The organism is Paenirhizobium selenitireducens ATCC BAA-1503, assembly GCF_900492185.1.
Lineage (GTDB): Bacteria > Pseudomonadota > Alphaproteobacteria > Rhizobiales > Rhizobiaceae > Allorhizobium > Allorhizobium selenitireducens_A.
This window is the reverse complement of sequence record NZ_UEYP01000008.1, coordinates 112,896-163,920: the sequence shown is the minus strand read 5'-3', so window position 1 is coordinate 163,920 and position 51,025 is coordinate 112,896. Positions and strand designations below refer to the sequence as shown.

Genomic DNA, 51,025 nt, shown 5'->3' with positions numbered 1-51,025 from the left:
CCCTCTGCCGTAATCTCCCTTCGTCCTCCATCATGGGGTGACGGCCCCCCCCCCTCGAGCCCGGACGCGGCTGAAGAAAGGCCGACCTCCGGCCAAGCCGCCCTCGCCGGCCCGCCCGCATCAATGGCAAAGAATGCCTGCGCGATCGCGTGCCGGCAGAGACGAAAGGCGCGAACGTCTGTGCCCGCCCTCTCCGCTTAGAAATCACCTGTCTTTCGCCCGAACCCCCCGCATCATGGGGAATAGGATGCCGTCGGCGGGCGCAGGCCTTGTTCGGCACCCTGCATTCGCGGTTGTGGGAGCGCAGGACGCCTGACTTCCGCCGCGCAGATTTGACACATCGCGCGTGCACTTCACGCGCAACAGCCGTAGAGTGGACAGGAAAACCCAGGAGGCGAAGGATAAACATCTGAGATAAAAGGGGTTTCTCCCGGGAAGCCGGCGCTCCCGAGACATGGCATGCGGCTTGCTAACCAAGCTATGAACCAGCGGCCAGTCAATAATGCCGCGGCTCTTCTCGAACAAGGAGATAAAAGAATGGGGAACTTTCAGCGCTTTTTGATCACCACGGCCGTCGCCTTGATACTTCCGGCGACTTCGCTTTCGGCATCGGAGATCCGGGTCGGCTTCACCGCCGATGCACTCACGCTCGACCCGGCCAACCATCGCAACCGCGAGACGGAAACGATCATCCGCAACATGCATGACGGACTGCTGACCCGCGATCCGGATATGAAGGTCGTTCCGGAAATCGCCAAATCCTGGACGCAGACGTCGCCGACCGCCTTTGAATTCAAGATCCGCCAGGGCATCAAGTTCCATGACGGTTCGGACCTCACCGTCGAGGACGTCAAGTTCACCCTCGACCGCCTGACGGTCGAGGGCGCCATGGGCGACGGCCAGACCAGCCCGCGCAAGAGCCTACTCGGTCCGGTCAAGGATATCGAGATCGTCGGCGACGACACCATCCGCATCAATCTCAATGAGCCCTGGCCGCTCCTGCCGGCCATGCTGCCTTTCCAGGAATTCGTCTCCAAGGCCTTCGTGGAAAAGGTCGGCACCGCCGGAATGGCAACAGCAGAGAATGGCGCGGGGCCTTTCAAGCTGGTCGAATGGCGCAAGGGTGATTCCATCATCATGGAACGCTTTGACGATTATTACGGCGGCTCGCCGGACATCGCGCCGGTCGGCAAGGCCTGCGTCGATCGCGTCATCTTCAAGATTATGCCGGAAACGGCCTCGCGCGTTGCGGCCCTGCTTGCCGGCGATGTCGACATCATCAACAGCCTGCCGCCCTTCTCCATCGCCCAGGTCGAGCAGAATCCCAATACCGCGGTCATGACAGTCAACGGAACCCGCAGCGTCTTCCTTGCCCTCAACCTCAAAGGCGACAAGTTCGATGACATCAAGGTTCGCCAGGCGGTCGCGCACGCGCTCGACAAGCAGCTGATCATCGACAAGATCCTCGGCGGCAATGCCGTATCGATCGAAGGCATCCTGAGCCCTGCCGCCTTCGCATCGACCCCTGACCTGCCCAAGCACGAATATGATCCCGAAAAGGCCAAGGCGCTTCTGGCGGAAGCCGGTTTCGCCGATGGCATCGACATCACCATCGACGCCGAAGGCGCAGACAAGGACACGGTCGAAGCGATCGCCTCGGTGCTTGCCAAGTCCGGCATCCGCGCCAAGGTCGCCATCGGTGAGAGCGCGATGATCGACGCCAAGTGGAGCCCGAAGAACGACAAGAACGACGGCGACATCTACTTCACCTCGTGGGGCAACGGCTCGCTCGACCCGTTCGATATCTTCGTGCCGACCCATTATACGATGGGCCGCGGCAACGCCTCCGGCTATTCCAACAAGGAAGTCGACGCCCTTCTGGATCAGGGTGCGATCGAACTCGATCCGGCCAAGCGTGCTGCCCTTTACCAGCAGGCGGAAGCGATCGTGAACGCCGAGCTTCCCTACATCTATCTCTGGGTTCCGAAGGATATCTACGGCGTGTCAAAACGCCTGAAGGGCTGGAAGCCGAGCGCCGACAGCCGCATCAACCTGCACGACGCCTGCGTCGAATAACCGACACAGGCGGGAATAGGTCATGCGATTGGGCAAACTGGTCGAGCGCCTTCTGCAGCTCGTCCCGGTTCTCCTGGGCGTCAGCACCATCGTCTTCCTGATGATGGCGCTGACGCCGGGAGATCCCGTTGAAATCATGATCGGCGACCAGCCGATCACCCCGGCCGAGGAACTGACGCTCCGCCAGGACCTCGGGCTCGACAAGCCGATCGGCGAGCGTTTCGTGGTCTTCCTCGAAAACGCCGTCACCGGCGACTTCGGCATGAGCCTGTTCCACCGACGGCCGGTGTTCGACGTGATCGTCGAGCGCCTGCCGGCGACGATCGAGCTGAGCCTCGTCGCGCTGATCATCGCGCTTGCCACGTCCATTCCCCTCGGCGTGATGGCGGCGATCAAGAAGAATACCATCATCGACCGTGTCGCCACGATCGGTTCGCTGCTCGGCGTGTCGCTGCCCGGTTTCTGGTTCGGCATCCTGCTCCTGATGCTCTTTGCGGTCCAGCTCAGGCTGCTGCCGGTCTCGGGCCGGATCGGATTTGACAGCGAAGTGGCGCCGATCACCCATTTCCTGCTGATCGACACGCTGTTGCGCGGGCGTCTCGACGCTTTCTGGGATGCGCTGTCGCATATCCTGCTGCCGGCGATCACGCTCGGCCTGCCGATGACGGCCATCCTGACACGCGTCACCCGCACCTCCATGCTCGAAGTGCTGCGCCAGGACTATGTCGCCTTCGCCGAAGCCAAGGGCCTCAGCCGTCGCCGCATCCTCTTCCGCCATGCGCTGAAGAACGCGCTGATCCCGACCGTCTCGGTCGCCGCGCTGGAGACCGGGTCGCTGCTCGGCGGCAACATGATCGTCGAGACCGTGTTCGGCTGGCCTGGCCTCGGCCGGCTGGTGGTCGAAAGCATCTTCGTGCGCAACTACCCGCTCGTCCAGGCCGCCGTGCTGTTCTACGCCGTCACCTACGTGCTGGTGAACTTCGTCGCCGACCTCCTCTACACGCTGCTCAATCCACGGGTGAAACTATGACCGTCGCCGACGATGCTGCCGCGCCGGCAAGGGCTGCCGATCAGGGCAAATCGCTGTTCAAGCGCAACCTGGAGAACTTCACCGAAAACCGGCTGGCGCTTGCCAGCGCCGTGCTGGTGCTGATCTTCGTGCTGATGGCGATCTTCGCGCCCTGGATCGCCCCGCACGATCCGAACGAAACCGATCTCTTCCGGCGCCTGCAGCCACCCGCCTGGGTGCCGGGCGGCGAATGGGGCTACCTGCTCGGTTGCGACGGGCTCGGCCGCGATATCCTGTCGCGCATCATCTATGGTTCGCGCATATCGATCTTCATCGGCACCGCGGTCATCCTCGTCGCCACCACGATCGGCATCGTCGCCGGTCTCGCCGCCGGCTATCTGCGCGGCTGGGTCGACATCGCCATTTCGCGGCTCGTCGATATCCTGCTCGGCTTCCCCTACCTGATCTTCGCCATTGGCCTCATGGCGATGATGGGGCCTGGCCTGTTCAACATTATCCTGGCGCTCGCCTACAAGGAATGGGTCATTCCCTGCCGGGTTGTGCGTGGGGAAACCCTTGCCGTGCGCGAACTCGAATATGTCGAGGCCGCCCGCGCCATCGGCGCCTCGCGCTTCCACATCATGCTGCGCGAGATCATGCCGAACATCCTGTCGCCGGTGATCGTCGTGTCGACCATCCGCATGGCCGACGTCATCATCCTGGAGGCCAGCCTCTCGTTCCTCGGCCTCGGCGTCCAGCCGCCGACCGCCTCCTGGGGCTCCATGGTCGCCGACGGCCGCGCCTTCATCCTCGAAGCCTGGTGGGTCTCGACCTTCCCCGGCCTTGCCATCCTGCTGCTCGTGCTGGTGATCAACGTGGCGAGCCAGGGCCTGCGCGACGCCTTCGATCCGAGGTTCAACGAATGACGACCACCGCCTCCCCCCTCCTCCAGGTCCAGGGTCTCAGGACCGTCTTCGACACCCGTGCCGGTCGTGTCTTCGCCGTCGATGGCGTCGATGTCACCGTCAATCCGGGCGAATGTCTTGGCGTCGTCGGCGAAAGCGGCTCGGGCAAGAGCGTCACCTTCTCCTCCGTCATGGGACTGGTGCGTGCGCCGGGCCGTATCGAAAGCGGTTCGATCCGCTTCGAGGGACGCGATCTGCGGGCATTGTCGCCGCCAGACATGCGCAAGATCCGCGGCCGCGACATGGCCATGACCATGCAGGATGCGCTGACCGCGCTCAATCCGGCACTGACGGTCGGCGAACAGATCCTCGAAGTGCTCTTTGCCCATGACGAGACGCTTCCTGAAGGTCGCATGGCAAGGCGAAGAGCCGCCCGCGCCAAGGCGGTCGAGATGCTGGAACTCGTCGGCATAGCCTCGGCCGGCGATCGTCTCCAATACTACCCGCACGAATTTTCAGGCGGCATGCGGCAGCGGATCATGATCGCCATAGCACTCGCCTGTCGGCCGAAGCTGCTGATCGCCGACGAACCGACCACGGCCCTCGACGTGACGATCCAGGCCCAGGTGCTCGAACTGATCGCCGATATCCGCGTGCGTCTCGGCATGAGCGTCGTTCTGATCACCCACGATCTCGGCGTAGTCTCGGAATATTGCGACCGGGTGATGGTCATGTATGCCGGCCAGGTGGTCGAGGAAGGGCCAACCGCCTCGGTGATCCAGAACCCGCAGCACCCCTATACGCGGGGCCTGCTGCAATCCATCCCGCGGCTTTCCCTGCGCGGCCAGAAGATCAAGCCGATCGAGGGCCAGGTCCCCGATCTGATCGATCTGCCGCCGCAATGCCGCTTTTATTCCCGCTGCAGCGAGCGCCTGGACGCCTGCATGAACAGGATCGACATGCGGGAACTCGGCGAACTGCGCCGGGCACGCTGCATCCGCCTGCCGGAGGTCAAGGCATGAGCGAGAATTCGAATACGCCGCTGATCACCGTGGAAAACCTGGTGAAGCACTATGGCGGCCGGCGCGGCCCGATTTCCTGGGCAACCGGCAAGCCGCCGATCAACATCCGGGCGCTCAACGGCGTCTCCTTCGAGGTCAGGCGCGGCGAGACGCTCGGCCTGATCGGCGAGAGCGGATGCGGAAAGTCGACGCTCGGACGAGCGCTGCTGCGCCTGCACGAGCCCACCTCAGGAAAGGTCGTCTTTGACGGGACCGAGGTCACGGCACTGAAGCCCGAAGCGCTGAAGGCGATGCGCCGGCACATGCAGATCATCTTCCAGGACCCCTACGCCTCGCTCAACCCGCGCCGCACGGTCGCCGACATCATCGGCCTGCCGCTGATGCTGCACGGGCTCGCCGCCAATCGGCGCGAGATGCGCGACAAGGTGGCGGCGATCATGGACAAGGTCGGGCTGAAGACCAATCACCTCGACCGCTACCCGCACCAGTTCTCCGGCGGCCAGCGGCAGCGTATCGGCATCGCCCGGGCGCTGATCAGCAATCCGCAGTTCATTGTCTGCGACGAGCCGGTCTCGGCCCTCGACGTATCGATCCAGGCGCAGATCATCGAATTGCTGACCGGCCTCAAACGCGACATGGGTCTGACCTACCTGTTCGTCTCGCACGACATCTCGGTCATCGGCTATCTGAGCGATCGGGTGGCGGTGATGTATCTCGGCGAAATCGTCGAGATGGGACCGGTCGAAACGGTGCTGTCCAATCCGCGTCATCCCTATACGCAGAGCCTGATGTCGGCGGTGCCGGATGTCGACCATCCGGGCAAGCATCAGCGCGTGCGGCTGACCGGCGACCTGCCCTCGCCACAGTCGCCGCCGCCCGGCTGCAAGTTTCATACACGTTGTCCGCTCGCAACCGATCTGTGCCGGGTCGAAGCGCCGCCGCGCCATGATCTCGGCGACGGCCATACGGCGTCCTGTCATCTGATAAACGACAATGTCTCGATCCTGAGGTAGTGCGATGTTGCCCTTCGATGCCAAGCCCGCCAGCCCGGTTCTGCTTTCCGGCAGCGCTTACGAGCGCGGCCACGCTCAGGCGACAAAGGCCGGTGTCAGCGACCAGCAGATCCGCACCGCCGTTCTCGGCCGCGTCGACCAGGCCAGCGCCGCCGGCCTGCTCGATACCGACGGCCTCGGCTACATCGAGGCGCAACGCGCCTTTCTCCTCACCGAGGACCCCGACACGATGGCCGAACTGGCCGGCATTGCCGACGGTTTCGGCCTGATGGAGGACGATCTCTTCGTCCACCAGCACATCACCATCCTGCGCGACCTCAAGACGGCCGCCGAAATCGACACCGACGGCTGCAGCACCTGGGCGGTCGGCGACAGCGAGGACGGGCCGCTGGTGGTCAAGAACCGCGACTTTTCCGGCACCCATCTCGGCGTGCAGCGGGTCTTCCTGCATGAGGGCCCGGACATCGCGACGGGCCGGATGATCTGCGTCGGCAGCGCCGGCAGCCCCGGCGCCTATTCGAGCGGGATCAATGCGGCAGGCCTCGCGCTTGTCGACAACCATGTCGGAACCAGACGCCATGGTGTCGGCTGGCTGCGCTACTTCGCGATGACCCGGATCCTCGCCACTTGCCGCACGGTGGACGAGGCGGTCGCCTTCATCGCCGCGCGGCGCCATGCCGGCGGCGGAAATCTGGTGCTTGCCGACCGCAGCGGGGCGACCGCGGCGATCGAATTCGGCACCGACACATTTGGCATCGAGAGGGGCGCGGCTTCCTGGCGGACCAATCATTTCGTGACAGCGAAAATGATGGACTGCAATCTTCTCGAGAATGGCGACCGGATCGATGAGAACTCATCGGTCCGGTTCGACTTCCTGTCGCGCATGGTGCCGAACCGGCGCTGGAATGTTGCGGCGGCAGCGGCCCTGATGGCGAGCCACGCCGAGGATGGGCCAGACATGGCGCCGCTCTGCCAGCATCCCAGCCGCGACGACTCCCAGACCATCTCGACCGTCATCTACCGCTGCGACAAGGCGAGCCTTCATTTTCTCGAGGGCAATCCCTGTTCGGGAGAGTGGCGGTTGTTCGAAATGCCGGTATAGTCGTCATGTCTCAAGCAGGGCGGCCCATGGCGAATTACGAGCGCGATCTGATCGGCGAGCATGCAAGCATCGATACCCTGCGGAAGCTGATCACGCGCGTCGCCAAAAGCCCCGCCCGCACCGTGCTCATCTATGGTGAGACCGGCACCGGCAAGGGACTGGTGGCCCGCATGCTGCACCAGCAGTCGGCCCGTGCTGCGGGCGAATTCGTCGACATCAACTGCGCGGCCATTCCCTCGAGCCTTCTGGAATCGGAACTCTTCGGCCACGAGCGCGGCGCCTTCACCGGTGCCCAGGTCAAGAAGGCCGGCCTCGTCGAGATGGCAAATCACGGCACGGTCTTTCTCGACGAGATCCGCGAGATGGACCTCGTGCTGCAAGCCAAGCTCTTGAGCTTCCTCGATACCCAGAGTTTTCGCCGGGTCGGCGCCGTCACCTCGACTTCGGTCGACGTCAGGCTCGTCACGGCGACCAACAAGATCCTGCTCGGCGAGGTCAACTCCGGTCGCTTCCGGGAGGATCTCTACTACCGTCTGCAGGTCGTGGCGATCAACCTGCCGGCTCTTCGGGAACGCGCCTCCGACGCCCTGATCCTGTCGCAGCATTTCGTCGACAAGTTCAACGCCCAGTACAAGCGCAACATCAGGGGCCTGAGCGAGGAGGTCCAGCAGATCTTCCTGCAGTATCCCTGGCCCGGTAATGTCCGTGAGCTGGAAAACCTGATCGAGCGCATCTTCATCCTCGAAGACGACGACCTGATCCTGCCGCGCCATCTACCCGACCGCATCCTGCGTACGGTGAAGGCAAAGGCAGCGGGTGTCCTGTCGGTTGCCCGGGGCCAGCCTGCGGCCGACGATCTGTCGCTCGGGTTTCACGGGGCAACGGCGCATTACCAGAAGCATCTGATCGAGGCCGCACTGGCGGCTGCCGGCGGCAATCTGCAGCGCGCCGCCACAACCCTGAAGATCAGCCGACACGCCATGCGCCACCAGATGATCAAGCTTGGCCTGATCACCGATTGAGCCGGCGCGCATTGCACGACACGCGGCGTGCATTTCGCGCAGCTCCCTGAGCGAAAACCGTGTCCATGATTTTTCATCAGACATTACAGCACCTTAACGAACCATTCGCGTTTGGCACGGTGCATGCATTCACCTGGACAAGACGGATTTCGTTCTTCCATGGAGAAAGTGCATGCGATCTATGAAGATCATCTGCCCCAACGGGCATCTGGGTTTTGCGCCGCTGAAACCCAAGAGTTTCCACATCGGCGTCGAGGCCGGTCCCGACTTCATCGCGGCCGACAGCGGCAGCGACGACATCGGCCCGGTGCCGCTTGGCAACGACACCTGCGCGAGCCCGAAGGCCTGGCAGGCGCATGACCTCGAGGAAATGCTGCTGGCCTCGCGCCGCATCGGCGTGCCGATGATCATCGGCTCGGCCGGCGATACCGGCACCAACAGCCGGGTCGACATGTATGTCGAGATGATCCGCGAGATCGCCGCCAAGCACAACCTGCCGCCCTTCCGGATCGGCTGGTTCTATTCCGAGGTCGACAAGGAACTGGTGCGCGCCAAGATCCGTTCCGGCTCGACCATCCAGGGGCTCGACGCCCGTCCGGCCCTGACCGAAGAGGAACTCGACGCCACCGAACGCGTCGTCGCCATGGCCGGCGTCCATCCGTTCCGGGCGCTGCTCGATCAGGGTTGCGACGTCATCATCGGCGGCCGATCCTCCGACAGCGCCGTCTTTGCCTGCGCGGCCCTTGCCCGCGGCTTTCCGGAAGCGCAGTCCTACTATCTCGGCAAGGTGCTGGAATGCGCCTCGTTCTGCGCCGAGCCCTATGGCGCCAAGGAAACGGTTCTCGGCGAGATCACCGAGGATTGGGTCGAGGTCACGGCCATGTCGCCGGAACAGCGTTGCACCGTGGCCTCGGTTGCCGGCCACGCCATGTATGAGCGTTCCAACCCGTTCTTCGAATATGTCGCCGGCGGCATGCTCGACATGACCAATTGCGTCTACGAGCAGGTCTCGGAAAAGACCACCCGCGTCACCGGCATGGAGTTCGTTCCCGCAACCGACTTTCGGGTCAAGCTCGAAGGCTCCGGCAAGCTCGGCGAGCGCTTCGTCGGCATGGCCGGCATTCGCGACCCCTACACCATCGCCCATGTCGATGAGGTGATCGAATGGGCCAAGACCCAGGTGCGCGAACGCTTCGGCCCGGACGGCTGGGAACTGCACTACAATGTCTTCGGCCGCAACGGCATCATGGGCGACATGGAGCCGCTGAAGGACAAGCCGGGTCATGAACTGATGATTGTCGTCCAGGGCGTCGCCCCGACCAGGGAAATGGCCGAGGAAGTGACCATCACCGGCACGCGCCAGCTGTTCTACGCCCGCCTTCCCGACGTCAAGGGTACTGCCGGCGGCGTCTCCTTCGTGCTCGACGAGGTGATGCAGGCGAGCCCCGCCTACCGCTGGACCCTCAACCACACCATGGCTGTCAGCGATCCGCTGGAGCTCTTCCCCACCCACACCGCCATCATCGGCAACGGACAGCTCGAGGCTGCGCAATGACCGTGACCAAACTCTCCGATCTCGCCAAGACGATCCGCAGCAAGAATGCCGGGACCGACAAGATCACCTTCGACATCATCTTCCGCGAGCGGGAGACCTATGAAAGGGTGAAACGCTCCGGAGCTTTGACGCCCGAAACGGTCTGCGCCATCCTCGGCATCGACCAGGCCCGGCTCACCGACTTCGTCGAATACGATCCGGCCTATGCGATCAAGTTCACCATCCTGCGCCTCCGCCCGAGCGGTAGCCCGGGCGACGCCGACATCTTCGGCGCGCAGCAATATGCGCCCTTCCTCGATGTCGAGGTGCGGGACATCTGACCTGTCCCGAAAGTCTTCGATTGCCTTCGCCCGTTGCCGTCAGGAAGCCGGGCGGAAGGCCTTGATGCGGGCTGGATCGGTCTCGATCCGGCCCGCTCCGATCAGGTCAAGACAATAGGGTACGGCGGCAAAGATGGTATCGAGGCTGAAACGGATCGAGCTCGGCTTGCCCGGCAGGTTGATGATCAGCGTTTTACCCCGCGTGCCGGCCGTCTGGCGCGACAGGATGGCGGTCGGCGTCTGTTCGAGGCTGGCGCGCCTGAGCTGCTCGCCGAAGCCGGGCAATTCCTTGACGAGCACCTCGCGCATGGCTTCCGGCGTTTGATCGCGCGGCGCGGGTCCGGTCCCGCCGGTGGTGAGGATCAGGTCGACCTGGCTTTCGTCGCAGAGCGCTATCAGCGTGTCGCGCACCGAGGCGACGCCGTCCGGGATGATCCGCTTGACGATCTCATAAGGAGAGGTGACGACCTCCCTTAGCCATTCCTCGATCGCGGGTCCGCTAAGGTCTTCGTACTGCCCCCGGCTGGCCCGGTCCGATACGGTAACGATGGCGATCTGCATTCTGTCCTCCAGAGCGGAAATAGGGCGCATGGCCGGCTGAGGGCGTGGTTCAAACCCTCGGGCGGCGCGCCTTGACCCATACAGGCCAACAGGCCACCGGCGCAACGGACATGCATACTCTCGCGCCGGCCGCTCCTAGAACAATGCGTCGTCGAAAAGCTCTTCATCGGATGCCGGAGCCGCCGAGGCCGCGACCTGGCTTTCCGCGACGGCTGGTGATGCGCCGAAGATCCCGGCATGCAAGTCCCGTTCGGCGGCCATGGTATAGAGCCGCCCGATCTTCGTTCCGATCTCTGCCATATCGCCCGCCATGTCGGAGGTGTCCGGGATGACGGACAAGGCTTCTTCGGCGATTTGCGCGGCGCAGTCGTCAAGGACGTCACCGAGTTCTGCCTGAAAGTCGAGTTTGCGGATGGTGACTTCCATCTGCTCGACGGCCTGGCGGCCTTGCAGGTCCACGGCCGAAAGGCTCTGCTCCATCCGGTCAGCCGAATGGCGGATGCTGTCGAGGGCCTGCGCCAGCTGCTGAGAGAGGCCGATCTCGCTCTCCTCCGCGGGATCGCCACTGCCCCCGAGGGCATCGGCGCACGTGCCGAGCCGGTGAAGATCCGACAGGATTTCCTCGGCACTCTCATCCATCTGGCCGGCAAAGGCCCGAAGCTCGGCAGTTACGACATTGATCGCCCGGCCTTCCTCGCCAATGCGACTGCAGCGCAGGTTGGTGTTGAGCGCCATATACTGAATATCGGTCCGCACCACCCGCACGATCTCGATCCCGTCCAGCAGTTCGCGAACGATCTGGCCGGTGCATCGGCTCAGTTCGTCGGACTCGCCGGCCGCCGCAGTCACGGTCCTGACCACATCCTGGGCGCTGGCGATGTTGGTTTCTAGCTGCCGGATCAGGCTGTTGCCCGTGCTCTCGTCGTCGTTCATGCCCTGCCGCAGGGACAGGATGGCCGAAACATCGGTTTTGAAGCTGCTGACGGTTGAGACGATCTTTGCTGTGTCCCGCCGGAAGTCGGCACAGGTCTGGTCGATCTGCCGCTTGACGAGAGTGAGGACGCAGGCCCGCAGACGCCGGCGCTGTTCGCCGTCGAGCGCCTGTCCGGCTGCACTGTCGAGATAATCGTCGATGATGGCGAGGCTCGACTGGCAGTGCTCGATGCGCTGGCGTGTGATGTCGCCGATCTGCATGGCCGAAAGCACGGTCGCCAGTTTCGCCTGCACCGCGCCCGCGAGCTTGCGCACCTGCTGTGCAGCCATGGCTAGCTGGTTGTGATGGTCTTTCAGCTGGCCCGCGCCGCGCTCGAGTTCGCCGGCAATCGCCGGGACCAGATCGCGATAGCTCGCAAGGATTTGCTGGCCGCGTGCGGCGGCCGGCTTGAGCTGCCTGGAAAGATCCACCAGTTTGGTGGCGAAGCTCTCGACCTGGTCGCTTCCGTAGCGAATGCGATCGATGATCTCTTCGGCGAAACCGGCAAACTCGCTGACGCCGGCGCCGGTGATTTTCGCAGTCAGCGCGAAGGTACGCAGATAGCGCAGCGTCTCGCGCATCCGTCCGACCTCTTCAGCGAGGTCCCGCTCGATCTCGGCGATCCTGGACAGATTTTCCTGCCGGTCCTCTTCCAGCCGCGGCAGCTCCGCCAGCCTTGCCATGATGCGGGAAAGATCCGCTCGCGTCCGCTCAGCCGTCTCGCCGCTCAGCGAAACCATCATGGCGTCGAGCGTATCGATCATCCTCGACACGGACTCGAGCACCCCAAGCAGAACCGTGCCCCCTTCGAGGAAGCGGCTTTCGATTCTTGAGCGGGCATTTTCGAGGCCTGCGGAGAGACCGTTTGCAAGCTTGACGCGTGTGGCCAAGGCCGATGCTTGATTCCTCGACACTTTCTTCTCCGCTTCGAGAGTCTTTTTCTATTTATTCAGTTTAGAACTTTAGAACGAGTTACTTTAGGTTTGACTTAGAATCTTTTTTTACCCCTAAATTTATAAGGGAAATCTCCTAGTCCCCACCTGGCAATCGCACTTGCGGCAAACCATCCCTTCCGCCCGTTAACAGCATGATAAAAATCGAAAAAATCAAGGAGGCTTAGTTAATGGAACGCCACCAGGACACGCATCCGTTGTGCACGCCTAATTTGGCGTGCCTAAAGTCGCCAAGTATTTTTACATTTCTTTAATTCACGAACGCCAAGATTTCAGGAAGATAGGCTATTCGGTGGATTATTTATAGTAATGTCAAATGACGGCCTTAACTGCACTGTAGTTAGACCAGAGAAAGCTACAGGCATTCGAAACATCTCCAAGTTTTATCCCGAACTATCGGCCGCACTTTCCGGCACGCAACCTGTGATACTCGATATCGCCGGCGATCCCGAGGTGGACCTCGCCTTCGTCCAGGTCGTGGAATCCGCACGGCTGTTTGCCCGCACGCATGGAAGAACGCTGTCGCTGTCGCAACCGGCCAGCGGCTCTTTGCTCGACGTGCTCGGTCGAGCCGGCTTCATCGAAAACGCGTCGCACGAGGACGCACTCTTCTGGCTTCACAAGGGATCCGCCCAATGAGCGCACATATTCTCACCGTCGACGATTCGGCCAGCATTCGAATGACGACGAAGATCGCCCTGTCCAATGCCGGCTATACGGTGACGGAGGCCGTAGACGGGGCTGACGGCATCGCCAAGCTTTCGGCCGGCGCATTCGATCTGATCGTCACGGACCTGAACATGCCGAACATGGACGGACTGACCATGATCCGGGAGTTGCGCAAGATGCCGGCGCATACCGGCGTGCCGGTCATCTTCCTGACCACCGAGTCCGATGGCGAGATCAAGAGCCAGGCCAAGGCCGCAGGCGCCACCGGCTGGCTGACCAAGCCCTTCGATCCGGAAAACCTCGTCAAGATCGCTCGGAAAGTCCTCGGCAAATGAGTGACACCGATCCGATTGCCGTCTTACTCACGGAGGCCGCCGAACTTCTCGAGCAGATCGAGATCGGCCTTCTCGACCTCACCCACAGGCTCGACGACAAGGATCAGATCGACGCGGTCTTCCGCGGCCTTCACACGCTCAAGGGCTCCGGCGCCATGTTCGGCTTCGACGCCCTTGCCGCTTTTACCCATCATTGCGAGACCGCCTTCGACCGCGTCCGCAAGGGCGACGTGCCGGCAAGCCAGGAACTGGTTGCCGCGGTCCTTGCCGCACAGGACCACATGAAGGCCCTGATCGAAGCGCCGCACGGCGACCATGATGACAAGAGCAGCACCCTGCTGGGCGCGCTCCATGCCGCCGTCAATGGCAGCGGAAACTCGGCTGTCGTCTCACCGGCCGAGCCGGAGGCAACGGCGCCGGCCAGACAGGACGGCAGCGATCGCGCCGGCTGGACGGTGCGCTTCCGGCTGCCGGTCAATGCCATGGCCAACGGCACCAATCCGCTCGGCCTTCTCGACGAGCTACGCGATCTCGGCGACTGCCGCATCACCGTCGACAAGAGCAAACTGCCGCCCCTCGACAGCCTCAACCCGTCGGACATTTATCTCGGATGGACCGTCGAGCTCCTGGGCGATGCCGACCGCACGGCGGTGGAGGATGTGTTCATCTTCGTCATGGACGAGATGGAACTCTCGATCGAGCCGATCCTGCGCGAGACGAAGCCGGTGGCCGAAGCGGACGTCGGGACCGCCGCCGCGGACGTGCCCGTCCCGGCCCCGGTGATTGCCGCCCGGTCCGCGACACCCGCCGCAGCGCCCGCGCCTCAATCCGCAGCGACCGAACAGAAACAGGCGAAGGCCGCGGAAAATGTTCGCGTTCCGGCCGAGCGCCTCGATGAACTGATGGACCGGGTCGGCGAACTGGTCATTGCCCAGTCGCGTCTGTCCCAGCTTGCCGATGCCAGCATCGAAATCCAGCTGCGTGCCGTGTCGGAAGACATCGAACGCCTGTCCGGCGAACTGCGCGACACGATGATGGTCCTGCGCATGATGCCGGTCGCCAGCCTGTTTGGCCGCTTCCGCCGCCTGGTGCACGACCTGTCCCGCGAGACCGGCAAGGTCATCGAACTGGAAACCGAGGGCGAGACCACCGAAGTCGACAAGACGGTCATCGACCGCCTCGCCGATCCGCTGGTCCATCTGGTGCGCAACTCGATCGACCATGGCCTCGAAACCCCGGACGAGCGCCGCGCCGCCGGCAAGCCGGAAGCGGGCCACGTCCGCCTGTCGGCGCGCCAGTCAGGTGGCGAAGTGATCATCACCGTCAAGGACGATGGCCGCGGCATCAACCGCGAGCGGGTTCGCGCCAAGGCCGAATCCTCTGGCCTGATCCAGCCCGGCGCTTCCCTGAGCGACCAGGAACTGCTGCAACTTATCTTCCAGCCGGGCTTTTCCACGGCCCAGCAGATCACCAGCCTCTCGGGCCGCGGCGTCGGCATGGATGTTGTCAAGAAGACCGTGGAAGCCCTGCGCGGTGCGATCGAGGTCACCAGCACACCCGGCAACGGGTCGGAAATCGCGCTCAGGATTCCGCTGACGCTCGCCATCATCGACGGGCTCCTCGTGCGCATCGGCACCGGTGCCTATGTCATCCCGCTGTCGGCGGTGGAAGAATGCCTGGAACTCTCGCCCGAAACCGACCTGCGCTCGCGCGGCCGCAGCTTCATCTCGCTGCGCGACAGCCTCGTCCCGTTCATTCGCCTGAGAGAACTCTTCAACACCCGGACCGAACCCGATCCGTTCCAGAAGATCGTCGTCATTTCCACCGGCTCCGAACGGGTCGGTCTCGTCGTCGACCAGATCATCGGGGATCACCAGACCGTGATCAAATCGCTGTCCAAGCTTCACCACGACGTCGCGACCTTCTCGGGCGCCACCATCCTCGGGGATGGCAGCGTGGCACTCATTCTGGACGTCGCCCACCTGGTGGCGGCCGGACAGCAACAGGAGGCGCAATTGCGTGCGGCCGGATGATGAAAACAGCGGTTCAACAGACGACCGATCAGTGGGGCGACAAGGAAGAACGCGAGGTTCTCACCTTCGACCTCGCCGGCGAGACCTTCGCCTTCGACGCCACGATGGTTCAGGAAATCCTCGATCTCCTGCCGGAAACAGCCGTTCCCGGCGCCCGTCCCTTCGTCGGCAGCGTCATCAACTTCCGCGGCAAGGTCATTCCGCTGGCCGACATCCGGCTTGCCTTCGGCATGGCGGCGACCAAGCCGACCATCGACAGCCGGATCATAGTCGCGGAGTTGGACATCGAGGGCGAACCAACCCTGGTCGGCGTGCGCACCGACAAGGTGCATGAGGTAACGACACTCAGTCGGGCGGCGCGGGAAAATCCTCCCAGCATCGGCATGCGCTGGCGCGCCGACTACATCGACTGCCTCGTCAAACGGGGCGCGGACTTCGTGATCATTCCAAACTTGAACGAAATTTTCTCGGCGAAGCGAGACGCCGCAGCGGCGGCTTGAGCCAACGGATCTTCAGAGGGGTAAGATGCGCGTGACTATCAAATTGAAACTGTCGATCGCCTTTGCGGCGATCATCCTGATGCTGGTGGGTATCACGCTCTATGGCATCACCAGCCTGAGCACGATCAATTCATCTGCCGAGCAACTCGTCACTGGCAATGTCAAGCGCCTGGAATATGCTTTGCGCGTGACGACGGAACAGGCCGAAGCCGTTCGCGCCCAGAAGAATGCACTTCTCGCCGAAACCCTTGGTGAGGCAGAAAGTTACTACAAGACGGCGGATGGCCACATAGACTCCCTTCTCAAATATGCGCAGGAGTCGCTCGTGGTGTCCTCCGAGGCGGGACGTGCGAGCTGGCAGCGCACGATCGCGCTCGGCGAAACGCTGAAGTCCCTCAATGCCAAGATGAGAGATTTCCACCTGGCCGGCAACATGCTGGCCGCCAAGGAGATCTCGTCGGGCGAACTGCGCAATATGTTGCCGGAGATTTCCGAGTTGGCCTATACCAGCGTGGAACGCAACCAAACCGCCCTCTCGGCGGCCGTGGCGGAAAACCAGGCACTTTACGCGGACACCCGTACGCTGTTGACGGGCGTTGCCGGTGTGGCCGTTCTGCTCGCCGTCGCCGCAGCGGTCTGGCTGTCGCTTTCGATCAGCCGTGGCCTCGGGCGCGCCGTCAGCGTCGTGCGTGATGTTGCAGAAGGCGACCTCACCAAGACGGCGGCGATCACCAGCCGCGACGAAATCGGCGAACTGCTGGGCTACGTCAACAGCATGGTGGAGCGCCTGCGCGGCGTTGTCGCCGATGCGCTGTCGGCCTCCGACAACGTCTCGTCGGGCAGCCAGGAACTGTCGGCAAGCTCGGAACAGCTGAGCCAGGGCGCGACCGAACAGGCAGCCTCCGCCGAGGAAGCCTCCGCCTCGATGGAGCAGATGGCCGCCAACATCAAGCAGAACGCCGACAACGCCGCCCAGACGGAAAAGATCGCCCGCCAGTCGGCCAAGGATGCCGAGACCTCAGGCGATGCCGTCAACCGCGCCGTGGCCGCCATGCGCACGATCGCCGAGAAGATCTCGATCGTCCAGGAAATCGCCCGCCAGACCGACCTGCTGGCGCTCAACGCGGCGGTCGAGGCCGCCCGTGCCGGCGAACACGGCAAGGGCTTTGCCGTCGTCGCCTCCGAAGTGCGCAAGCTTGCCGAGCGCTCGCAGTCGGCCGCAGCCGAAATCAGCGCCATGTCGGGCGAGACCGTACAGTCGGCGCAGAACGCCGGCGAAATGCTGAACCGGCTGGTGCCGGACATCCGCAAGACCGCCGAACTGGTGGCAGAAATCTCGGCCGCCTGCCGCGAGCAGGACATCGGCGCTGCCCAGATCAACGAGGCGATCCAGCAACTCGACAAGGTGACCCAGCAGAATGCCGGCGCCTCGGAAGAAATGTCGGCGACCTCTGAAGAACTCGCCGCCCAGGCCGAAGAACTGCAAAGCTCGATCGCCTTCTTCAAGGTCGACACCGCCGCCCGCGGCATTCAGCCGAGGCCGGTCGCCGTGGTGAACCGTTCAGCGGCGAAGGGCCCGGCCCGTCCGGCACCGCGCCAGGCAACGTCCTCATCCACGGTCGCCGCCCAGCAGGCTCGGGTCAAGGGTTTTGCCCTCGACCTCAGCATGGGCGGACCGGACGCCGCGGACAACGAATTCAGGGAGAGCGCCTGACCATTCCGATCGTCAGACCTCTCGTCCACGGCAATTTGCCAGGAGGATGGTCCGGAGCATGAGCCCGGACCATCCCGTCGAAGGACAACAATAGGCAGGCGTGAATGGATCGCCCCCCTGCTCCGGAACACACGCAGTCCGTCGGATGCCCAGGCTTCCGCGGATCTTGGGCAGAATAGGGATTAGGATGCGTTTTACTATCAAACTTAAATTGGCATTGTCCTTTAGTTTCTTGATTTTCATGCTGGCGGGCTCCGCAGGCTTCGGCATTTTCAATCTCGCCCTGATGAAGGACGGCATGGACGAGGTCGTGGATGTCTCCGCCGCCCGTCTCGACCAGATCCACGAACTCAACGCGCTCACCAGGGATGTCGTGACTGCGCAGAAGAGCATGATCCTGGCCGCCACGCCGCAGGAGACGCAAAGCTTCATCAAGGCGAGCAACGAGGGCCACGCCGAACTCCAGCAGCATTTCACCCAGCTCTCCTCGACCGCAAGCGCGGCAACGAAAGCCTATTGGGACGAGCTGAAGGTCGTGCTCGACCATTTCATCGAAAGTGACGACCTCGTCCAGGATCTCGTGCGCTCCGGCAACAAGGAAGCCGCAATGGCGCTTTCGGCCGGCAAGAGCCACGAGGAGGCCGTCGCCCTGACGGCGAAACTAGACGAGGGTGTCCAGATCAACCGCGACCGCATGCAGGCAGCAAAGCTGGCATCGGACGAGGAATATGAACTCGCGCGTCTGGAACTGATCATCGCCTCCGTCGTGGCGACCCTGATCGCCGTCGTCACTGCCGTCTGGATCGCGTTGGGCATCAGTGCCGGCCTGCGCAAGATCATGGCTGTCGCCGAGGCCGTCGCAATCGGCGACCTCGACCAGAACGTCGAGATGAAGACGAATGACGAGATCAAGGACCTTGTCGACACGATCAACCGCATGACCGCCAACCTCAAGGAGATGGCCCTCATTGCCGAGAGGATCGCCGACGGCGACCTGACCGTGACGCCGAAGCCGCAATCCGACAAGGACGTACTCGGACATTCGCTTGCCAGCATGGTGGAGCGCCTGCGCGGCGTTGTCGCCGATGCGCTGTCGGCCTCCGACAACGTCTCGTCGGGCAGCCAGGAACTGTCGGCAAGCTCGGAACAGCTGAGCCAGGGCGCGACCGAACAGGCAGCCTCCGCCGAGGAAGCCTCCGCCTCGATGGAGCAGATGGCCGCCAACATCAAGCAGAACGCCGACAACGCCGCCCAGACGGAAAAGATCGCCCGCCAGTCGGCCAAGGATGCCGAGACCTCAGGCGATGCCGTCAACCGCGCCGTGGCCGCCATGCGCACGATCGCCGAGAAGATCTCGATCGTCCAGGAAATCGCCCGCCAGACCGACCTGCTGGCGCTCAACGCGGCGGTCGAGGCCGCCCGTGCCGGCGAACACGGCAAGGGCTTTGCCGTCGTCGCCTCCGAAGTGCGCAAGCTTGCCGAGCGCTCGCAGTCGGCCGCAGCCGAGATCAGCGCCATGTCGGGCGAGACCGTACAGTCGGCGCAGAACGCCGGCGAAATGCTGAACCGGCTGGTGCCGGACATCCGCAAGACCGCCGAACTGGTGGCGGAAATCTCGGCCGCCTGCCGCGAGCAGGACATCGGCGCCGCCCAGATCAACGAGGCGATCCAGCAGCTCGACAAGGTGACCCAGCAGAATGCCGGCGCCTCGGAGGAAATGTCGGCGACCTCGGAAGAACTCGCCGCCCAGGCCGAAGAACTGCAAAGCTCGATCGCCTTCTTCAAGGTCGACACCGCCGCCCGCGGCGTTCAGCCAAAGCCGGTTGCCGTCGCTCGTCCGCAAGCTGTCGCCAAGCCGCTGGCACGGCCGGCTGCAAAGGTCAGTTCGACCGTCATCGCCCAGCAGGCGCGGGTCAAGGGTTTTGCCCTCGACCTCAGCATGGGCGGACCGGACGCAGCAGACAACGAATTCAGGGAGAGCGCATGATGGCCACCGGCATGTCCGACGAAGCACAGTTCGTCACCTTTGCCCTGGGCAAGGAAGTCTTTGCCGTTCCCGTCGGGGTGGTGCGCGAGATCCTCGACTACGAGGAACTGTTCCGCATTCCCAATGGACCGGACTACCTGCTCGGGCTGCGCGATGTGCGCGGCCAGGGCGTGCCGACCATTGATCTGAGACTGAAGCTCGGTCTCTCCAAGACCGAGCCGACACCGAGTACCCGCGTGCTGGTGCTCGATATTCCGCTCGAAACCCGCATGCTCTCGCTTGGCATGGTCGCCGACAAGGTATTCGAAGTCATTCCTTTCCGCCGCAGCCAGATCGAGGCGGCCCCGGAGATCGGCGTGCGCTGGAGTTCGGACTACATCGCCGGTGTCGTGCGGCGCGACGAAGGCTTCGTCGTCATCGTCGATCTTGCCCGGCTTCTGTCGAGCGGCGACACCGCCCTGCTTTCCGTGCGCAATGCCGCCTGATCCGACTGGAGCCGAATGAATGTCTGCAGTCGCCACCGTTGCCTGCGTCGAGGACCATATCAGCAAGCGAAATTTCGACCATCTCGCGCGGTTCATCTATGATTACAGCGGCATCAAGATGCCGCCGACCAAGATGACAATGCTGGAGGGTCGCCTGCGCCGCCGATTGCGGGCAACAGGCATTTCGAGTTTCGACGACTATTGCGACTACCTGTTCAAGCAGGACGGGCTCGAGCATGAGAAGGTGTACCTGATCGATGCCGTGACCACCAACAAGACCGACTTTTTCCGCGAACCGAACCACTTCACATACCTGCGGGATCACGCCCTGCCGAAACTGGCCGCAAGGGATCTGCGCCGCTTCCGCATATGGAGTTCTGCCTGCTCGACCGGTGCCGAGCCCTACACGCTCGCCATGGTGCTCGACGACTTTACCGGCGCAAACCCGCAGCAGGACTATGCGATCCTGGCAACCGACCTGAGCACGGAAGTGCTGCAGACCGCCCGCCGCGGCATCTACAGTGCGGACATGGTGGCGCCCGTTCCCGCAGTGTATCACGATCGCTATGTGATGCAGGCCCGCGATCCCAACCGCCGCGAGGTGCGCATCCATCCCGACCTTCGATCCAGGGTCGGCTTTGCCCGCCTCAATCTGATGGATGCAAGCTATGGCGTCGGCGACCCCATGCACATCATCTTCTGCCGCAATGTGCTGATCTATTTCGACAAGCCGACGCAACACCGTGTTCTTTCCCGGCTCATCGAATGCCTGGCCCCGGGCGGCTACCTGTTCATTGGACATTCCGAGACTGTATCGGGCTTCGACCTTCCGATCCGCCAGGTGGCCAACACCGTCTTCGAAAAGGTGTGAGACAGCTTGATAACCAAGAGAGTCCGCGTCCTCATCATCGATGATTCCGCCAGCGTCAGGCAGACACTGAGCCGCGTACTCGAGGCCGACCCGGAAATCGAGGTCATTGGCACGGCTTCGGACCCTTTCATGGCGGCGAGAAAGATCCAGGACGAGATCCCGGACGTCATCACGCTCGACGTCGAAATGCCGCGTATGGACGGGATCACCTTCCTGCGCAAATTGATGGCGCAACGCCCCATACCCGTGGTGATGTGCTCGTCCTTGACGGAACAGGGATCGGAAACGCTGCTCCAGGCTCTCGAGGCCGGTGCCGTCGACGTGATCCTGAAGCCGAAGATCGGCGCGGCCGATCACCTGGCGGAGTCCGGAATGCGGATCTGCGAGGCCGTCAAGAGCGCGGCCCAGGCCCGCATCATCGGTCGGCCAAGGCGCGGCGCGTCACAGAGCGGCCCCGCAACCCGGCTGACGGCCGATGCCGTGCTGCCGCCGCCGACCGGCAAGGCGATGGCCAAGACGACCGAGATGGTGATCTGCGTCGGCGCCTCCACCGGAGGAACCGAGGCACTGCGTGATTTCCTCGAACGGCTCCCCGCCAATTCCCCCGGCATCGTCATCGTGCAGCACATGCCGGAAAAGTTTACTGCCGCCTTTGCCAAACGTCTGAACACGCTCTGCGAGGTCGAGGTGAAGGAGGCCGTGGACGGCGATCCCGTGCTGCGCGGTCACGTCCTCATCGCTCCGGGCGACCACCACATGCTGCTGGAACGGCAGGGCGCCCGCTACCATGTCTCCGTCCGCTCAGGCCCGCTGGTGTCGCGACACCGGCCCTCGGTCGACGTGCTGTTCCGCTCGGCCGCGCGGGCCGCCGGATCGAATGCCATGGGCGTGATCATGACCGGCATGGGCGACGACGGCGCACGCGGCATGGCGGAAATGCACGACGCCGGGGCCTATACGCTTGCTCAGGACGAGGCGACCTCGGTCGTCTACGGCATGCCGAAGGAGGCCGTGGCCCGCGGCGGGGTCGACAAAATCGTTCCGCTCGAACTGATCGCTCATGAAATCCTCGCCGCGGATCGGCGTCGCTGAGAAGCGCAGCGCTACAATTCGCCGAGACCGTTCAAACAAGATTAACCATGTCCGGCGGAGAATCCGCAGTGGAAAACGGCGCAAGCCCAATGGGTTCCGATTCGTTCTGAGACGCGGGAAATCGACTATGCCGGTCATCACCTTTGCCAATACCAAGGGCGGCGCGGGAAAGACCACGGCGGTGCTGCTGTTGGCGACCGAGCTCGAGAGAATGGGATTCCGCGTCACCATTCTCGATGCCGATCCGCAGTACTGGATCAGCCGGTGGCGGGAAAACTCCGGCGACCGGACCAAGGTCAAGGTCGTTCCCTACGTCACCCAGGCCACGCTCGAAAAGCACATTCAAGACGGCAAGCGCGAGGCCGACTACGTGTTGATCGACCTGCCCGGCGCCCGCACGCCGCTGCTCGCCAAGGCGATCGGCTATTCGAACCACGTTCTGATCCCGATCCAGGGTTGCTCGATGGATGCGCAGGGTGGCGCCCACGTGATAGAACTCATGCAATACCTGGCCGACAGGGGAAACATCCACATTCCCTTTTCGGTCGTTCTGACCCGCGTCAATTCGATGGTCACCACACGCGCGCTGCAGACGGTCAAGGCCCTGCTGGCTGAGCGGCGCGTGCATGTGATGGACACGCCGATCATTGAGCGCTCCGCATTCCGCGACGTGTTCGATTTCGGTGGTTCCCTGCACACGCTCACCACTGCCAGCGTGAGCAACCTGGGGAAGGCGCGGGACAATGCGCGCGCTTTCGCCGACGAGGTGCTGATGCACGAGGCGCTCCGCCAACAGCAGCGGCAGGGCCAGCTTGCTGCGCTGCGCGCCGTCGCCTGACTTGAAATCGCTCTCCTGCGACGGTCGAACCACTGGAAGCCGTGGGCCGCGCGTTCTATGACTGACCTGGATCGACGGCGATCCCAGTCTCGGCCGCTCCCGACATGGCCCGCCTCGCCCTTATCGACCTCGCAATGGAGCCTTGCATGTCTCATCATCTGAAATTCTTCATCGACGGCGCCTGGGTCGACCCCGCCGTACCGGCAACCCTGGACGTCATCAACCCGGCGACCGAAGAGGCCTATACCCGTATCTCCCTCGGCTCCAGGGCCGATGTCGACAGGGCCGTTGCCGCCGCCAAGAAGGCCTTCGCCAGCTTTTCCAGGACACCGGTCGCCGATCGCCTGGCATTGCTGAAGAAGATCCTCGACGTCTACAATGCCCGTTTTGAGGACATCGCGGTTGCCGTATCCGAAGAAATGGGGGCGCCCCTGTCCTTTGCGCGGGATGCCCAGGCCTGGGCCGGCCGTGCGCACATGGAATCCACCATCGAAGCGCTGGAAAACTACAAGTTCTCCGAGAAGCGCGGCTCGACCATGGTGGTCAAGGAGCCGATCGGCGTCTGCGCGCTCATCACGCCGTGGAACTGGCCACTCAACCAGATCGTCTGCAAGGTTGCCCCGGCGATCGCCGCCGGTTGCACCGTCGTTTTGAAGCCCTCGGAAATCGCCCCGATCTCCGGCATCGTCTGGGCCGAGATCATGGAAGAGGCCGGCGTGCCGAAGGGCGTGTTCAACCTCGTCAACGGCACCGGTCCCGATGTCGGCCAGGTCATGGCCGGCCACCCGGACGTCGACATGGTATCCTTCACCGGCTCGACCCGCGCCGGCATCATCGTCGCCAAGACCGCCGCCGACACCGTCAAGCGGGTCGCCCAGGAACTCGGGGGGAAATCGGCCAATATCATATTGCCCGACGCCGACCTCGAGCGCGCCGTCAGGAAGGGTGTGCGCGGCTGCTTCGGCAATTCCGGCCAGTCCTGCGACGCACCCACCCGCATGCTGGTTCCTGCCGATCGCCATGAGGAAGCGCTGAAATTTGCCAAGGCCGCCGCCGAAGCCCACAAGGTCGGCAGCCCGACCGCCGAGGACACCGATCTCGGCCCGGTCGTCTCCCAATTGCAGTTCGACAAGATCCAGCGGCTGATCGAGGTCGGCATCAAGGAAGGCGCGACCCTCGTCACCGGTGGCCTTGGCCGCCCCGAAGGCCTCAACCGCGGCTATTATGTCCGCCCGACCGTGTTCGGCAATGTCACCAATGACATGACCATCGCCCGCGAGGAGGTTTTTGGCCCGGTCCTGGCGATCCTGCCCTACAAGACCGAGGAGGAGGCGATCGCCATTGCCAACGACACGGTCTACGGCCTTGCGGCCTATGTCCAGTCGCAGGACATCGAACATGCGCGGGCCGTGGCGCTCGAAATGCGCGCCGGTTCCGTCTACCTCAACTATCCGGAATGGGACACGCACGCGCCGTTCGGCGGCTACAAGCAGTCGGGCAACGGCCGTGAATATGCCGATTGGGGCATTCATGACTTCCTCGAGATCAAGGGCATCGTCGGTTACGGCGACTAGTCCGAGTATCTGCGAACCGCATGACAGGCCCGCCCTCGACAGGCGGTAGCTGTCTGGTCGGAACGGTCATTCTACGGCGCTCCGCAAGATGGAGCGCCGTATATCCGCCGGCCGGCCGACAAAAACAGTTGCGCGCAACTCCTGTCGACAATATGCATACAGAAAGCAACCATGCGCGCAGACGATCCGACGCAGGCCAGACATGAACGATACGGCAGACGACAGCAGACCCGAAACACCGAGGTCAAGAGGCTCCGGCACCCAGACGGTCTATGACCGCCTGCGCCAGGAGATCCTTTCCATGCGCCTGGATCCCGGTAGCCCGCTCGATGAGGTACGGCTGTCGGAACGCTTCGGCATGTCCAGGACCCCCGTGCGCGAGGCGCTCCTGAGGCTCTCCTCCGATGGCCTGGTGACGACGCTGCCGAACCGCAACACGATCGTCTCGACGATCGATTTCGCCAGCCTGCCGCCCTATTTCGACGCCTTGACGCTGATGTACCGCGTCACCACCCGTGGAGCCGCCGGGCGCAGGGACCCGGCGCGCATGGCCGTTATCCGCCAGCGTCAGTGCGAGTTCGAGGCCGCGGTTCGGGCGCATGACGCCTATGCGATGATCGAGGCCAACCGCGAGTTCCATGTCGCCATCGCCGAACTCGCCGGCAATCCTTACTACACCGGCTTCTTCGGCCGCCTGCTCGACGAGGGCCGGCGTATCCTGCGGCTCTATTATTCCACCTTCGACGACCGGCTGCCGCTGCAATATGTCGAAGAGCACGAGGACATGATCGCCGCGATCGAGGCCGGAGACATCGAAAAGGCCGACCGGCTGGCGATTGCCCATGCGGCGCAGATCGTCCGGCAGATCCAGGACTATGTGGCGCGCGACATGCACAAGGCGGTGGCGATCGGCAATCCCTGACGCGAAGGGCCGGCCGTTTCATCCACCAAACATCTGAACGGGAAGAAGATATGACTGCCGAGACAAATGCCGATTCCGTCGTCGTCGGGGCCGGGATCGTGGGCGTCATGGCCGCCCTCTACCTGCAGGCCGAGGGGCGCAAAGTGCTGCTTGTGGAGCGCGAGGAGGTCGCGGCCGGAGCGAGCGCCGGCAATGCCGGCATCCTCGCCTTTCCCGAGATCATTCCCGTTGCCTCGCCCGGCATCATGTTCAAGGCGCCGAAATGGCTGCTCGATCCCCTGGGCCCGTTGAGCGTGCCGCCCACCTATGGGCTGAAGATCGCCCCGTGGCTCTTCCATTTCTGGCGCGCCAGTTCGCGCAAGGCCTTCGCCCATGGCATCGCCGCACAAACCGAGATGATGCACCTCGCCGCCGCCGAAATGCGGCGCATGAGAGAAACCCCGGAGCTTGCCGGCTTCTTCGACACGACCGGAACGCTGGATCTCTATGACAGCGAAGCAAGTTTTGACGCGGCAGCCTCCGACTGGCTGGAGAAGGAAAAGGCCGGGTTCCAGTTCACCAGCGTCGGACGGGCGGAGATCGATCGGCTGCAACCGGGCCTCGCCCCGCAGTTCCGCCATGCCATGTACTCACCCGCCGGCATCCAGGTGAACGATCCCAAAGGCCTGACCCGGGCGGTCGCCGATCTCGTGACCGCCCGTGGCGGCGCGCTGCGAAAGGGCGAAGTCAGGGACATTGCGCCGAATGCAGACGGTGCGATCATCACGCTTGACGACGGAGCGACGATCAAGGCTACGTCGGTTGTTGTCGCGGGCGGTGCCTGGTCGAAAACGCTTGCCGCACGGCTGGGTGATCCGGTGCCGCTGGAAACCGAGCGTGGCTATAACACGACGCTCCCCGCCCAGGCGTTTCCCCTCCAACGTCAGCTCTATTTCAACGACCATGCCTTTGTCGTCACGCCGCTCTCGGAGGGTATCCGTGTCGGTGGGGCGGTTGAACTGGGCGGCCTGGAGCTTGCCCCCAATTATCGCCGCTCGAAGGCATTGCTGGCCAAGGCCGCGCGCTTCCTGCCTGACCTGAAGACAGAGGGCGGACGCGAATGGATGGGATTCCGTCCCTCTATGCCGGATTGCCTGCCGGTCATCGGCCGTTCCAGCGCCAGCCCCGCCGTCCTTTACGCCTTCGGCCATGGCCATCTCGGCCTCACCCAGTCGGCGGCGACCGGCAGACTGATCGGCGAACTTGCCGCCGGCCGGCCCGCCAGCCTCTCCCTTGCCCCCTTCCGCCCCGGCCGTTTCCTCCGGGGTGGCTGAACCCACTCTCCCGACGATCCGAAAGAGAAATGCCGATGACCGCCCACCCGACCTTTGCCCCGATCTCGCCCGAGGAAAGAACCGAGCGCCTGACGCGGCTTCGGACAACTATTGTCGAAAAGGGGATCGGCGCCGTGCTGCTCGGCTCGACCGAAAGCCTGCGCTACTACACCGGACTGGTCTGGCATCAGAGCGAGCGCCTGCTCGGCGCCGTGGTCACGCCGACCGCGCTGCATTACATCGTGCCGGGGTTCGAGCAGAGCCGCGTCGAAAGCCTGCCGCACCTGCCGGGCGAGATCCATGTCTGGCAGGAAGAGGAGGATAGCGCCGCCCTCGTCGCCTCGCTCGTCGGGCCGCGCGACACACTGGCGCTCGACGATGCCCTGCCGCTGTTCGTCTATCACGCGCTCGCCAGGCGGTTCGGCGCGGACCGCCTGATCGACGGCGCCCCGGTTATTCGCCGCCAGCGCCTGCGCAAATCGCAAGCCGAGATCGCCATTATCCAGTATGCCATGAACCTCACGCTCGAGGTCCACAAGCGTGTTCACGCCCTGATCAAACCGGGTATCCGCGCCTCCGAAGTCGTCCGCTTCATCGACGACCAGCACCGCGCGGCGGGAGCCGAGGGCGGCTCGACCTTCTGCATCGTCTCCTTCGGGGAGGCCACATCCCTGCCGCACGGTGCCGACGGAGACCAGGTCTGCAAGCCAGGCGACGTCGTGCTGGTCGATACCGGCTGCCGCTTCGACGGCTATCATTCCGACCTGACGCGCACCTACATGCTCGACGAGCCGACCGCCGAGTTCGCGCGGATCTGGGCGATCGAGCGGGCGGCGCAGCAGGCGGTGTTTGATGCAGCTCATCTGGGCGCCCCATGCGAAAGCCTCGACGCGGCCGCCCGCGCTGTTCTCGTCCGCCACGGTCTCGGCCCGGACTACACATTGCCCGGCCTGCCCCACCGCGCCGGCCACGGCCTGGGCCTCGAGATCCACGAGCAGCCCTATATCGTCCGCGGCAACCGGACGCCGTTGGAAGAAGGAATGTGCTTCTCCAACGAGCCGATGATCGTCGTCCCCGGCCGCTTCGGCATCCGCCTCGAGGACCATATCCACATGACCGAGAGCGGGCCGCAATGGTTCACCCCGCCCGCCAAGGGCCCGACCGAGCCCTTCGCTTGATCGCCAGGATCTGCGCCCGGCTGAAGCCGGGCACCCCTGTGGGATATTAAGGCATCACTCACACTGCCTCCCACTCCATGAAAATTCCTGCGCCACCCCTCCTTGCCGTCTGTCGACAAATTGTATACTGATATATCACACCAACCCAAGGAGATTGCGATGACCACTGGCTGGCGCGGCGTTATTCCCGCTGTAACGACCCAATTCAACGAAGACCTGTCGATCGACTTCGAGAACACCCGCCGGGTGCAGGACGCGCTGGTCAACGACGGCGTGCATGGCCTGATCGTCATGGGCACCTGCGGCGAGAACAACTCGCTCGATCCGGATGAAAAGCGCGCCATCCTCAAGGGTGCCGTCGAAGTGGTCGCGGGTCGGGTTCCGGTCATCACCGGCGTCTCCGAATTCGACACCCGCCGCGCCGTCGCCTATGCCCGCGACGCGGAAAAGGCCGGCGCAGACGGACTGATGCTGCTGCCCGCCATGGTCTATGTGCCGAAGCCCGAGGAACTGGTCGCCCATTTCAAGACGGTCGCCGAGGCCACCTCGCTGCCGATCATGCTCTACAACAATCCGCCGGCCTATCGCGTCAACATCGGCGCCGACGTGCTGCGCGCGCTCGAAGGCGTGGCCAACATCAAGGCCGTCAAGGAAAGCGCACCCGATACCCGCCGCTTCACCGACCTCATCAATGAATTCGGCGACCGCTTCGACATCTTCGCCGGCCTCGACGACGTGGCCCTCGAGGGCATGATGCTCGGCGCCAAGGGCTGGGTCTCCGGCCTCACCAGCGCCTTCCCGCAGGAATCGGTCGCACTTGTCGCCGCGATCGACCGAGGCGATTGGGAAGAAGCCCGCCGCATCTACCGCTGGTTCATGCCGCTCCTCCACCTCGACGCCGAGCACGACCTGGTCCAGACCATCAAGCTCGCCGAACAGATCATGGGCCGCGGCTCCGAACGCGTCCGCATGCCGCGCATGATCCTTCAGGGCGCCCGGCGCGCCGAGATCACGGCCATGGTCCAAAAGGCAGCCGCCACCCGTCCGTCGAAGACGGCAAAGGCCGCCTGAGCCGCAGTCCGGCCCGTCCTGCAGAACTCCGGGCCGCCAGCCGCAACGCGCTGGCGGCCCTTTTTTTTCAACCCGACAGAAAGCCACCCATGTCCCAGGATCTCCAATACATCCGGCTCGAAGACGCCAAGCGGCTGGCCATCGACCTGCTTCGCGCGGCAGGACTTTCCGAAGGGCATGCCGAAGCGATCGCGAAGTCCGTCGTTTCGGCCCAGCGCGACGAGTGCTATTCGCACGGTCTGTGGCGTCTGCTCGGCTGCGTAGCCACCGTGCGCAAGGGCAAGGTCGATCCCAAGGCCGTGCCGACCATCGATGCTTCGGCACCCGGCATCGTCAAGGTCGACGCCAAATTTGGCTATTCCCTGCTCGCCTTCCGGGAAGGCCTTCCCGAGCTGATCGCCAAGGCCAGCCACCTCGGCATCGCCGCCATGGCGATCAACCACTGCTATCATTTCTCGGCGCTCTGGCCCGAAGTCGAAGAGATCGCCGAAGCCGGTCTCGTGGGGCTGGCGATGACGCCGAGCCACAGCTGGGTGGCGCCGGCCGGCGGAAAGAAGCCGGTATTCGGCACCAACCCGATCGCCTTCGGCTGGCCGCGCGTCGGACCCCACCCATTCGTCTTCGACTTTGCCACCAGCGCCGCCGCCCGTGGCGAGATCGAATTGCATCGCCGCGCCGGCAAGCCCATACCGCTCGGCTGGGCAATCGACAGCGACGGCAAGGACACGGCCGATGCGGCCAAGGCGATGGAGGGGGCCATGCTGACCTTCGGCGGACACAAGGGTTCGGCGCTGTCCGCAATGATCGAACTGATGGCCGGCCCGCTGATCGCCGACATGACCAGCGCCGAATCCATGGCTTTCGACGACGGCGCAGGCGTTGCTCCCTGCCATGGCGAACTGATCCTGGCGCTCGACCCCAAGGTCTTCCTAGGCGGCGCCATGGAAGAGCATATGCGCCGGGCCGAGGACATGTTTGACGCCATCACCGGTCAGGGCGCCCGCCTGCCCTCCCAGCGCCGCTACGACGCCCGCGCCCGCAATGAAAGCCTTGGCGTTCCGGTGCAGACCACCCTGCTCGATGAATTGAGGGCACTGTTGGCCTCGCTCGCCTGAGCCTCGCATGTGATGGCCCCGACGGGCTGTCGGAGGCATCTGCCAGGCCAATGATCGAGGCTGATCGAAAAGCCGTCGAAACTCTTTGAAAAAGGGTTGTGCTGACGATCGTTCACGGTCACATTGTCGATCGTCGGCTTGAGAGGTCTGACAACATGACAACACGGGAGGAGCATCCATCATGACGTCGCTGAGCGACAAGAAGGCCCTGATCACGGCAGCGGGCCAGGGGATCGGCCGGGCGAGCGCGCTTGCCTTTGCCCGCGCGGGCGCAAGCGTGGTGGCGACCGACATCAACGCCGACACGCTCAAAAGCCTGGCGACCGAAGCGAAGGAAGCCGGGCTTGCGATCGAGACCCGCGTGCTCGACGTACTGAAGGACGAAGGCGTCGAGACGGTTGTTTCGCAGACCGGCCCCTTCGACATCCTGTTCAATTGCGCCGGCGTCGTCCATGGCGGCACGGTGATGGACATGGTCGACAAGGATCTCGATTTCGCCTTCGACCTCAATGTCCGCGCCATGATCCGCACCATCCGCGCCGTGCTGCCCGCCATGCTGGAACGCGGTGACGGTTCGATCATCAACATGGCCTCGGTCGCTTCCAGCGTGAAAGGCGTGCCCAACCGCTGCGCCTATACCGTCACCAAGGCCGCCGTCGTCGGGCTGACCAAATCGGTCGCCGCCGACTACGTAACGCAGGGCATCCGCTGCAATGCGATCTGCCCCGGCACGGTGGAAAGCCCGTCCTTGCAGGACCGCATGCGCGCCCAGGGTGATTATGACGCCGCGCGCGCCGCCTTCATCGCCCGCCAGCCCATGGGCCGCCTGGGCACGCCGGACGAGATCGCCGATCTCGCCGTCTACATCGCCGGTGCCACCTATACTTCCGGCCAGGCCTTCGCCATCGACGGCGGCTGGACCATCTAATTCTTCTGGAAAGGACAAAACCCATGAAACTCATGCGCGTAGGCCAGCCCGGCCACGAAAAGCCCGCCCTGCTCGATAAGGACGGCAAGATCCGCGACCTGTCCGCCCATGTCGCCGAGATCGGCGGCGCAGCCATCTCTCCCGAAGGCCTTGCGAAGATCGCCGCCCTCGACCCGGCCTCGCTGCCGGAACTGTCGGCGGACGAGCGTATCGGCGCTTGCGTCGCCGGCACCGGCAAGTTCATCTGCATCGGCCTCAACTATTCCGACCACGCCGCCGAAAGCGGCATGGCCGTCCCGCCCGAGCCGGTGATCTTCATGAAGGCGACCTCGGCCATCTGCGGCCCGAACGACGACGTGCTGATCCCGCGCGGTTCGGAAAAGACCGACTGGGAGGTCGAACTCGGCGTCGTCATCGGCAAGACGGCCAAGTATGTTTCCGAGGCCGAGGCCATGGACTATGTCGCCGGCTACTGCGTCAGCCACGACGTGTCCGAGCGCGCCTTCCAGACCGAGCGTGCCGGCCAGTGGACCAAGGGCAAGTCCTGCGACACGTTTGGCCCGATCGGCCCCTGGCTGGTGACAAAGGACGAGATCGCCGATCCGCAGGACCTGAATATGTGGCTCAAGGTCAATGGTGAGACCATGCAGAACGGCACCTCCGCCACCATGGTCTACGGCATCGCCCACCTCGTTTCCTATCTCAGCCAGTTCATGTCGCTCCATCCCGGCGACGTCATCTCCACCGGCACGCCCCCCGGCGTCGGCATGGGCATGAAGCCGCAGCGCTTCCTCAAGGCCGGTGACGTGGTCGAGCTCGGCATCGAAGGTCTCGGAACCCAGAAGCAAACCTTCAAGGCCGACCGCTGAAACGAGATGTGACAGGTGGGCTGTCAACACGGCCTTCCTCCGTTCAAAACGCTCTTGGCAGTTTCAAAAACCTGTAGTACAGGTTTTTGAAACTCGTAGGACTAGCCATGAGCATTCCCCCTTCCGCGGCGCCGATCACGGGTGATCTCGTCACCGGCGCCGTAGCCCATATCTCCTCCCTGATCCGTCAAGGTGAACTGCGGCCGGGCGACCGCCTGCCGTCCGAGGCGAGCTTGAGCCAGGAACTCAAGGTTTCCCGCACCGTCGTGCGCGAGGCACTGCGCTCGCTCGCCGCACTACGCCTGATCGACCTGGGCGCCGGCAAGCGCCCGACCGTCGCCGTGCTCGACGACAGCTCCATGGCGCTGACCTTCCGCCACGGACTGTTCACCGACCAGATCGACATCCGCCAGTTGCTCGATGCCCGCCGCACGATCGAGGCACGCACCGCGACCCTCGCCGCCCTGTTGCGCACCGAGCGCGAGGCGGCCGAGATTCTCGGCCATGCCCGGGCCATGCAGGACGCGCTCGACCGCCCCGCCGTGGTGATGGAACACGACCTGGCGCTGCATCTCGCCATCGCCCGCGCCTCCCACAACCCGGTGTTCGCGCTCATCATCGGCGCCATCGAGGGGGTGATCGTCGAGACCTGGCCGATCGGCTGGAAGAGCCGCGCCGACGATCACGAGCGCATGGCGATGAACCGCCTGCATCTCGACCTCGCCCAGGCGATCGCCGATTCCGATCCCCAAGCCGCCACACGATTGATGAACCGGCATTTCGACGAGAGCCTGAAGGCGCTCGCCTCCGCCGGCCTGCTTTAGTATCCAGACAGGAGCCCTCCATGAAAATCACCCGCCTCGAAACGGTGCGCGTCGCCGAGCGCGCCAATCTTCTCTGGCTGCTCGTCCATACCGATGAAGGATTGACCGGACTTGGCGAGACCTTTTTCGGCGCCGAGACGGTCGAGGCCCATGTGCATGAATACATTGCGCCGCGCGTGATCGGCCGCGATCCGCTGGAGATCGACAGGCTGTCCGCCGATCTCGTCGGCTATCTCGGCTTCCGCTCGTCGGGCGCCGAGGTGCGCGGCAATTCGGCCTTCGACATCGCGCTCTGGGATCTGTTCGGCAAGGCCACCAACCAGCCGATCGCCCAGCTTCTGGGCGGCTTCACCCGCCGCGAGATCCGCACCTACAATACCTGCGCCGGAACCGAATACATCAAGAAGGCCACCGGCCAGACGACCGCCAATTACGGGCTTTCCGAGGGCCGCGACTATGACGACCTGAACGGTTTCCTCCATCGCGCCGACGAACTGGCCCATTCGCTGCTGGAGGACGGCATCACGGCGATGAAGATTTGGCCCTTCGATGCCGCCGCCGAGAAGTCGCGCGGCCAGTACATCTCCATGCCGGATCTGAAACAGGCGCTTCAGCCCTTCGAGAAGATCCGCGCCGCCGTCGGCGACAGGATGGACATCATGGTGGAGTTCCACTCCATGTGGCAGCTGCTGCCGGCCATGCAGATCGCCAAGGCTCTCACCCCCTACCAGACTTTCTGGCACGAAGACCCGATCAAGATGGACAGCCTGTCCAGCCTGAAGCGCTATGCCGAAGTGTCCCCTGCCCCGATCTCCGCTTCGGAGACACTGGGTTCGCGCTGGGCGTTCCGCGACTATCTGGAGACCGGAGCGGCCGGTGTGGTCATGCTCGACATTTCCTGGTGCGGCGGCCTGTCGGAAGCGCGCAAGATCGCCGCCATGGCCGAGGCCTGGCACCTGCCGGTCGCGCCGCATGACTGCACCGGCCCGGTCGTGCTCTGCGCCTCGACCCATCTGTCGCTCAATGCCCCCAACGCGCTGGTACAGGAGAGCGTGCGCGCCTTCTATCGTACCTGGTACCGGGATCTGGTCACTGCCCTGCCGGAAGTGAAGAACGGCATGATCACCGTGCCGCCGGGTCCCGGTCTAGGCATGGAACTCAACCCGGATCTCGAGCGGGCCTTTACGGTCTCCCGCCGCATCTCCGATGCATCCACCATCTGAACGCCGCAAGAACTCGACGGAAGAAGACAGAAATGACAAACACCTCTGAAACCCTCGGCAGCAGCCGATATCGCGCCATGGCAGGACCGGCGGTCATGCTGCTTGGCATGCTGATGTTCGCGCTCAACGATGCCATGGGCAAATGGCTCGTCGCCAGCTATGGCCTCGGCCAGGTCATCCTGATCCGTAGCATAGCCGCCTTGCTGATCCTTTCGCCTTTCCTCTGGCTTGCCGGCAGGAAGCCGATCCTCGAGGCGGAGCAGCCGATGATGCAGCTGGCCCGCGTCGTCTTTTCGACGATGGAGGTATTCTGCTTCTATTACGCGGTCATGTACCTGCCGCTCGCCGACGTCATGACCTACTGGCTGGCAGCCCCGATCTATGTCGCCGCCGCCTCGCCGCTTCTGCTCGGCGAAAAGGTCGGCTGGCGCCGCTGGAGCGCGATCTTCATCGGTTTCGTCGGCGTCATCATCACGCTCGAGCCGTCGAGCGCCATGTTCACCATGCCGGCGATCATCTCGATCATCGGCACTTTCGCCTTCGCCTTCATGCTGCTTTCCGGCCGCAGTCTGCGCGGCACGCCCGACAAGACGCTCGTTCTGTTCCAGGTGGGCGGCGCCGGCCTCGCCGGCCTCATCTTCGCGCCGTTCGACTGGACGCCGCTGACGTCCGTGTCCGAGATCGCGCTTCTCGGCCTGCTCGGCGTCGTGGCCATGGGCGCGCATATGCTGGTCAACCGCGCCCTGAAGATCTCGGATGCGGCAACGGTTGCCCCGCTGCAATATACACTGCTGCTCTGGGCGATCCTTTTCGGCTGGATGTTCTTCGGCGACGTGCCGCGTCTCACCATGCTGCTCGGCGCCGCCCTGATCGTCGGCTCCGGCATGTTCATCTTCTTCCGCGAACAGCAGTTGAAGCGTCGCGAGCCGGATCGCCCGCTCGACCTTCCCTGAACCGAGGGGCATCCGCCCGGTGAATTGAAAAGGGGGCCGCCTCCGATGCGGCCCCTTTTCGCTGCCCGGACCTCCGGTCGGTCGAGGCTGCCAAAAGGAAACGGCCCGGGAGGCTATCCTCCCGGGCCGTCTTCATTCTTGCCCGGCCGCGATTGACGCGGCCGGCATATCGGGATCGGCTTACTTGCGGATCTCGGCCAGGTTGGCGAGGATCGCATCGACGACGTCGGCGCCGATCTCGGCCTTGTGCTTGTCGTAGACGATCATCGACTTCTCGCGGATGCGGGCCTGTTCCTCGGCCGACAGAGTGTTGACCTCGAGACCGGCGGCCTTGATCTTCTCCAGCGACTTCTTGTTCAGATCCTGGATGACCTTGCGCTCTTCGTCACGTCCGACTGCCGCGCAATCACGAAGGGCTGCCTGCTCTTCCGCGGAATAGGTATCGAAGATCGCCTTCGAGAAGAGGAAGAGGAACGGCGTGTAGGCGTGGTTGGTCTCGGTGACGAACTTCTGCACTTCGTAGAACTTCGACGTGTCGATCGTCACATAGGGGTTTTCCTGTGCGTCGATCGCCTTGGTTTCCAAGGCCGAGAACACTTCGCCGAAGGCCATCGGGGTGGCATTGGCACCGAGATTCTGGAAGGTGTCGAGGAAGATGTTGTTCTGCATGACGCGAACCTTCATGCCCTCGAAATCTTCCCACTTGGTGACCGGGCGAACGGAGTTCGACAGGTTGCGGAAGCCGTTTTCCCAGTAGGCGAGGTTGATGAGGCCTGCTTCTTCGAGCTTCTTGTTCATCTGCGTGCCGAAGTCGCCGTCGAGAACCTTGTAGGCCTCGTCAGCGCTGGCGAACAGGAACGGAAGGTCGAAGACGCCGAGCGCCGGCACGATGCCGACCAGCGGCGAAGACGAGGTGACGACGGCTTCCTGAACGCCCGAGCGCAGGGCCTGAGTTGCCTGAAGGTCACCGCCGAGCGCGCCGCCCCAGAAGGCGGTGAGCTTGAGCTTGCCGCCCGACTTCTCGTCCAGGCAAGCCTGCATGGCCTTGATGCCGTTGCCGACGGGGTGATCGGCATTGATGCCGTTCGAAACGCGGATGTTGCGCTCGGAGAACTCGGCGAAGGCCGGCGCGGCGGCCGAGCATGCGAATGCGATGGCAGTCGTGGTCAGAAGAAGTTTTCTCATATTATCCTCCCATTGGATTGTTGAGTGAGAAGTCTGGTGCTCGCGGGCTGTCAATGCAGCCAGCGGGCGGGGACGAGAACCAGGTCCGGGAACAGGACCAGGATGAAGAGAACGAAGACCTGCGCGACCAGGAAAGGCCAGACGCCGATCGTCACCTTGCCAAGCGGCACGCGTCCGACGCCGCTGACCACGTTCAGCACGACGCCGACCGGTGGGGTCAGAAGGCCGATACAGGTGTTCATGATGAACAGGACGCCGAAATAGACCGGGTCGATGCCCGCCTGCTTGATGATCGGCATCAGCACAGGCGTCAGGATCAGGATGGTCGGCGTCAGGTCCAGCGCGGTACCGACGACCAGCACCACCAGCATGATGACGAACATCAGCAGCGTCGGGCGGTCGATCAGGGGCTCGATGAAGCCGGTTATCTCGGCCGGAATGTTGGCAGCCGTGATGAGCCAGGCCGAAACGAGCGCCGCACAGACGAGGAACATGATCACGGCCGTCGTCTTGGCGGCCTGAAGGATGACATGCGGCAGTTGCTTCGGCGAAAGCTCACGATAGATGAACATGCCGACGAACAGTGCATAGGCGGCGGCCACGACAGCGGCTTCGGTCGGCGTGACGACGCCGGCCTTGATACCACCGAGAATGATCACCGGCATGCCGAGTGCCCAGAGGGCGCGACCGGTGACCCGCAGACGTTCCTTCATCGGTGCCCGCGGCAGGGCTTCCACCTTGTCCTTGCGCACGACGATCAGCCAGGTGACGATCAAGGCTATGCCCATCATCAGGCCCGGCACGATGCCGGCCATGAAGAGTTGCGTGATCGACACATTGGCGGCGACACCGAAGACGATGAAGGCCATGGAGGGCGGGATGACCGGCGCGATGACGCCGCCCGCGGCAATCAGGCCGGCGGAGCGCGGTACGTTGTAGCCGGCCTTGGCCATCATGGGAATGAGAATGGCGGCAAGCGCTGCCGTATCGGCCGCGGCGGAGCCGGAAATGCTGGCCATGATGACGGCGGCCATGATCGCCACAATGCCGAGACCGCCGCGGATGTGGCCGACGCAGGCGATGGCGAAATCGATGATGCGCTTCGACAGGCCGCCGGCATTCATCAATTCACCCGCAAGGATGAAGAAGGGAATGGCGAGCAGCGTGAAGGTGTCTGCGCCCGCGATCATGTTCTGGGCAATGATCTGAGTGTTGAACATGCCCATGAACCACATGAGCACGACGCCGCAGAACATCAGTGAGAAGGCGACCGGCACGCCGACTGCCATCGCGCCGAGCAACGAAACGATAAATACCACGAGAGTCATCAGGCACGCTCCGACAGCTGCTCGAGGGACATATTTTCACCAGCAAAGGCGGCGATTTCTTCATCGGTGACGCGACCGGTCAACAGTCGGATCAGCCGCTCGAGTGCGATCAGAACGATCCCGGCGCCGGTGAAGAAGCCGATGCCGTAGATCCAGATCATCGGCAGCTTGGTCACCGGTGAGGTCATGCTCGCATTGATCGGCGCCTGCTTCCAGGTGCCCCAGAAGAAGATCGCCGATACGGCGATGATGACGATGTTCGACAGGATCATGCAGACGATCCGGCCCTTGCGGCCGAACAGCATGACCAGCGTTTCCACGCCAAGATGCGAATGCTCGCGAAACGCCACGACGGCCCCGATGAAGGTCAGCCAGACGAAGAAGTAGCGGGACAGTTCATCGGAGATATTGAGCCCCGAATTGAAGCCGTACCGCATCACCACGTTGACGAAGACCATCACCGCCATGGACGAGAGCAGGAAGATCAGCAAGAATTCAAGAATTCGATAGAATGTGTCGATTGCCTTTTGCATGGCCATCCCCCTCACACCTTGTCCAGAAGGCCGCGGGCGGCCAGGTTGCGGATCAGAGCCGTCACGCCGAAGGTCCATTCGCCACAGGTGTCGCTGCGCTCGACCCAGTTGACGAGCCGTCCGAGCTTCGGCGTGGCGATTTCGACGCGGTCGCCGAGCTCGTGGGTAAAACCCTGACCGGCACCGCGGCGATCCTTGACCGGCGCGAACATGGTGCCAAGGAACAGCACCGCGCCGTCCGGATATTGATGATTGCGATTGAGCAACTGGCGGGCAAGATCGGCCGGCTTGCGGCTGATCGCCTCCATCGGGCTTTCCCCGGTCATGACGAACCCGTCCTTGCCCTCGACCAGCAGCGAGACCCGGACCCGGCCGAGATCGTCGAGCGAGAAGCCGCTATCGAACAGGCGGATGAACGGGCCGATGGAGCACGACGCGTTGTTGTCCTTGGCCTTGCCGAGAAGCAGGGCGGAGCGCCCCTCGACGTCACGCAAATTGACGTCGTTGCCGAGAGTAGCGCCGACGATTTCGCCGGTGGAGCGCAGAACGAGCACGACTTCCGGCTCGGGATTATTCCATTCCGAGATCGGGTGAATACCCACCTCGGCGCCGCAACCGACGGCCGACATGGGTTGGGCCTTGGTGAAGATTTCCGCGTCCGGGCCGATGCCGACTTCGAGATATTGCGACCATAGACCCATGTCCTGCAGCAGCGCCTTGACATGAGCGGCCTGCTCGGACCCGGCGACCACGCCGCGCAGGCTGTCGCCGAGGACCGGCGCCAGTCGCTGGCGGATTTCCAGGGCGCGAGTCGCGTCGCCCTTGGCCTGCTCCTCGATCACCCGCTCCAGCATACTGTCGGCAAACGTGACGCCCGCCGCCTTGATGGCCTGCAGGTCGACCGGCGCCAGAAGTGTTCCAGCATTGCCGGACAGGAAGTCATCCAGCGAGCCGAGCTCGGGAAGGTCGCCTGCGCCCCTCAGGCGGGCCGCGATGCCGTCGATCTCCAGGAGCGACGATACGGTCGCGGCGATGGACGACAGGTCGAGCAGCCGGCCGTTGCGGACCAGAACGGGGCAAGGGCCCGAGAGCGCCGCCGACCACACGCGTCCGACCAACAAGGCCTCGACGGCATCGTCCGGCAAGATCTGCCCGGCGCTCAACGAATGCGTGGAACTCAAAACCGTCCTCCCGTTTTATTCCCATCAGGCTCACCCTCCAGGGAGCCTTGCCTAATTGTCAGGATGTCTGACAACAGAACCTAAACCGTTTTAATCGGTCTCGCCTCACCTGTCTAGAAGCGAAATGCCGCTTTCCCGACTCAATTTGGCCCGGATGTCGTTCGGGCGGACGAGAAAGCCGGGTCAGTAGGATTCCAGCTTCAGACCGAGCCTTCCGGTCGCTCCGAGCAAGTGACGACGCATCGCCTCGCGCGCGCGCTGCGGATCGCGGCTGGCGATGGCGTCGCGGATCGCCAGGTGTTCGGCGATCGTCACCTCGACGATTTCCTCCAGCACGGCCGCGGCCCGCGCGGCATTGATCGCAAGGCTGATGCGTTCGGCAATAAAGCCGATGAACAGCGAAAAATACTCGTTCTTGGTGGCAGCGGCGACGACGCGATGAAAGGCGAGGTCGGCAACGATACCCTGGTCCGTCCATTTGTCGGCGCCCGTCATGGCCGTCAGCGTCTCGTCCAGCTTGTCGAGGTCGCCCCGGTCGTGATGCACCGCCGCCAGGCCGGCCGCCTCGATTTCGAGCGGGAGGCGCAATTGGAACAATTCGCGGAAACTCTCGCGGTCATGCAGGTCGTCCTGCTCTATGCGGATCGATTGCCGGCCCCGATGCTCGGTGACGAAGGCGCCGACGCCCTGACGGGTTTCCACCAGTCCCTCGTTGCGCAACTGGGCGATCGCCTCGCGCACGACGGAACGACTGACGCCGAAACCCTTGGCAAGAACATGCTCGGTCGGCAGCTTCTCGCCGGGCAGGATGCGGCCTTCCGCAATGTCGCGGGCAATCTGCGAGGAGATGCGCGCCGGCAAATGCTCGTTACGCCTGATCTGACCGAAACCCACCGTCATGCCGCCCCCTCCTGGCCGTCTCCGGCGTTTGTCTACGAATTGTCCACAAAGTTCAATTGGCAACCCGGATTCATGACGAAAGTCGGATCGACCGCCCCCTTGAGCGCCGTAAGCAGCTTGCGCCGAACCGCCGGCAAGCGGGCCTCGAAATCCGCCTTCTTCAACCGTCCGATCCCATGCTCCGCACTGATCGAGCCCTGATATGTGTCGAGCACGGCATTGATCGCCCCTTTTGCGGCATAGATCTGCGCGGCGCATTCCTGCGGGGAGAGACCTGCGGGCGGCAGCACGTTCAAGTGGACATTGCCGTCACCGACGTGGCCGTAGGAGACGCTGACACAATCCGGCAGCGCCTCGGCCACCGCCGCCTCGGCATCGCGGACGAAATCGGCAAGCCGCGACAGGGGCACGGAAATATCTGTGCGCAGATGCGGCCCCCTTTTGGCCTGCCCCTCGTTCATGCCTTCACGGAAGAGCCAGAGATTACGTGCCTGGCTCTCCGATGTGGCGATGACGCCATCGGCGACCAGCCCCTCTTCCATCACGCCCCCGAGGAAGCGCTCCATCAGGTCGGCAATATCGACCAGGCCGGATCCGGAGATTTCCATCAACGCATAGGCCGGATAGTCGCCCGCCATCGGCATGGCGAGATCGGGAATCGCCTCGCGCGCCAGGACGAAGGCCAGCGGCGGCATGAACTCGAAGGCCGAGAGCAGGTCGCAGCAATCGCGGCGGGCCCGGCGATAAAGGGAAATGACGTCGTCCAGCGCGTTGAGGCCAACAAGCGCCGTCGCCACCTGGTCCGGCTGGGGCATGAGTTTGACGGAGACCGCGGTGATGATCCCCAGCGTACCTTCGGCGCCAATAAAGATCTGCTTCAGGTCGATGCCGCGATTGTCCTTGCGCAGCGTCGAAAGCCCGTCGAAGATCGTCCCGTCGGGCAAGACGACCTCGAGCCCGAGCACCAGTTCGCGGGTCATGCCATAGCGCAACACGTTGATGCCGCCGGCATTGGTCGAGACATTGCCGCCGATCCGGCAGGACCCTTGCGCGCCGAGCGCCAGCGGAAAGAACATGCCCTGACGCGCCACGGCATCCTTGAATTCCGAGAGGATGCAGCCCGCCTCGACCACGGCGGAGAAATCGTCCGCGTCGATGCGTCGGATCTGGGCCATGCGCTCGAGGCTGATCACCACCTGGCGTTCGGGCTGGTCCGGCGTGGCGCCGAGCACGAGACCGGTATTGCCGCCCTGCGGCACGATGGAAAGGCCGAGCGAAACGCAGGCCCGCACGGCGGCGGCGACCTGCTCGGTCGTGCGAGGCCGCAGCACGGCAACCGCACCGGTCGTCACATCGCCATGCCAGTCCCGGCAATAACGTGCGACCTCATCGCCGACCAGCACCATGTCCGGCCCCAGCGCCCGGCGAAGGGCCTCCTGCCGATCACCCGACACCACCACCGCCTCGCCCCGTTCGCTCAAGATCGCATTCTCCGTTGGCCGCAGAACTTCGCAATTGAGGCACGCGGCGACATTGCCAATAATTGTGTTTTCAAACCCATCATATAAGGTTATCAGACAACCTTACAATATTTGTTTTGAGTGGCCTGTCTTTTGTCCAAGCTTGACCGGAGCGGCCCGCAGGAGGAGGAAAATCCATGCATATCCTGATTATCGGCGCCGCCGGCATGGTCGGTCGCAAACTCGCCGATCGCCTGACCCGCGACGGCGCCCTCGGCGGCAAGACGATCGATGCCATGACCCTGGTCGATGTGGTCACGCCGGAAGCTCCGGCTGGCTTTTCCGGCAAGGTCACGCTCGAAACCGTCGACCTTTCGGCGCCAGGCGAAGCGGACCGCCTGATTGCAGGCCGTCCCGATGTGGTCTTCCATCTGGCGGCCATTGTCTCCGGCGAAGCCGAGCTCGATTTCGAGAAAGGCTACCGCATCAATCTCGACGGCACGCGCTATCTGTTCGACGCCATCCGCATCGCCAACGGCAAGGACGGCTACAAGCCGCGGGTCGTCTTCACCTCGTCGATCGCCGTCTTCGGCGCCCCCCTGCCCTATCCGATCCCCGACGAATTCCACACCACGCCGCTCACCAGCTACGGCACCCAGAAGGCCATCTGTGAGCTCCTGCTGTCCGATTATTCCCGTCGCGGCTTCTTCGACGGCATCGGCATCCGTCTTCCTACGATCTGCATCCGCCCCGGCAAGCCGAACAAGGCCGCCTCCGGCTTCTTCTCCAACATCCTGCGCGAGCCGCTGGTCGGCCAGGAAGCCGTGCTTCCCGTCTCCGACGACGTGCGCCACTGGCATGCCTCGCCGCGCTCGGCCGTCGGCTTCCTCATCCACGGCGCCACCATCGACGTCGAAAAGGTCGGCCCGCGCCGCAACCTCTCCATGCCGGGCTTGAGCGCCACCGTGGGTGAACAGATCGAGGCGCTTCGTCGCATTGCCGGCGAAAAGGCCGTCAAGCTCATCCGCCGCGAGCCCGATGAGATGATCATGCGCATGTGCGCCGGCTGGGCCCCCGGCTTCGAGGCCAAACGCGCGCGCGAACTCGGCTTCACCGCCGAAGCCTCGTTCGACGAGATCATTCGCGTGCATATCGAAGACGAACTGGGGGGCAAGCTGTGACCCCTTCCGACAGTGCAGGCGCCAAACCGCGCCAGATCGCCTTTCTCGGCACCGGACTGATGGGAGCGCCGATGGCGCGGCGACTTCTCAAGGCAGGCTTCCCCGTCACCGTCTGGAATCGAGACCGATCCAAGGCCGAAGCGCTGTCCGTTGAAGGCGCTGCCGTTGCCGCCTCCGCAGCGGATGCCGTCCGGGGCGCCGATATCGTCTTCACCATGCTGAGCGACGGCAAGGCAGTCACCGACGTGCTGTTCAACCAGGGCGTTGCCGGCCTGCTGAAACCCGGTGCAATCGTCGTGGACACCTCATCGATCGCCCCGCCGATCGCCCGCGAGCATGCAGAAGCACTTCGGCAGCAGCAGGTGCACCACATCGATGCGCCGGTATCCGGCGGGGTGGTGGGCGCCGAGGCGGGTACGCTCGCCATCATGGCGGGCGGCGATGCCGCAATCGTCGAAAGCCTCTCCAATGTCTTTGCTGCGCTTGGCCGCGTCACCCATGTCGGCCCCTCCGGCGCCGGGCAGATCTGCAAGCTAGCCAACCAGCAGATCGTCGCGATCACCATTGGTGCCATCGCCGAAGCGATGATCCTGGTCGAGGCCGGTGGCGCCAGCCGCGAAAAATTCCGCGAGGCGATCCGTGGCGGCTTTGCCGAAAGCCGCATCCTCGATCTGCATGGTGGCCGCATGGTGAACCGCAGCTTCGCTCCGGGCGGCCCTTCGCGGCTGCAACTGAAGGATCTCGACGCGGTCGCCGCCATGGCGGACCTGTTCGGCCTGGATCTGCCACTGACCGCCATGGTACGCGACGAGTTCCGGGATTTCGTCGCAGACGGCGGCGGCGATACCGATCATAGTGGTCTTCTGCTGCATCTCGAAAAGATCAATCAGCGCATGGGTGAGAAAAAATTATGAGCGACGACAAGAACAAGCCCCGCCGCCTGCGCTCGCAGGACTGGTTCGACAATCCCGACCACCTCGACCTGACCGCGCTCTATCTCGAGCGTTTCATGAACTACGGCACGACGCCGGAAGAGTTGCGCTCGGGCAAGCCGATCATTGGCATCGCCCAATCCGGCAGCGACCTCAACCCCTGCAACCGCCACCATCTCGACCTCGCCAAGCGCCTGCGCGACGGCATTCGTGACGCCGGCGGGATCCCGATCGAATTCCCGACCCATCCGCTGTTCGAGAACTGCAAGCGCCCGACCGCGGCGCTCGACCGCAACCTCGCCTATCTCGGCCTGGTTGAAATCCTCTACGGCTACCCGCTCGATGGCGTCATCCTCACCACCGGCTGCGACAAGACCACCCCGTCGGCCCTGATGGCCGCCTCGACCGTCGACCTGCCGGCCATCGTCTTTTCCGGTGGTCCGATGCTCGACGGCTGGCACGACGGCGACCTGGTCGGCTCCGGCACCGTGATCTGGCGTTCGCGCCGCAAGTTCGCCGCCGGCGAGATCACCCGCGAGGAATTCCTCGAGGCAGCGCTCGATTCGGCGCCCTCGGTCGGCCACTGCAACACCATGGGCACGGCCTCGACGATGAACGCCATGGCCGAGGCGCTCGGCATGTCGCTAACCGGCTGCGCCGCCATTCCGGCCGCCTATCGCGAACGCGGCCAGATGGCCTATCGCACCGGCCGCCGGGCGGTCGAACTGGTCCTTGAGGACATCAAGCCGTCCGACATCCTGACGCGCTCGGCCTTCCTCAACGCCATCAGGGTCAATTCGGCGATCGGCGGCTCGACCAATGCCCAGCCGCATCTCGCGGCCATGGCCAAGCACGCCGGCGTCGAGCTTCATCCCGATGACTGGCAGGTCCACGGCTTCGACATTCCGCTGCTCGCCAACGTCCAGCCGGCCGGCGCCTATCTCGGCGAACGCTTCCACCGCGCCGGTGGCGTACCGGCGATCATGTGGGAGCTGTTGAAGGCCGGCAAGCTCGACGGCTCCTGTCCGACGGTCACCGGCAAGACCATGGCCGAGAACCTTGAAGGCCGCGAATCGGAAGACCGCGAAGTCATCAAGCCCTATGACGCCCCGATGCGCGAACGCGCCGGCTTCCTGGTGCTGAAGGGCAATCTGTTCGACTTCGCCATCATGAAGATGAGCGTCGTGTCGGAGGGTTTCCGCGAGCGGTACCTGCAGGAGCCGGGTCGTGAAGGCGTGTTCGAGGGCAAGGCGGTGGTCTTCGACGGTTCGGAAGACTATCACGCCCGCATCAACGATCCCGCCCTCGACATCGACGAGAACACCATCCTGGTGATCCGTGGCGCCGGGCCGATGGGCTGGCCGGGCTCGGCCGAAGTCGTCAACATGCAGCCGCCGGATCACCTGCTGAAAAAGGGCATCATGAGCCTGCCGACGATCGGCGATGGCCGCCAGTCCGGCACGGCCGACAGCCCGTCGATCCTCAACGCCTCGCCCGAAAGTGCGGCCGGCGGCGGTCTGGCCTGGGTCAGGACCGGCGACATCATCCGCATCGACTTTAACCAGGGTCTTTGCAACATGCTGGTGGACGAGGCGGAAATCGCCCGCCGCAAGGGTGAGGGCATCCCCAAGGTGCCGGCCGACGCGACCCCGTGGCAGCGCATCTACCGCCAGACGGTCACACAGCTCTCAGAGGGAGCGACGATCAAGGGCGCGGACGAGTTCCGCCAACTGGCGAAGACGCCGCCGCGCCACAACCACTGACGCCGGTTCGATCGCGGGAAACCGATCCCCGATCACATCCTCGTTCCTCGCGGCCCGCCGGTTTGACCTTGCGGGCCGCGAGCCCCATCTAAGGGCGGAACCCACACCCGAAGGAGGATGGCATGACGACAAACACCGAACGCGCCGTACTGGCTGGCGGATGCTTCTGGGGCATGCAGCAACTGATCCGCAGGATGCCGGGCGTCCTCGCCACTCGCGTCGGCTATACCGGCGGCGACGTGGCAAACGCCACCTACCGCAATCACGGCACCCATGCCGAAGGCATCGAGATCACCTTCGACCCGGGGAAGATCAGTTACCGCGACCTTCTGGAATTCTTCTTCCAGATCCATGATCCGACCACGCCCAACCGCCAGGGCAACGACGTCGGCATGAGCTATCGCTCGGCGATCTACTATACGAGCGACGAGCAGAAGCGCGTGGCCGAGGACACCATTGCCGACGTCAACGCGTCGGGCCTGTGGCCCGGCAAGGTGGTGACCGAGGTCGAGCCCGTCGGCGATTTCTGGGAAGCGGAGCCGGAGCACCAGGACTATCTGGAACGTATTCCGAACGGCTATAACTGCCATTTCCCGCGGCCGAACTGGAAACTGCCCCGCCGGGCTGCCTGATCGTAACAGCAGACGAGCATGGACGCCGCCCGCCGACGGGCTCGGCGGCGTTTCTGCGTGTCAGAGGACTGCGCTCATGCCGCCGTCGACATAGATGATCTGCCCGTTGACATAATCGGAAGCGGATGAGGCAAGGAAGACGGCGGCGCCCACCAGTTCCTCCGGACGCCCCCACCGCCGTGATGGCGTGCGCCCCTTCACCCAGGCATCGAACTGCGGATTGCTGGTGAGAGCCTCGTTCATGTCGGTCAGCATATAGCCGGGGCCGATGGCATTGGCCTGGATGCCGTGCTCCGCCCATTCGGCCGCCATCGCCTGCGTCAACAACTTGATGCCGCCCTTGGCCGCCGTGTAGGGTGCGACGGTCGGGCGGGCAAAGGCGCTCATCAGCGAGCCGATATTGATGATCTTACCCTGCCTGCGCGGGATCATTCGCTTGGCCGCCTCGCGGCCGACGAAGAAGGCGCTCGAAAGATTCGTGTCGATCACCCGTCGCCACTCCTCGGCTTGAAACTCGACCAGTGGCTTTCGCACCTGGATACCGGCATTGTTGACGAGGATATCGATTTCGACACCCGCGGCATCGAGACGCTGGAAGGCGGCAACGACGGCTGCCTCGTCGGTCACATCGAAGGGTTCGGCGAGAACGGCATATCCCTGCGACCGCATCGCGTCGGCGGCTTTTGCCAAACGATCGGCATCCATGCCGTTCAGCACCAACCGGGCCCCGGCTTCGGCAAGACCAATGGCGATCGCCTGTCCGAGGCCGCGCGACGAACCGGTCACAAGAGCGGTCTTGCCTTCAAGGCTGAACAGCGGTTTCTTCAACTTTCTCACTCCCAATATCGGTTTGCACTGAGCTTGCCGGCCGGCCACCGAGGACGGGCCGGGCGCGCCGTCCGACTATAGATGACGCAACCGGGGAAGACAGCCATTGCGGGCGGCTTTCCCCTGGTCCGTCCACCGCCCACCCGCCAAGACGGGCCGCCCCAACCGCAGAGCTCCTGCCGCGGGCGCCGAAAAGGGCCGGGCTCCTGCCAGGTGTCAGATGGGATAATGGATCGGCCCGTCCTGAACCGTGATCCAGCGCAGTTCGGTGAATTCGGCAATCCCCGCCCTCCCGCCGAAGCGGCCATAGCCGGATTGCTTGACCCCGCCGAAGGGGACCTGGGCCTCGTCGTGCACGGTCGGGCCGTTGATATGGCAGATCCCGGATTCGATCCGCCGCGCTACCTGCATGGCGCGATTGACGTCGCGGCCGAAGACCGCCGCCGACAGGCCATATTCGGTATCATTGGCAACCCGCACCGCCTCGTCGATGGAGCCGACACGCATCACCGAGACCACCGGTCCGAAACTCTCCTCCGCATAAATGCGCATCGCCGGTGTCACGCGGTCGAGCAGCGTCGCCTCGACGATCGTGCCGTCCGTGCCGCCGCCCGCGCAAAGAATGGCGCCCTTGGCCACCGCATCCCGGATCAACTGGTCGATCCGCCGCGCCGCGTGACCATCGACGACCGACCCCAGCGGGGTATTGCCGAGGCGCGGATCGCCGGCGGTAAGAGTCTTCGCCTTCGCGGCAAGCGCCTCGACGAACCGGTCCGCAACCGTCTCATCGACAACGATCCGCTCCGTCGACATGCAGATCTGGCCCTGGTTCATATAGGCGCCGAAGGCGGCCGCCGCGACCGCCTGATCGATGTCGGCATCGTCGAGCACGACGAAGGGGGCCTTGCCGCCGAGTTCGAGAAGCGCAGGCTTGAGATAGCGTCCGGCCGTCTCGGCGATGATCCGCCCGACCCGGGTCGAGCCGGTGAAGTTGATCCGGCGGACCGCCGGATGGGCGATCATCGTCTCGACGATCGTAGCGGCATCCTCCGGCGCATTGGAGACGGCATTCAGCACGCCCTCGGGCAGCCCCGCCTCATGCAGGCTGTCGATGATCAGCCGGTGCGTGCGCGGGCAGATTTCCGAGGTCTTCATCACCACGGTATTGCCACAGGCAAGCGGCATGGCAAGAGACCTTACGCCGAGGATCACGGGCGCATTCCACGGCGCGATCGAAAGGACGACGCCAGCCGGCTGCCGCACCCCCATCGACAGCGATCCGGGACGTTCCGACGGAATGATCTCCCCGGTGATCTGCGTCGTCATCGCGGCCGCCTCGCGCAACATGTCGGAGGCGAGCTTGACATTGAAGCCTGCCCAGCCGGCCGTCGCGCCGGTCTCCTCCGCCATCGCCTTGATGAAGTCATCGACCCGCGCCTGGAGCTTGTCGGCCGCGGCCAGAAGGATCTTGCGACGCAGGCCGGGCCCTGTCGCCGCCCAAGCCGGAAAGGCCTTGGCGGCCGCATTCACCGCCTGTCGCGCATCCTCCAGCGAGGCCGCGGCCACTTCCGACGCGACCTCGCCCGAAATCGGATTGATGCGGGTAAATGTCCGTCCATCGGAAGCACCCTGATCGAGATTGTTGATCTTCAGCCCAAGCACGGTCATGTTCCGCTCCATTCCAGCATCAGGCCGCGGCACCGAGGAAGGCCCGCTTGACCGCATCATCATTCATCAGGCCCGAGGCGCTGTTCTCGCCGACGACCCGCCCTGCTTCCATCAGATAGCCGCGATCGGCGATCGACAGGCTCATCTTGACGTTCTGCTCGACGATCAGCAGCGCCAGACCGCTCTTTCGGACCCGCCCGAGCACTGCGAAGAGCTCGCCCACCACCACGGGCGCGAGCCCGAGGCTCGGCTCGTCCAGCATCAGAAGATCGGGCTTCGACATGAGGGCACGTGCTATTGCCACCATCTGCTGTTCGCCACCCGACATGGTATTGACGAACTGACCCTGTCGTTCGGCAAGCTTGGGAAAGAGCGAGTAGACGAACTCGCGGCTTTCGGCCTCGCTGGCGCGCGCCCGTTTGGCATAGGCCCCAAGGGCGAGGTTCTCGGCAACGGTCAGGTCGCCGAACACCCCGCGCCCCTCGGGTACAAGCGCAATGCCCGCCTCGGGCACCAGATGCGGCGCCAGGCCGACGATTTGACGCCCACCAAAGCGAACTTCGCAGCCGATATCAGGCCGGACCAGGCCGGCGGCGGCCTTGAGCAGAGATGACTTTCCGGCACCATTGGCGCCGAGCACGACAACGGTCTCGCCCGGACCAACCGAGAGCGAGACCCGGTCGAGCGCCAGATGCTGGCCGTAATGCAGCGACAGATTGGCAATCTCAAGCATGATCGTCTCCCAGATAGGCCCGCACCACTTCCGGGTCGCGGAGTGCCTCAAATGTCGGTCCGTCGGCGATCTTGCGGCCGGCATTCATCACCACGCAGCGGCTGCACAGCGCCCGGATCGCATCCATGACATGCTCGACCAGAAGGATGGTCATGCCGCGCCTTTCCAGCGAACGGATGAGGTCGATGCCGGTCAGGAGTTCGGTCGGATTGAGGCCCGCCAGCCATTCGTCGAGCAGCAGCAGTTCCGGCTCGGCGGCCAGCGCCCGGGCCAGTTCCATGCGCTTCTGGTCAATATAGGTGAGCGTCGAGGCCTTCTCGCCGGCACGACCGGCAAGTCCCACCTCCTCCAGGTGATGAAGGGCGCGTTCGCGTGCCACGGCGCCCCACAGCTTGTGCCGGCCAAAGGCGAGCGCCGTCTCGACGTTCTCGGCAACGGTGAGCGACGGAAGGGCCCGTACCAGCTGGAAGGTCCGGGCCACGCCCTTGGGCGCGATGCGATGCGCCGGCAGACCGGAAATCGGCTCGCCCTTGAAGGCGATCAGCCCTTCGCTCGGGGCGAGGAAGCCGGAGATCATGTTCATCACGGTGGTCTTGCCGGAGCCGTTCGGCCCGAGCAGCCCGACCACCTCTCCTGCCTTCAGCGAGAAGCTGAGCTCGTTGACGGCTGTCAACCCGCCAAAACGCTTGCTGATGCCGGAAAGCGCGAGGATCTCGGTCATCGGGACGCCTCCGCATGCGACGGCGCCAGCTTAGCCGGCCTTGCCGCAAATGCCTTCTCGGCCGCCGCGAGCACGCCCTTGGGCAGGACAAAGACGATGGCGATGAAGATCAGCCCGAGAATGATCGGATAATGGTTGGGGAAATTGGCCGACAGCCACTCGAACAGCAGGAAGAGCGGTATGGCGCCGAGAAGCGGCCCCCACAACCGATCGGCCCCACCGAGCAGCGCCATGATCAGGGTCAGAAACGAGGTCGTCGGATTGAACACCATGCTCGGCTCGATATAGGTCCAGCGCGGCGCCTGGATCGCGCCGACGAGGGTGATGATCACCGCGCTCAAGGAAAACAGCGCGAGCTTCACCCCGGCAATGTTGATGCCACAATGGCTCGCCACCACTTCATCGTCGCCGATGACCTTGAGCGCAAGGCCAAGTCGGCTGCGGCCGATCAGGAAGGAGACGAGCAAAGTCACCGCAGCCAGCACCAGAAGCTGCCAGTAGATGCCCTCGGGCGTGACCGGCAGGAAGATATAGCGGCCGAGCGTGCCGGTGATGTTGACCTCGTACCAGGTGACGAGCTGGCGCACGAGTTCGGCCAGGCCAAAGGTGAAGATGACGAAGTAGACGCCGGCGAGCCTCAGCGTTGCAAGCCCGACCAGCAGCGCGATGACGAGCCCGACCAGCGCGGCCACCAGCAGGACCAGTGGATAGGGCAAGGTCTCGCTGAGCACGCCCACCGTATAGGCGCCGATGCCGAAGAAGGCGACGGTGGCCAGCGACACATAGCGGGTCGGACCGGAAAACAGGCCCCAGGCGGTGGCAAGGACCACATAACCGGTCATGCCGATCATCAGTGTCACTGTATATTCGCCGGCATAGAGAGGCAGGCAGGCAAGGCCAATGAGAAGCGCCAGGAAGAAGGCGGCAGAGCCGATGGAACGCAGGGTCATCGCGAAGACCTCCCGAACAGGCCGG

At 63.9% G+C, this 51,025-nt stretch carries 48 protein-coding genes (1 of these 48 running past the window's edge); 34 read left to right on the top strand and 14 right to left on the bottom strand.

The features are described from left to right. Positions 1 to 537 precede the first annotated feature (537 nt). The 9 genes from RHIZ70P_RS15440 (at position 538) to RHIZ70P_RS15400 (ending at position 10,024) form a co-directional block, all read left to right on the top strand. A complete protein-coding gene (locus tag RHIZ70P_RS15440; RefSeq protein WP_115671361.1) occupies positions 538 to 2,076 on the top strand; it encodes an ABC transporter substrate-binding protein in 1,539 nt (512 codons plus the stop codon). A 22-nt stretch (positions 2,077 to 2,098) separates the two neighbouring features. Further along, positions 2,099 to 3,106 carry an ABC transporter permease gene (locus RHIZ70P_RS15435; RefSeq protein WP_115671360.1) on the top strand — a complete coding sequence of 336 codons (1,008 nt, stop codon included), beginning with the start codon at positions 2,099 to 2,101 and terminating at the stop codon, positions 3,104 to 3,106. Beyond that, positions 3,103 to 4,011 (top strand): ABC transporter permease, encoded by a 909-nt coding sequence (locus RHIZ70P_RS15430; protein WP_115671359.1) that lies wholly within the window; start codon positions 3,103 to 3,105, stop codon positions 4,009 to 4,011. The genes RHIZ70P_RS15435 and RHIZ70P_RS15430 overlap by 4 nt, the downstream gene beginning before the upstream one ends. After that, positions 4,008 to 5,012, top strand: a complete 1,005-nt coding sequence (locus tag RHIZ70P_RS15425; protein WP_115671358.1) for an ABC transporter ATP-binding protein — start codon at positions 4,008 to 4,010, stop codon at positions 5,010 to 5,012. The genes RHIZ70P_RS15430 and RHIZ70P_RS15425 overlap by 4 nt, the downstream gene beginning before the upstream one ends. After that, the gene (locus RHIZ70P_RS15420; RefSeq protein ID WP_115671357.1) at positions 5,009 to 6,025 is read left to right on the top strand and encodes an ABC transporter ATP-binding protein; all 1,017 of its coding nucleotides are present in this window, start codon (positions 5,009 to 5,011) and stop codon (positions 6,023 to 6,025) included. Before RHIZ70P_RS15425 ends, RHIZ70P_RS15420 begins: the two co-directional genes overlap by 4 nt. Before the next feature lie 4 nt (positions 6,026 to 6,029). Beyond that, positions 6,030 to 7,127, top strand: a complete 1,098-nt coding sequence (locus RHIZ70P_RS15415) for a C45 family autoproteolytic acyltransferase/hydolase (protein WP_115671356.1) — start codon at positions 6,030 to 6,032, stop codon at positions 7,125 to 7,127. 26 nt (positions 7,128 to 7,153) lie between these two features. Continuing rightward, positions 7,154 to 8,149, top strand: coding sequence for a sigma-54 interaction domain-containing protein (locus RHIZ70P_RS15410; RefSeq protein ID WP_115671355.1), 996 nt, complete (start codon positions 7,154 to 7,156; stop codon positions 8,147 to 8,149). A 172-nt stretch (positions 8,150 to 8,321) separates the two neighbouring features. Beyond that, positions 8,322 to 9,704 carry an acyclic terpene utilization AtuA family protein gene (locus RHIZ70P_RS15405; protein ID WP_115671354.1) on the top strand — a complete coding sequence of 461 codons (1,383 nt, stop codon included), beginning with the start codon at positions 8,322 to 8,324 and terminating at the stop codon, positions 9,702 to 9,704. Beyond that, positions 9,701 to 10,024: a DUF4387 domain-containing protein gene (locus tag RHIZ70P_RS15400; RefSeq protein WP_115671353.1), complete on the top strand. Its 324-nt coding sequence runs from the start codon at positions 9,701 to 9,703 to the stop codon at positions 10,022 to 10,024. Before RHIZ70P_RS15405 ends, RHIZ70P_RS15400 begins: the two co-directional genes overlap by 4 nt. 39 nt (positions 10,025 to 10,063) lie before the next feature. Here RHIZ70P_RS15400 and mog read toward each other — a convergent pair whose 3' ends face one another. Together mog and RHIZ70P_RS15390 are read right to left on the bottom strand one after the other, a co-directional pair. Continuing rightward, complete coding sequence (gene mog / locus RHIZ70P_RS15395) at positions 10,064 to 10,585, bottom strand: molybdopterin adenylyltransferase (RefSeq protein WP_115671352.1); 522 nt, start codon at positions 10,583 to 10,585, stop codon at positions 10,064 to 10,066. Positions 10,586 to 10,720: 135 nt separating this feature from the next. After that, entirely contained in the window at positions 10,721 to 12,472 is a 1,752-nt protein-coding gene (locus tag RHIZ70P_RS15390) for a methyl-accepting chemotaxis sensory transducer (protein WP_115671351.1), read from the bottom strand. A 462-nt stretch (positions 12,473 to 12,934) separates the two neighbouring features. On the opposite strand from RHIZ70P_RS15390, the gene RHIZ70P_RS15385 reads away from it, so the two are divergent. From RHIZ70P_RS15385 to RHIZ70P_RS15285, 21 genes are all read left to right on the top strand, one after another. Continuing rightward, positions 12,935 to 13,150 (top strand): hypothetical protein, encoded by a 216-nt coding sequence (locus RHIZ70P_RS15385; protein WP_115671350.1) that lies wholly within the window; start codon positions 12,935 to 12,937, stop codon positions 13,148 to 13,150. Next, complete coding sequence (locus RHIZ70P_RS15380) at positions 13,147 to 13,515, top strand: response regulator (protein ID WP_115671349.1); 369 nt, start codon at positions 13,147 to 13,149, stop codon at positions 13,513 to 13,515. The genes RHIZ70P_RS15385 and RHIZ70P_RS15380 overlap by 4 nt, the downstream gene beginning before the upstream one ends. Beyond that, positions 13,512 to 15,548, top strand: coding sequence for a chemotaxis protein CheA (locus tag RHIZ70P_RS15375; protein WP_115671348.1), 2,037 nt, complete (start codon positions 13,512 to 13,514; stop codon positions 15,546 to 15,548). Before RHIZ70P_RS15380 ends, RHIZ70P_RS15375 begins: the two co-directional genes overlap by 4 nt. Next, positions 15,548 to 16,048 carry a chemotaxis protein CheW gene (locus RHIZ70P_RS15370; protein ID WP_115671374.1) on the top strand — a complete coding sequence of 167 codons (501 nt, stop codon included), beginning with the start codon at positions 15,548 to 15,550 and terminating at the stop codon, positions 16,046 to 16,048. The genes RHIZ70P_RS15375 and RHIZ70P_RS15370 overlap by 1 nt, the downstream gene beginning before the upstream one ends. 25 nt (positions 16,049 to 16,073) lie before the next feature. Beyond that, positions 16,074 to 17,762: a methyl-accepting chemotaxis protein gene (locus RHIZ70P_RS15365; protein WP_115671347.1), complete on the top strand. Its 1,689-nt coding sequence runs from the start codon at positions 16,074 to 16,076 to the stop codon at positions 17,760 to 17,762. A 187-nt stretch (positions 17,763 to 17,949) separates the two neighbouring features. Further along, the gene (locus tag RHIZ70P_RS15360; RefSeq protein ID WP_115671346.1) at positions 17,950 to 19,749 is read left to right on the top strand and encodes a methyl-accepting chemotaxis protein; all 1,800 of its coding nucleotides are present in this window, start codon (positions 17,950 to 17,952) and stop codon (positions 19,747 to 19,749) included. Next, positions 19,746 to 20,234, top strand: a complete 489-nt coding sequence (locus tag RHIZ70P_RS15355; protein WP_419178301.1) for a chemotaxis protein CheW — start codon at positions 19,746 to 19,748, stop codon at positions 20,232 to 20,234. Before RHIZ70P_RS15360 ends, RHIZ70P_RS15355 begins: the two co-directional genes overlap by 4 nt. Positions 20,235 to 20,253: 19 nt before the next feature. Further along, positions 20,254 to 21,105, top strand: coding sequence for a CheR family methyltransferase (locus RHIZ70P_RS15350; RefSeq protein WP_115671345.1), 852 nt, complete (start codon positions 20,254 to 20,256; stop codon positions 21,103 to 21,105). Between the two features lie 9 nt (positions 21,106 to 21,114). Then, positions 21,115 to 22,197, top strand: coding sequence for a protein-glutamate methylesterase/protein-glutamine glutaminase (locus RHIZ70P_RS15345; RefSeq protein ID WP_115671372.1), 1,083 nt, complete (start codon positions 21,115 to 21,117; stop codon positions 22,195 to 22,197). Between the two features lie 127 nt (positions 22,198 to 22,324). Continuing rightward, on the top strand, positions 22,325 to 23,035 hold the full coding sequence (locus RHIZ70P_RS15340) for a ParA family protein (protein ID WP_115671344.1): 711 nt from the start codon (positions 22,325 to 22,327) through the stop codon (positions 23,033 to 23,035). A gap of 146 nt (positions 23,036 to 23,181) precedes the next feature. Continuing rightward, positions 23,182 to 24,609, top strand: coding sequence for an aldehyde dehydrogenase family protein (locus tag RHIZ70P_RS15335; protein ID WP_115671343.1), 1,428 nt, complete (start codon positions 23,182 to 23,184; stop codon positions 24,607 to 24,609). 202 nt (positions 24,610 to 24,811) lie between these two features. Beyond that, positions 24,812 to 25,531: a GntR family transcriptional regulator gene (locus RHIZ70P_RS15330; RefSeq protein ID WP_115671342.1), complete on the top strand. Its 720-nt coding sequence runs from the start codon at positions 24,812 to 24,814 to the stop codon at positions 25,529 to 25,531. 50 nt (positions 25,532 to 25,581) lie between these two features. Next, the gene (locus tag RHIZ70P_RS15325; protein WP_115671341.1) at positions 25,582 to 26,844 is read left to right on the top strand and encodes an NAD(P)/FAD-dependent oxidoreductase; all 1,263 of its coding nucleotides are present in this window, start codon (positions 25,582 to 25,584) and stop codon (positions 26,842 to 26,844) included. A 35-nt stretch (positions 26,845 to 26,879) separates the two neighbouring features. Then, entirely contained in the window at positions 26,880 to 28,022 is a 1,143-nt protein-coding gene (locus tag RHIZ70P_RS15320; RefSeq protein ID WP_115671371.1) for a M24 family metallopeptidase, read from the top strand. A gap of 159 nt (positions 28,023 to 28,181) precedes the next feature. Beyond that, a complete protein-coding gene (locus tag RHIZ70P_RS15315) occupies positions 28,182 to 29,093 on the top strand; it encodes a dihydrodipicolinate synthase family protein (RefSeq protein WP_115671340.1) in 912 nt (303 codons plus the stop codon). Positions 29,094 to 29,182: 89 nt separating this feature from the next. Then, positions 29,183 to 30,208, top strand: coding sequence for an Ldh family oxidoreductase (locus RHIZ70P_RS15310; RefSeq protein WP_115671339.1), 1,026 nt, complete (start codon positions 29,183 to 29,185; stop codon positions 30,206 to 30,208). A 181-nt stretch (positions 30,209 to 30,389) separates the two neighbouring features. Beyond that, positions 30,390 to 31,136, top strand: a complete 747-nt coding sequence (locus RHIZ70P_RS15305) for an SDR family oxidoreductase (protein ID WP_115671338.1) — start codon at positions 30,390 to 30,392, stop codon at positions 31,134 to 31,136. A 23-nt stretch (positions 31,137 to 31,159) separates the two neighbouring features. Then, positions 31,160 to 32,005, top strand: a complete 846-nt coding sequence (locus tag RHIZ70P_RS15300; RefSeq protein WP_115671337.1) for a fumarylacetoacetate hydrolase family protein — start codon at positions 31,160 to 31,162, stop codon at positions 32,003 to 32,005. A 107-nt stretch (positions 32,006 to 32,112) separates the two neighbouring features. Then, a complete protein-coding gene (locus tag RHIZ70P_RS15295) occupies positions 32,113 to 32,829 on the top strand; it encodes a FadR/GntR family transcriptional regulator (RefSeq protein WP_115671336.1) in 717 nt (238 codons plus the stop codon). A 20-nt stretch (positions 32,830 to 32,849) separates the two neighbouring features. After that, positions 32,850 to 34,052, top strand: a complete 1,203-nt coding sequence (locus RHIZ70P_RS15290) for a mandelate racemase/muconate lactonizing enzyme family protein (protein ID WP_115671335.1) — start codon at positions 32,850 to 32,852, stop codon at positions 34,050 to 34,052. A gap of 77 nt (positions 34,053 to 34,129) precedes the next feature. After that, positions 34,130 to 35,005: a DMT family transporter gene (locus RHIZ70P_RS15285; RefSeq protein ID WP_115671370.1), complete on the top strand. Its 876-nt coding sequence runs from the start codon at positions 34,130 to 34,132 to the stop codon at positions 35,003 to 35,005. A 180-nt stretch (positions 35,006 to 35,185) separates the two neighbouring features. On the opposite strand, the gene RHIZ70P_RS15280 is transcribed toward RHIZ70P_RS15285, so the two are convergent. From RHIZ70P_RS15280 to RHIZ70P_RS15255, 6 genes are all read right to left on the bottom strand, one after another. After that, positions 35,186 to 36,190 carry a TRAP transporter substrate-binding protein gene (locus RHIZ70P_RS15280; protein WP_115671334.1) on the bottom strand — a complete coding sequence of 335 codons (1,005 nt, stop codon included), beginning with the start codon at positions 36,188 to 36,190 and terminating at the stop codon, positions 35,186 to 35,188. A 50-nt stretch (positions 36,191 to 36,240) separates the two neighbouring features. Beyond that, a complete protein-coding gene (locus tag RHIZ70P_RS15275; protein WP_115671333.1) occupies positions 36,241 to 37,518 on the bottom strand; it encodes a TRAP transporter large permease in 1,278 nt (425 codons plus the stop codon). Then, complete coding sequence (locus tag RHIZ70P_RS15270; protein ID WP_115671332.1) at positions 37,518 to 38,051, bottom strand: TRAP transporter small permease; 534 nt, start codon at positions 38,049 to 38,051, stop codon at positions 37,518 to 37,520. The genes RHIZ70P_RS15275 and RHIZ70P_RS15270 overlap by 1 nt, the downstream gene beginning before the upstream one ends. 11 nt (positions 38,052 to 38,062) lie before the next feature. Next, entirely contained in the window at positions 38,063 to 39,232 is a 1,170-nt protein-coding gene (locus RHIZ70P_RS15265; protein ID WP_115671331.1) for a fumarylacetoacetate hydrolase family protein, read from the bottom strand. Positions 39,233 to 39,415: 183 nt separating this feature from the next. Then, positions 39,416 to 40,132: a FadR/GntR family transcriptional regulator gene (locus tag RHIZ70P_RS15260; RefSeq protein ID WP_115671330.1), complete on the bottom strand. Its 717-nt coding sequence runs from the start codon at positions 40,130 to 40,132 to the stop codon at positions 39,416 to 39,418. Between the two features lie 32 nt (positions 40,133 to 40,164). Continuing rightward, complete coding sequence (locus RHIZ70P_RS15255) at positions 40,165 to 41,550, bottom strand: FAD-binding oxidoreductase (RefSeq protein WP_419178303.1); 1,386 nt, start codon at positions 41,548 to 41,550, stop codon at positions 40,165 to 40,167. Positions 41,551 to 41,789: 239 nt separating this feature from the next. Here RHIZ70P_RS15255 and denD point away from each other — a divergent pair, with 239 nt between their 5' ends. The 4 genes from denD to msrA all read left to right on the top strand — a co-directional run bounded on the left by denD (position 41,790) and on the right by msrA (position 46,100). Then, positions 41,790 to 42,773 (top strand): D-erythronate dehydrogenase, encoded by a 984-nt coding sequence (gene denD / locus RHIZ70P_RS15250; protein ID WP_115671329.1) that lies wholly within the window; start codon positions 41,790 to 41,792, stop codon positions 42,771 to 42,773. Beyond that, positions 42,770 to 43,687 carry an NAD(P)-dependent oxidoreductase gene (locus tag RHIZ70P_RS15245; protein ID WP_268877534.1) on the top strand — a complete coding sequence of 306 codons (918 nt, stop codon included), beginning with the start codon at positions 42,770 to 42,772 and terminating at the stop codon, positions 43,685 to 43,687. Before denD ends, RHIZ70P_RS15245 begins: the two co-directional genes overlap by 4 nt. Next, a complete protein-coding gene (locus RHIZ70P_RS15240; RefSeq protein WP_115671328.1) occupies positions 43,684 to 45,468 on the top strand; it encodes an IlvD/Edd family dehydratase in 1,785 nt (594 codons plus the stop codon). The genes RHIZ70P_RS15245 and RHIZ70P_RS15240 overlap by 4 nt, the downstream gene beginning before the upstream one ends. A gap of 122 nt (positions 45,469 to 45,590) precedes the next feature. Beyond that, entirely contained in the window at positions 45,591 to 46,100 is a 510-nt protein-coding gene (gene msrA / locus RHIZ70P_RS15235; protein ID WP_115671327.1) for a peptide-methionine (S)-S-oxide reductase MsrA, read from the top strand. Positions 46,101 to 46,160: 60 nt separating this feature from the next. Here msrA and RHIZ70P_RS15230 read toward each other — a convergent pair whose 3' ends face one another. The 6 genes from RHIZ70P_RS15230 to RHIZ70P_RS15205 form a co-directional block, all read right to left on the bottom strand. Continuing rightward, positions 46,161 to 46,928, bottom strand: a complete 768-nt coding sequence (locus tag RHIZ70P_RS15230; RefSeq protein WP_115671326.1) for an SDR family oxidoreductase — start codon at positions 46,926 to 46,928, stop codon at positions 46,161 to 46,163. Positions 46,929 to 47,144: 216 nt separating this feature from the next. Then, positions 47,145 to 48,596: an aldehyde dehydrogenase gene (locus tag RHIZ70P_RS15225; protein WP_115671368.1), complete on the bottom strand. Its 1,452-nt coding sequence runs from the start codon at positions 48,594 to 48,596 to the stop codon at positions 47,145 to 47,147. A 19-nt stretch (positions 48,597 to 48,615) separates the two neighbouring features. Further along, positions 48,616 to 49,329, bottom strand: a complete 714-nt coding sequence (locus RHIZ70P_RS15220) for an ABC transporter ATP-binding protein (RefSeq protein ID WP_115671325.1) — start codon at positions 49,327 to 49,329, stop codon at positions 48,616 to 48,618. After that, the gene (locus RHIZ70P_RS15215; protein WP_115671324.1) at positions 49,322 to 50,050 is read right to left on the bottom strand and encodes an ABC transporter ATP-binding protein; all 729 of its coding nucleotides are present in this window, start codon (positions 50,048 to 50,050) and stop codon (positions 49,322 to 49,324) included. The genes RHIZ70P_RS15220 and RHIZ70P_RS15215 overlap by 8 nt, the downstream gene beginning before the upstream one ends. Then, a complete protein-coding gene (locus RHIZ70P_RS15210; protein WP_115671323.1) occupies positions 50,047 to 51,000 on the bottom strand; it encodes a branched-chain amino acid ABC transporter permease in 954 nt (317 codons plus the stop codon). Before RHIZ70P_RS15210 ends, RHIZ70P_RS15215 begins: the two co-directional genes overlap by 4 nt. Then, a protein-coding gene (locus RHIZ70P_RS15205; RefSeq protein WP_115671322.1) for a branched-chain amino acid ABC transporter permease crosses the window boundary here: on the bottom strand, positions 50,997 to 51,025 show its end. 844 nt of this gene lie beyond the right edge of the window; 29 of the gene's 873 nt are visible here — the last part of the coding sequence; the start codon falls outside the window, past its right edge; the stop codon is at positions 50,997 to 50,999. The genes RHIZ70P_RS15210 and RHIZ70P_RS15205 overlap by 4 nt, the downstream gene beginning before the upstream one ends.

Coding starts and splice junctions, on each gene's coding strand:
- RHIZ70P_RS15440 (WP_115671361.1), top strand. CDS start 538: ATGGGGAACTTTCAGCGCTTTTTGATCACCACGGCCGTCGCCTTGATA.
- RHIZ70P_RS15435 (WP_115671360.1), top strand. CDS start 2,099: ATGCGATTGGGCAAACTGGTCGAGCGCCTTCTGCAGCTCGTCCCGGTT.
- RHIZ70P_RS15430 (WP_115671359.1), top strand. CDS start 3,103: ATGACCGTCGCCGACGATGCTGCCGCGCCGGCAAGGGCTGCCGATCAG.
- RHIZ70P_RS15425 (WP_115671358.1), top strand. CDS start 4,008: ATGACGACCACCGCCTCCCCCCTCCTCCAGGTCCAGGGTCTCAGGACC.
- RHIZ70P_RS15420 (WP_115671357.1), top strand. CDS start 5,009: ATGAGCGAGAATTCGAATACGCCGCTGATCACCGTGGAAAACCTGGTG.
- RHIZ70P_RS15415 (WP_115671356.1), top strand. CDS start 6,030: ATGTTGCCCTTCGATGCCAAGCCCGCCAGCCCGGTTCTGCTTTCCGGC.
- RHIZ70P_RS15410 (WP_115671355.1), top strand. CDS start 7,154: ATGGCGAATTACGAGCGCGATCTGATCGGCGAGCATGCAAGCATCGAT.
- RHIZ70P_RS15405 (WP_115671354.1), top strand. CDS start 8,322: ATGCGATCTATGAAGATCATCTGCCCCAACGGGCATCTGGGTTTTGCG.
- RHIZ70P_RS15400 (WP_115671353.1), top strand. CDS start 9,701: ATGACCGTGACCAAACTCTCCGATCTCGCCAAGACGATCCGCAGCAAG.
- mog (WP_115671352.1), bottom strand. CDS start 10,585: ATGCAGATCGCCATCGTTACCGTATCGGACCGGGCCAGCCGGGGGCAG.
- RHIZ70P_RS15380 (WP_115671349.1), top strand. CDS start 13,147: ATGAGCGCACATATTCTCACCGTCGACGATTCGGCCAGCATTCGAATG.
- RHIZ70P_RS15375 (WP_115671348.1), top strand. CDS start 13,512: ATGAGTGACACCGATCCGATTGCCGTCTTACTCACGGAGGCCGCCGAA.
- RHIZ70P_RS15370 (WP_115671374.1), top strand. CDS start 15,548: ATGAAAACAGCGGTTCAACAGACGACCGATCAGTGGGGCGACAAGGAA.
- RHIZ70P_RS15365 (WP_115671347.1), top strand. CDS start 16,074: ATGCGCGTGACTATCAAATTGAAACTGTCGATCGCCTTTGCGGCGATC.
- RHIZ70P_RS15360 (WP_115671346.1), top strand. CDS start 17,950: ATGCGTTTTACTATCAAACTTAAATTGGCATTGTCCTTTAGTTTCTTG.
- RHIZ70P_RS15355 (WP_419178301.1), top strand. CDS start 19,746: ATGATGGCCACCGGCATGTCCGACGAAGCACAGTTCGTCACCTTTGCC.
- RHIZ70P_RS15350 (WP_115671345.1), top strand. CDS start 20,254: ATGTCTGCAGTCGCCACCGTTGCCTGCGTCGAGGACCATATCAGCAAG.
- RHIZ70P_RS15340 (WP_115671344.1), top strand. CDS start 22,325: ATGCCGGTCATCACCTTTGCCAATACCAAGGGCGGCGCGGGAAAGACC.
- RHIZ70P_RS15335 (WP_115671343.1), top strand. CDS start 23,182: ATGTCTCATCATCTGAAATTCTTCATCGACGGCGCCTGGGTCGACCCC.
- RHIZ70P_RS15330 (WP_115671342.1), top strand. CDS start 24,812: ATGAACGATACGGCAGACGACAGCAGACCCGAAACACCGAGGTCAAGA.
- RHIZ70P_RS15325 (WP_115671341.1), top strand. CDS start 25,582: ATGACTGCCGAGACAAATGCCGATTCCGTCGTCGTCGGGGCCGGGATC.
- RHIZ70P_RS15320 (WP_115671371.1), top strand. CDS start 26,880: ATGACCGCCCACCCGACCTTTGCCCCGATCTCGCCCGAGGAAAGAACC.
- RHIZ70P_RS15315 (WP_115671340.1), top strand. CDS start 28,182: ATGACCACTGGCTGGCGCGGCGTTATTCCCGCTGTAACGACCCAATTC.
- RHIZ70P_RS15310 (WP_115671339.1), top strand. CDS start 29,183: ATGTCCCAGGATCTCCAATACATCCGGCTCGAAGACGCCAAGCGGCTG.
- RHIZ70P_RS15305 (WP_115671338.1), top strand. CDS start 30,390: ATGACGTCGCTGAGCGACAAGAAGGCCCTGATCACGGCAGCGGGCCAG.
- RHIZ70P_RS15300 (WP_115671337.1), top strand. CDS start 31,160: ATGAAACTCATGCGCGTAGGCCAGCCCGGCCACGAAAAGCCCGCCCTG.
- RHIZ70P_RS15295 (WP_115671336.1), top strand. CDS start 32,113: ATGAGCATTCCCCCTTCCGCGGCGCCGATCACGGGTGATCTCGTCACC.
- RHIZ70P_RS15290 (WP_115671335.1), top strand. CDS start 32,850: ATGAAAATCACCCGCCTCGAAACGGTGCGCGTCGCCGAGCGCGCCAAT.
- RHIZ70P_RS15285 (WP_115671370.1), top strand. CDS start 34,130: ATGGCAGGACCGGCGGTCATGCTGCTTGGCATGCTGATGTTCGCGCTC.
- RHIZ70P_RS15280 (WP_115671334.1), bottom strand. CDS start 36,190: ATGAGAAAACTTCTTCTGACCACGACTGCCATCGCATTCGCATGCTCG.
- RHIZ70P_RS15275 (WP_115671333.1), bottom strand. CDS start 37,518: ATGACTCTCGTGGTATTTATCGTTTCGTTGCTCGGCGCGATGGCAGTC.
- RHIZ70P_RS15270 (WP_115671332.1), bottom strand. CDS start 38,051: ATGCAAAAGGCAATCGACACATTCTATCGAATTCTTGAATTCTTGCTG.
- RHIZ70P_RS15260 (WP_115671330.1), bottom strand. CDS start 40,132: ATGACGGTGGGTTTCGGTCAGATCAGGCGTAACGAGCATTTGCCGGCG.
- denD (WP_115671329.1), top strand. CDS start 41,790: ATGCATATCCTGATTATCGGCGCCGCCGGCATGGTCGGTCGCAAACTC.
- RHIZ70P_RS15240 (WP_115671328.1), top strand. CDS start 43,684: ATGAGCGACGACAAGAACAAGCCCCGCCGCCTGCGCTCGCAGGACTGG.
- msrA (WP_115671327.1), top strand. CDS start 45,591: ATGACGACAAACACCGAACGCGCCGTACTGGCTGGCGGATGCTTCTGG.
- RHIZ70P_RS15225 (WP_115671368.1), bottom strand. CDS start 48,596: ATGACCGTGCTTGGGCTGAAGATCAACAATCTCGATCAGGGTGCTTCC.
- RHIZ70P_RS15220 (WP_115671325.1), bottom strand. CDS start 49,329: ATGCTTGAGATTGCCAATCTGTCGCTGCATTACGGCCAGCATCTGGCG.
- RHIZ70P_RS15215 (WP_115671324.1), bottom strand. CDS start 50,050: ATGACCGAGATCCTCGCGCTTTCCGGCATCAGCAAGCGTTTTGGCGGG.
- RHIZ70P_RS15210 (WP_115671323.1), bottom strand. CDS start 51,000: ATGACCCTGCGTTCCATCGGCTCTGCCGCCTTCTTCCTGGCGCTTCTC.